This window comes from Rhizobium sp. BK313 (assembly GCF_014193655.1).
In the GTDB taxonomy this organism is placed as follows: domain Bacteria; phylum Pseudomonadota; class Alphaproteobacteria; order Rhizobiales; family Rhizobiaceae; genus Rhizobium.
Genome location: NZ_JACHZQ010000001.1, coordinates 1,027,154 through 1,084,824 on the forward strand (window position 1 = coordinate 1,027,154; position 57,671 = coordinate 1,084,824).

Consider the following 57,671-nt stretch of genomic DNA (forward strand, 5'->3'; position numbering starts at 1 on the left):
TCTGATGCTCTCGAACGATGGACCGCCGCTCGTGGGCGAAGCCATCCTGTCATGAATCGCCACCAGCGAGCGGTCGATGAAGTAGTGATGCCCTCGTGGGAGCCTTCGCCGCTGTCGTTCTTGATCGGCTATCTTCCACCCGGTCAATCTTTATTGTTCAGGAAGATAACGCGCGGATGTCGCCAAAGATCAGTAGCTGGCGGCCAACAATGCGGGTATTGCCGCTGATCAATCAGGCTGCACAGGTCGGATTGTGTCGACTGAGATGTTTCCCTCAAGCACGCCTCTCGCGACGTCGGTGCGGTCACGGTCGATTTCGATCACGGTATAGAGCTTTTCGTCGCGGAAGGCACTGGCATTGGCCGTGGTCACATCATCGGCGGGCGCCGCATCGATTTCCATAAAATCAAGCTCGCGGCTCGCGGCCACGATGCGGGCATCTCCAGTCGTCCGTGCTGCAACGATGACTACTCCATGTCCCGGTGAATTGGCCCAGCGGGGGTCCTCCGGCGCGGCGATCGGTTCCAGGCGATAGATCCTTAGGGGCTCGCCATCCGCGTAAGTGGAGCCCTTCGCAGCCGCGTCTTTTATCTGCGCCTTGCTTTCCATCGAGCGCCCAAACGTATTCGGATTGGTCGCGTTGTTGATATCGTCGATACCTATCTTTGAAACGTTCGACATTCTGATCTCCATTGTCAATAACGATAACGACGCCGATCTCCAACTGTTCCTGAATTCACAAACGCGCGGACCAAGAGGCGAGAACCGCCTGACTAGAAACCAGGGTCGGTGGTCCGGAGAAGGCTATGCATTCTCGCCTGACCATGGCAACGCCGTGGTGGTCGGCGCAGGTGCGAGAGGAAGATACGATGGGCTCACGCCAGCGCCTCCGACGATCGGCCCATTTGGATGACAGGGGTAGCTCCCGTGGTCACAGCCCTCGTGGCACTATCGTACGAAGATTGCGAGAAGGATGATGATCGGCAGGGGAACGCCCAGAAGCCAAAGAAGAATGCCACGACCCATGATGAGATCTCCAGTTCAAACGGTTGTATTCAGCGAGGGAACGCTTTTTTGCAAAAAATGGTTCCGCAATCGCGGCCTGGGCCGGGGGTATCTACGGGAGGGGGCTTTCGCGGCCGTCAGCCTCGCAGGCATTGAGTTCGTCCGCGAGGAGGTCTTGGGCGTCCTTTTTCCCAGCCGGACAAATTCCCTGCCGTTCGAGGCTGCTGGCAGTTCGTCATGGTGTCGATGACCTGCTACGTATCGCCAGCGTCGACCGTCACATGGTATCGCTTCTCGTCCGCCAGTCCGCCACCCCGATCGCAGCCGACCAGAGGATAGTGTTCACCGGGGGATTGGTTCGCATCGGCCAAACGCGGTTGCCACCGGCGGTTTTGTTCTTTGAGCTTCCTCTGTCTAACGCCGAACGCGAGGCAGCGTCAGGAATGTCGCTGCCTCTGCCTGTTTCAGTTACAGTTCGAGGAGGCGGCTGGATTGGCGGCTTTGTCCTGCTTCATGCTGGTGGTGTTTTTCGAGGTGGATTGACCATTGCAGTCACTTGCGTTGCCACCGTCGTTCGATGCGCCAGCACCGCTATTGTTGGTGCCGGTGGCGCCGTTGTTGGAGTCAGACCCGCTAGACGCGCCCGAGTCGCTGGACGAGCCCGAGCCGCTCGATGAGCCCGAGCCGTTACTATTATTACCGGATTGCTGTGCGACAGCCATCGTTGCTAGGCCAAGCGACAGCGAAAGTACTGAGACTGAGAGGATTTTTAGGAACATCGTTATCTCCGTAGGTGCGAGTTACGGCAACCCAACCTTAAAGCTGCGCAGAGGTTCCCGTCCTGATTGGCACTTCCGCAGAAACAGCATGCCTTCAGCTCTCGTTGGCGATGCATTCGGACGACTGGGCGTTAGAGTTTCTCGCTCATCCGCTCCATTCGCGGGCCGCCGCAACCGTGTTCTGGCGGCACGCCCTTCATCGTGGGAACTCCGGGGCGGCTGTTCCAATATCTGCGGCGGCCCGGTCGCTCAGTACTCGCCGAACCAACAGGGCGGCTCAAACACCACGCCCGCTTTTACTCGCTCCGGCTCGTGAGCGTTGTTAACCGACCTTCGACTTCAGCATGTCGAGGTGGTCGATATGCTCGTTGATCTGACCGCGTGCAAGCTTCGTGACGCTCAGGTGTTCGCGGTTCTGTCCTACCCCAAATAGTCCTCTTGGATCGTCAAAAGCTTCTTGTGCCCTTCGAGCTGCGCCGGATGTAAGCCTTCTCGTAGGCCTTGCCAGAGGCACTCTTGAGCTTGTCGAGAGAAGCCTTTCCTTCGGCGTCGAGCATGGCGTCGACTTCGGCTTCCGACGGCGGCTTCAGTGCACCCTCAGCCTTGTCGCTGCTTTCCATCGACCTGTCCTTGAGCGACGAGTGATCCTCGTTCAGTCCGTCGATAACCTCTTCGATACGGAGATCTGTCCTTCAGTCTCCCGAATGTGCTGCTTAAGCTTCGCGGCGACTTCCGGACAGTTCTCGATCCTGGAAAGCTGGGGCTTCATGATCACAGAGCCTGGTTCTCCATCGCGTGTGCGTTCTTTAGCCCAGTTACTAAAACTTCGTGGGTTTCGTTGTCCGACATGGAAATCTCCTCGTGTTCGTGACTTCAAACACAGGCGCTTCCGAATGTTCCGAACTTTGCAGGAACATACGCGTGCGGTCCGAGTTCGCTCCCAATAACTTATCGGAGGAGAAATCATGGAAGATGATCGCGAGGAAGCAGTTAGAAGACTGGCACGCGAAAAATGGGAGCGCCAGGGCCGCCCCGAAGGACAGCACGAGCGTCACTGGCATGAAGCCGCGGCTGAACTGGAAGGCAAGGATCCGGAGCTTCCACAGACCTCGACCCCGGGCGAAGACGGACATGTCGCCGCCACGTCCGGAGGGGACGGGTTCACGGAAGACGGCGAGGCCTCGTCACCAACTGAAGAGCCAACTGCCGTCCCACCAGGGGTCGTTCGAAAGTCCAAACGGTAGCCCGGCCTACACCCGCTATCGTAGGTGTCCTCGCAGATGGAAGCGAGACACAGACCTGGAGGTTGGAAGCTTGGACACAGGAGTACGTCGATGGACGGAACGCGCTGGGCAATGCTCTTTGGAACGGTGACGCTCATCTGCTAGATGGGGGCGGGACTGGTCGCGGTGCTTGGCATGGATGGCTACGCGGGATATAATCGCTTGTTCGCACCGGATCGCGTTGGTCCCGACATTCAGCTCGCCTATTGTTGGGCGCATGCACGGCGCAAGTTCGTCGAGATCACCCACACTGGCTCGGCACCGATTGCGGTCCCGGATCATCACCTCCCAAGTGCCGACGGGTTTGCCGTGCCCGTAACTGCGCCGAGCCCGTCCATCGACGATGGCAGTCCGCTTCTCGCTCTTTCCATAGACGTAGACACCCGCGTAGAAAGGGTTTTTGAGGATGCCGATCACATTGCGATAACGTACTGGCTTCCATACGAAGTTGGTCATGCGCCCTTCATCCGACGGACGCGGGAAGTGAACCTGATCTTTCGTCATCGACAGCAGCACCTGACGCGCACTTCCGAGCTCATGGAAGCGGGCGAATATGGATCGGATCACGTCTTGCAGACGCAGATCGGGGTCCAGCCCAAGCCCGGCCTCACGATGCCAAATGTAGCCGAACGGAACGGAAAGCCGCAATTCGCCACGGCGCGCTTTTGATCTGGCGGCATCAAGCATGCGGGCTCTCAGCACGCCCAATTCAAACTCGCTAATACTGCCCTTCATGCCTAATAGCAGACGGTCGTTGGGGCGGCATGGATTGTAGACACCGTCGTGGTCTATGACGCGGGCTTCAACAAGGCCGCAAAGTTCGAGCAGATGATGCCAATCACGTCCGTTGCGTGCGAGCCGTGATGCATCGAAGCATAGGACGGCACCAACCTTACCGGCACACAGCAGCGCAACGAGACGATCGAAGCCGGGGCGGGCGACCGTTCCGCTGGCAGAGCGCCCGAGGTCGTCGTCGATGGTCTCGATGTCACTGAAGCCGTGGTGTCGCGCAACGTCAGCAAGATCATACTGCCGTCGCTGGCTTTCAAGATTGGTCATGACCTGCGATTGCGAGGACTGCCGTACATACACAACGGCCTTACGAGCGAGAAGCGCCGTCGGCATCAAATCAGTGCCGGTCATCGTTTAGCTCCTCGACGACCAGACCGGCCGCCTGCATCAGCAGGCAAGCCAGAGTTGATACCGCCTTCTTGCGATCCTTGTCGCTCAGTCCGTCGAGCGTCCGGGTTTTGAATATCAGGTCGAGCTGCCGGCCCGACGCCGGCACCAGCGTATCGCGGGATCTCATCATGGTCCTCCTGAGTGATTCTACGTCCACTTCGGAAGAGTGCCGCTATGGTGCCGCCAGAGACCAGCCTGTTCAATTCGACTAGCGCCGCAAGATCGACGCGTGGCGTTCCCATGGTCATGCCGCCGCACACCACAGGATCAATCATCCACCCTGAGATCGCGATGACGACACCTGTCGGCACCAAAACCTTTAGAAACCGGCCTGTCGCTCGTTCTTCGACACGGCAAATAGAAACTCTCTGGCCGAAATACGGATGCCAGCGGTAATAGACCTCGACGTCATCCCCGACATGGGCAGAATGAACGGGGCATTGCCCTCAATCGTAAGAATGCGCTCTTCGCCGGACACGATGCTGGAGCCGAGAATTGGGCGACCATCGCCTCCCTCATTGAGACCTGCATGTGTGGATGGCTCCCGTGATGCAAGAGGCTTATTTGACTGATGCGCGAAAGTCGGCGGCTTGCATGTGTCCGGCCTACATTAAGGCGGCATATCTGGCCGCCGGCCCAGATGAGATCCGCGGACCGGGTCCATAACAAGCTCACGCGCTCTAAGCGCCTACAAGTCTACTGGGTGTCCCGATCTCGTCTAACAACTGTCGCGTCATCTTTCCATTCAGCGCCGTTGCACCACCACCGTCAGGATCCGCCTGATCCTGGCGATAGATACTTATGCCGCTCGATAAGTCTCCTCGCGCGTCATCACCGCCCAAATGATCCTTGCCATTTTGTTTGCCAAGGCAACGGCGGCGAGCTTGATCGGCTTGCGGGCGATAATGCGCCCCAGCCAACTTTGAGCGAAGTTCTGCTTACTCCGCGACCAGCGTATCGTCGACATCGCGCCGATGACTAGGAGACGTCGGATGGTGCGATCACCCATCTTGGTAATACGACCCAACCGCTCTTTGCCACCGCTCGAGTTCTGGCGTGGCACAAGTCCAAGCCAGGCGGCAAAGTCGCGACCCGATCGAAAGCCGCGGATGTCCGGTACTCCAGCCAATATGGCGCTGACGGTGATCGGTCCAATGCCTGGAATACTGAGTAACCTGGCTGATTCAGGCTCTTCGCGGCAATTCTTCCGCATCTGCGCTTCGAGAGCATTGATCCGCGCGTTCAAGGCGACGTACTCATCGACTAGGATGCCTAGCGGCGCTCGAACCGCATCTGGGATCGGCGTTTTCGGATCGGATATCCGCTGGATCAGCGAGCCAACATGTTGAGTACCAGCGGGCGCGATCACACCAAACTCAGCCATGTGACTACGGATCGCATTGATCAGCGAAACACGCTGCCGCGAAAGAAGTTCGTGTGTGCGATGCAGGACGCGAGACGCCTGTTGCGCTAGCGACTTGATCGGAGCTGTGCGAACTGCCGGTCGCGTGACTGCTTCGCAGACGGTTGCAGCGTCTGCTGCGTCGTTCTTTTGCCGCGCGACATAGGGCTTCACGTACGAGGCGGGGATCATTCGGGCGTCATGGCCGAGAGCGCGGATCTCGCGTGCCCAGTGATGCGACGAGGCGCATGCCTCCATTCCGACAACACAAGGCGGCAATTTGGCGAAGAAGCTGAGCACTTCCTCGGCGTAGCTTCTTCTGAAGGACAGGGCGGCCCTTTGCATCCGCCCCTTGAACCTGAAAAACTCGTTTAGCCAGATCGAGCCCAATCGTCGTCACTGCGTTCATGGATGACATCTCCCTGTTAGAGCGATCATCGTGACCGCTCCTTCACTATGGCGCCGGAAGAGGGAGCCATCCACCTCATCAAGCTCAACGCCGTCGACCCACTTGCGTATTTAACGAGCACGCTCACCGCCATCGTCAGTGGCCACAAGCAGAGCGGATAGGAGAACTCCTCCCGTGGAATTACTCGGTGGTGTAATATGCGCTCAAAGGCTTCTATCGACCCATTGCGGACGGTCACGTTTTTAGAGCATTATCAAAGCAGCTTGGGGTAGCTGGTGACAAAATTGCGTAGAAAACTCTTTGGCCGAGGATGGGAGCTCAGCGTCTTTGAGGATGACATTGGCTTGGTTCTCTCGCTCCCGGTCGATTCAGGCTTTTTGACACATAGCTTTGAATTGTACATCAAGAAGCCCGATCTCGAGGCCCTTCAGGGCAGTCAACTGCGGCACAAAATATTGGAATTCATTCTGCATGAGCGCCTTCAATGTCGACTGAATGAAGCAGCCCTTCGGAGCGTTGAAGAAGAAATAGACCCAGTGATCCAGGCAGTTCTGCATGGGAATATAGGCCGTCTTATTGAGGCGGTATCAACCTCTCCGAATTCAGAGCGTATTCGGCATCGATTGAACGGGGCTGGATTAACTCTGGACTGAACGCCAGCAATTGGCGCGAACCGGAAGTGGCGTCGGGAAGCTGTGTCGCCTGTCGGCCCACCTCTGCCAGACCTGAACGTCGCAAATGGAACGGAAAAGCGGCATTCCCGGTAGAGCTGACGTTCCCTTTCAGCGGGACAAATTCTATATTCGGGCGGGGGTCAAACAAATGGACCGCAAGCTTTCCGCAATTCTCGCTGCCGACGTGGTGGGCTATTCCGCCCTGATGGAACGCGATGAGGCGGGCACGTTTGAGCGCCTTCGCGCCGGGCGCAAGGAGCTATTCGAGCCGGAGATCGGCCGCCATCACGGCTCCGTCTTCAAGCTGATGGGCGACGGGATGCTCGCCGAATTCGCCAGTGTCGTGGACGCTGTTGAATGTGCCGTCTCGCTACAGCGCGGGCTGGCCGAACGGAACGCTGCTGTTTCAGAAGATAAGCGGATTCAGGTCAGGATCGGCATCAACCTCGGCGAGTTGATTGTCGATGGCGACGACCGATATGGCGAAGGGGTCAACATTGCTGCGCGACTTGAACAACTGGCGGAGCCCGGGGGCATCTGTGTCTCCGGCAAGGTTGCGCGGGAGGTTGAGAAGAAGCTTCCCTTCGGATTCGAGCCGATGGGCGAACAGAGGGTGAAGAACATTGTCGAACCGGTGCGTGCATTCCGTGTCATCATTGAAGGACAAGTCAGACGCAAACCGCGATTGCCATCGCCGTCAAACTGGGTTTTGGCAGGAGCAGTGGGACTTCCCCTTCTTCTAGCCGTGGTCGGGTCTATCTGGCAGTTTTGGCCGACATCGACGGTGAGCGGCAAGCCCACGGTAGCGGTGTTGCCGTTCGAGAGCTACGGCGACGAGGCGACCGCGCGCCTAGCCAGCGGTCTGACCGAAGATATCATCACTGATCTGGCGCGGTATCCCGAATTTCAGGTAATCGCCAGGAACTCGACTGATCAATACCGGGATAAGCCCACCAGCCTGAGCGTAGTGGGCAAGACACTCGACGCGGCTTTTGTGGTGGAAGGCTCAATCCAACGCGAGGCAGATCAGGTGAGGGTCACAGCACAGCTTCTCGACGTAAAAACAGGAAAACATCTCTGGTCGGAGCGCTGGGACCGGCCGGCCAAGGATCTATTCGCCATCCAGACCGAAATCTCCGAGCAGCTTTCGAATCGCCTTGGGGGTGGCTCAGGCCTGATTCAGGAAGCCGGGCGCTTCACGGCGCACCGAAGGCCGCCTGAGAACCTAAACGCCTATGAGCTCTATCTCCTCGGCACCGAACGGCTGGAACGTGTCACCAGGCCCGATGTCGAAGAGGCTTTGCGGCTGCTCACGCGCGCAGTCGAACTGGATCCAGGGCTTGCTCGCGCTTGGGTCGAGCTGCACCATACTCATGACTGGCTGGCCAACTTCGGAGTCGAGGCTGACAAGAATCGAAGTTTGGCCGCCAGGGCGGCGCGTCGCGCTGTAGAGCTCGATCCGAGCGATGCCGAGGCGCATGCAGTGTATGCCATTAGTCTTGCCGATTCCGATGAGTTTGTGCGCGCCAAGGCGGAATTCGAAACAGCCTTGCGCCTCGGCCCAAACCAGTTCGAAATTTTAACCTTCTATCTCGGATGGGCATCCACACTGGGCGAGCCCGAACGGGGAGCTCAGATGGTTGACCAGGCGATTCGGCTCAATCCGAATTTTCCCATGTGGAGTGTGCGGCCGTTCGCAGTCGCCTATTTCATGGCGGGCCGGTATGGAGAAGCGGTCGGTATGTACAAACGAACCTCTCCAGAAAGTATGTCAGGCGTTCACTGGGCGTTGAAATCGGGCGCACTGGCTGCAGTGGGCCGCACCGAGGACGCAAAAGCTTCGGTGAAGGAAGCTCTTAAACGGTTCCCTGACTTGACAATCCAGGGAATCGTAAGTTCTTCGGGGTGGAGCGATGCCGAACGCCAGCGCATCGTCGAAGCCCTCCGGCTTGCAGAATTTCCAGCCTGCGCGAAGCCCGATATTTTGGCGAAGGCGGAAAAGCCCTTTCACTTGCCGGAGTGTACCTTGCCGTAGTCAGTTTGAACGGTAGACACATGGGTTCCAACGAACGTCTCGAAATGGCTGAAACTCGCATTCTTGGCGAGCTACCAAAGCGACTGCTCCTGGCGCTTTCCGGCTGAGGCGTTCGTCGGGAGTCGGCCCCGAAGCGGACATCGGTCAATTTCACGCCTGTCGTTTCGACGCAACCGTTAGCTGACTGTGAATCAGCATCGAAGGTTGCCCCCTTGTCACTACTGAGTAAGGCCTTGATTTACAGATACGAAATGGAAATCGATTGGGGTCACGATCGGCGCCGATGATGACCCTGCCCGGATCGTGATTTTGCCTGCAAAGTCATGCACTTGCTGCCGTTTGTCCGGGGGTCAAGCTTCGGTGCCGATTCACACGGAGCAGAGCATTCACTCGGTGGTGGGCTACATACCGCGCTGCGTTAGTGGATGCGGTGGTGCACGCGCCATGAGCGCCACCGTACACATCCCAACGATCGCCGCTGAAAACGCAATCCAAAAGCCATCGATGTACGCCAGGACGTTCGCTTCCCGTTGCACGATTGTTGCAAGCAGCCCAACGCCCCGCCTTGCGGAATCCAGTTGAGAAGCGCTTGTTCCCGAACCAGAACCCAGTGCGGTCAATGTGGAACTCAAATCCGACGCTCCATTGGTAACATGCAACCCGAGTAGGTACGAATGCAGCTGTTCGCGCTGCCTAATCCAGGTTGCCATAGTGGTCGTGGCGATTTCAGCGCATATCAGCCGGAGAAGTTGGATATAGGCGGAGAGGGCGATCGCACGAGCAGGGTCAGCGCGGCTCAGTATCATTATGACAGCGGCCAAGAAGGTTAGTTCTTCAGCGACTGTCTGCAGCACAACGATCATCTCGAACTCGGGTATTGCCCAAAGGCTGGTCAGTGAAGTGCCGAGCCACGAGGATAGAGCAAAACATGTGAAACCGGCGATCAGGCTGAGGCGCGGACCAATCGTCCGAACGAGCATCACCGCTCCGACCGTCGCACAAACAAGCAGCAATATGGCATAGGGAGCGGAAAAGTTGCCGATTTGCTCTGGGCGTAAATGGGTTACGGAAATCAGGAAGTTCGGCGCCAGGAACGAGCTTGAAAGACTGGCGACCATAAATGCAAAAATTGCCAGGAAGCTCAAAGCAATATTGCGCGAAAACATCACAGAGAGATGCGCCCAGGGGTCTTTGGCAAGGGACTCATGCGACAAAAAGACCAATGCCAGAAATCCGGACGCGATGAACATTGACACTACGAAACCAGATCGAAACCAATCCAATCGGTTGCCTTGGTCCAGTGCAACGTAGAGCATCGTCAGCGTAACGCCGAAGAGTGCCATGCCACCCCAGTCTGCGCGCCTTAGGAGGTCCCGATTGATCTCCACCGATCTCACGCCAAACCAAAGGAGGATACCGATCATGGGTGCAATGAAAGCATCCTGCCAATACAGCCAGTGCCATCCTATCGTTTGGGTGTAGCTGCCGGCGGTGTAGACGCCGAGGTTCTGTGCGATGGGAATTCTCGCGACGTAGGAAGCAAGCGCCACAATCCAGTATTCGCTGTCGAGGTTCCGAAAAGCCGTCATCAGGGTAGCCGGTACAAAAATACCGAGAAGAACCGCCCTTGCGGCATGCATCAGCAGCAAGACCTCGAAGCTTTGGACAAACGGGATGGTAATGGATATGGCGGCATAGACGAAGGTTGGCACCGTCATCACTCGTTTGACGCCGAACACCGTAACCAGCCAGGCAACGCATGGAGCGACGAGAACCTGTGGGGCCGTCGCGAATGTGCTAAGCCACGAACCTTGGTCGAAACTCAAACCGAAAGCCCCGCGCAGGTCGGTCAAGCCGATACTTGCCGTGCGGACATCGAAAGCGGTCAGGAACGCTGCCATCAACACGGCAATGACCACCAATATCGGCCGGGAGCGGTCGCTTTGGGACGGAAGTTTGGCTAACATAACGTCCTCCTTTGACCCTTATTTCCGGGTGAGGATTCGCGTGACGACGGACATGCCAGGGCGAAGGCGTTCGAAATACGGTTGAGTAGGATCGAGTTCGACGCGGACGCTCAGCCGTTGCGCGACTTTCGTGAAGTTGCCGGACGCGTTATCAGCCGGGAGGAGCGCAAACGTCGAGCCACTCGCAGGTGCGATCCTCGAAACGGTGCCGCGAAGAACCTGTCCGGGAAACATATCGACGGAGACGTCGACGGGTTGCCCTTCTCGCACGTTCGCCAATTGGTTTTCCTTGTAGTTCGCGAGCACGTACACGTGAGGCAGCGGAATGATGGAAATCATGCTCGTTCCAGCCGTCACGTACATACCAAGTTGCACATTGCGCCTTGCAACGACGCCATCGAATGGCGCACGCACGTAGCTGTGGCTGAGTTGGAGGTCGGAAGCGGCAAGTTCAGCTGAGGCCGCGTCGACATCTGCGCTTAGCGTGTCTCGCTGTTTTGCAAGCACGTCGAGCTGAGCCCGCTGAGCAGCGACTGTCGCTTCATTCATTTTGGAATTCGCAAGCGCCCGCGCATGAGCGGCGGTCGCCTTTTCAAGATTTTGGATCGAGCTTGCACGACCGTCGCTCCCAAGCCGGATTTGCCGCTGCAATTCTTGGTTTGTCTCTACCTCATCAGCGATCGAAGCTTGCTGTTGGGCAAGGGCCACATCGATCTGCGCAAGTTGAAAGGCGCGCTGATTTGCGTTGTTCGCGAGCTGCGCGCGTGCGGCTTCGAGTTTTGCTTGAGAGGAGCGCACCGCCACTTCATAGGGGACGTGGTCGATCGAAAATAACACATCTCCGGCTGCCACTTTGGCATAATCGTCGACATACGCTGCTTCGATCGTGCCGCTAACACGAGCACCTATCGTCGACATATCGGCGTACACCGCCGCATCGTCGGTCTTTTGCACAGTTCGGCTGGCGATCCACGAATCCCAGTTTAACGAAGCGCCAGCGACGGCCAGAATTGCAATCAAGATCGCTAACGCCGGAATGATGAGCGACTTGACCGGAACATGTGTGGTCGTGCGTTCTTGAAAGGCTGGCACTAACACCGTCACATTTGTCAGATTGGCAGATTGCTTGGTCGGAGATTTGTTCTGCTTGAACCAGACCATCTTCATCATCAACTCCCGCGGGTCAAAGCCCGTCGTTTTAGGAGGCGTTTCGCGGTCGCATTGTCCATCGATGAACATCGTTCTCGAGGCTCGCTGGTGAGATCCGGTATCGCTGACTGAGAAGCTTCTCCGCGAAGCGTCCATCCAAGGGATGCCTCGGACCACGATCTATAAAACACGAACCGGGAAGATATTTGTGTGAAGACTTGTAATGTCCTGCAAAGACGCCGGAACCGTGATTTCACATCTAGGGAAAAGAGAGATATTTCACGTCATCCCAGACGCAAATATTACCCCGACCGCAGAGGCGTTGATTGGCGATCAGTTTCGTTTGCGAAGCCGGACTGTACACAAGTGCTGCTTGTTGGCGAACATCGCGGCGTTCAAGCCCGCTTAGAACAGCCCCGACATCGCGCACCAGGTGGATTGCTACAGAAATTCCGCCACAGGGCAAAATGATGTCGAAGGAGGATGAGCCGTCGCCGAAACTCACTATTTGGTCTCGGCCCTTCCGCCATCGCAAGAAGAGCCTCGGAAGTGACTGCGGCCTCGACACATCCGCCGGAGAGATAACCGCAGAACGCCCGTCCGCCTCGATCGCTACTAGCGACCCGAGGGACCTTGCTGCCCGCCGCGAATTTCGACATGCGTTGCCAGTGCGGCTGGAACCATTCTTCGGCAAACCGAAGAATTTCGCCCGGATCGTCCGTCGCCGCAGCTCGTATCGGTGTCGGCATGCAAACGTCAGCAATGTGTAACTTCAAAGCAAATCCTCTTCAGGTTTGCGACAGTGGTTTGCCGGGTCATCGCGTCAGGCGGCGTCGGGAAGGCCGCCTATCAGTTTGTCTAGCGTGATCGGATAATGACGTACCCTCACGCCGGTCGCGTTGTAAACAGCGTTGGCGATCGCTGCGGAAACGCCGCAGATGCCAAGTTCACCCACACCCTTGGCTTTCATCGGCGAAGACATCGGATCGGTCTCGTCCATGAAGATCACCTCCTGATGCGGGATGTCGGCGTGGACCGCCACCTCGTAGCCGGCGAGATCGTGGTTCACAAAAAAGCCGCGACGCGTATCGACGACCAGCTCTTCGGACAGCGCAGCACCCGCACCCATGGTCATCGCCCCGATAACCTGGCTGCGTGCCGTGATCGGGTTGAGGATCCGGCCGGCAGCGCAGACCGCGAGCATGCGGCGGATACGGCTCTCGCCGGTGGCGACGTCGACCCCGACCTCGACGAAGTGTGCACCGAATGTCGATTGCTGGTGGGTCTTCGTGAGATCGCCCCACGTCATCGTGTCTTCGCCGATGAGGACCTCCGAACCTGCGGCCTCGGTGAGTGGAACCGATCTGTTGTCGGAGCGAACCGTGCCATTTTCGAAGCTCACGTCGTCGGAGTTGAAACCGAGCTTCTGGGTAATGGCCTCGCGCAGCTTGACGCAGGCTGCGTAGACGCCCGATGTGGAAGAGTTCGCACCAAATTGTCCGCCAGACCCTGCCGAGACCGGGAAGCGCGAATCTCCAAGGCGGACGCCGACCTTGTCGACCGTGACGCCCATCATCTCGGCGGCCGTCTGCGCAATGATGGTGTAGCTACCCGTGCCGATGTCCGTCATATCGGTTTCGACAGTTATGATCCCGTCCTTGTCCAACCGGACCCTCGCTCCAGAGGCAAGCACGAGGTTATTGCGGAAGGCGGCGGAGACGCCGATGCCGATGAGCCAGTTTCCCTCGCGCTTCGATCCCGGTCGACGACGTTCGCTCCAGCCGAAGCGATCCGCCCCGAGTTTCAGGCAGCCGACCAGATCGCGATGCGAGAACGGCCGTTCCGGCTTTTCCGGGTCGACCTGCGTGTCATTGATGATCCTGAACTCAATCGGATCGATGCCGATCTTTTCGGCCATTTCGTCAATGGCAATTTCAAGCGCCATCAGTCCCGGCGCTTCTCCAGGTGCACGCATGTCGTTGCCTTCCGGCAGGTCGAGGGTCGCCAGCCGCATCGCCGTCATGCGGTTGGCTCCGGCATAAAGGAGCCGCGTTTGCGCCACTGCGCCTTCGAGGCGGCTGCCGTGAAGGTCGCCGGACCAGCTTTCATGCGCGATCGCCGTGATCTTGCCGTCTCGCTCTGCCCCTATGCGAATGCGCTGGATTGTGGCTGGCCTATGAGTCGTGTTGTTCATGACGAGAGGGCGGGGTAAGGCCACCTTGACCGGGCGCTCTGCGGCCTTAGCGGCAAAAGCAGCAAGAACGGGGTCGGCGCGCAGGTAAAGCTTGCCCCCGAAGCCCCCGCCGATGAACGGCGACATCAGGTGGATTTTCTCCTTGTCGATAGCAACGGTCGTCGCGAGGTCTGTCCGCCACCAGTCGATCATCTGGCTCGAGGTCCACACCGTCAGTTCATCGCCGTCCCACGCCGCGATCGAAGCATGCGGCTCCATCATCGCATGGGATTGGTCGGGCGTCGCATAGCTCTCATCAAGCGTAACTGGCGCAGCTTTGAAAGCTCCGTCAAAATCTCCGACAGCAGTGTCCGGCTCATCAAATTGCTTTTCGGGTTTAACGGCAGCCCGCATCTCTTGCCTGAGGTCGAAGGCACCTTTCTCCTTCGTGTAGTCAACCTTTATTAGAGCGGCGGCTGAACGGGCCTGCTCGAACGTCTGGGCGACCACGACCGCAATCGCTTGGTGGTAATGCTCGATCTCGTCGCCGCCGAAGAGCTTGGCGTTGTTGAATTTTCCCTTCTTGAGGTCGCCAACGTCAAGTGTGGTCACGACGGCGATCACGCCGGGTGCTTTCTTCGCGGCAGATGCGTCCATCGACTTGATGCGGCCCTTGGCGATCGCAGCGCCAACCGGATAGCCGTAGGCATATGGCATTTTGGGATCATGCCATTCATAGGCATACATCGCCCTGCCGGTTGTCTTGAGCTGGCCGTCTATGCGCGGGATCGGCTGGCCCACGACTTTAAGCTGGTCGATCGGATTGGTTGTTGCTGGCCTATCGAACTGCATGGCTCAACCTCTTGCCTCGGTAATGACAGCGCCAAGCGTGCGCTCGACGAGGTCCACCTTGAAACGGTTCTGTTCGGTCGGATGGGCATCCGCCATAAGGATATTTGTGGTAGCCCGCGCCCCTTTCGGCAGCTCCGCTTCGGCTTTCTCGACGCGCCAGGGCTTGTGGGCAACTCCGCCGACAGCGACGCGTCCCGTCCCATCGGGTTGAATGACTGCACCGATCGAAATCAGGGCGAAAGCGTAGGAGGCGCGGTCTCGAACCTTGCGGTAAATTTGCTTGCCTCCGATCGGCGGCGGCAGCGTAACGGCCGTGATTAACTCGCCGGGCTCAAGTACCGTCTCGATGTGGGGCGTATCCCCAGGCAGGCGGTGGAAGTCGGCGATCGGAATGGAACGGGTGTGACCGCTCTCGTTCACAGTCTCGACGTCAGCGTCCAAAGCGCGCATGGCGATTGCCATGTCGCTCGGATACGTAGCGATGCAGGCATCGCTGGTCCCTATGACTGCGAGCGAGCGTGTCGCACCACCGATCGCCGAACAGCCGCTGCCGGGTTGGCGCTTGTTGCACGGCTGGTTCGTATCGTAAAAATACGGACAGCGCGTTCGCTGCAGGAGGTTGCCTGCCGTCGTCGCTTTGTTGCGCAACTGCCCGGACGCTCCAGCCAGGATTGCTCGGGACAGAAGTCCGTAATCACGACGGACCGTTCGGTCGGCGGCAAGGTCCGTGTTGCGCACAAGTGCTCCGACGCGCAGCCCGCCTTGGTTCGTGAGTTCGATTTTGTCGAGGCCAAGGCCGTTCACATCGATCAGATGCGTCGGCGTCTCGATCTGGAGTTTCATCAGGTCGAGAAGGTTGGTGCCACCGGCGATGAACTTGGCGTTCGGGTTACTGGCGGCGGCTTTAGCTGCGGCCGCGGCGGATTTTGCGCGTTCGTAGGTGAAGGTTTTCATGCTTTCGTCCCCCCGACTTCGACAATGGCATCGACGATGTTGGAGTAAGCGCCGCAGCGACAGATATTGCCGCTCATACGCTCCCGGATTTCGACCGCTGTGGCCGTCCCCTGCGCTGTCAGATCGCCTGTAACGTGGCTCGGGATGTTTGCCTTGATTTCCTCGAGCACAGCCACGGAGGAACAGATCTGGCCGGGCGTACAGTACCCGCACTGGAACCCGTCATGCTTGACGAAGGCTGCCTGCATTGGGTGAAGGTCACCGGGCTTGCCGAGACCCTCGATCGTGGTGATCTCGTTGCCCTGGCGCATGATCGCGAGCGTCAGGCAAGAGTTGAGGCGACGGCCGTCGACGATGACGGTGCAAGCGCCGCATTGTCCGTGGTCGCATCCCTTCTTTGTGCCCGTCAGATGAAGATGCTCGCGCAATGCCTCGAGCAGCGTCGTCCTGTTGTCGATGTCGAGGTCTCGGTTTTGGCCATTGACCGTAAACGAGACCTTCGATGTGTAAGCCGCTTCATCCTCCGCTGACTGGGCCGCCACTCCTCCGGCGACCCCGGTGACCGCGACGGCAGCGGCCGAGGAAATCAGCAAGTCACGGCGAGAAATGTCGAGCTGGATGGGGCTTTGCATGTCCGACTCCACTTCTAACTTCGAGACCGCCAATGCTGGAGGTCTGCAATTCGTCAAAAAGCTCATTTTGAGCATGGCTTATTTGAACGATAAGCGTCGTTGGGGCGCTCGCCATTCTGTTGCGCGCAATCTAGGCCAGCTCATTGGTTCGTCGAATTCCCGCTGTCCCAGTCCCTATCAATCGTGCCTTCGTGCGCGTTGTGAAAGTACTGGCTTGCAACCAGCCATCCCTTGACAGGCCGCAAAGGTAGCAAACAAGTCACAAGCATGAGCGGCATGCTCGTGACCAAATGTACCCAAAGCGCTGGCTCAAACTTGGTTTGAAACCAGACTGCGAAAATCATGCACGGAACGCACCCAAACATCATAATGAAAAATGCAGGTCCATCGGCGGGGTCTGCAAAGGAATAGTCCAGATCACAGACTTCACACTTCCTCCGCAGCGTAAGAAATCCCTGAAAGAGATGGCCTTGTCCGCAGCGGGGGCATAGCCCCTGCAAACCTGTATGGATTGGCGAGAGTGGGGGCCATTCAAGTTCTGTGAACATTGCACACTTGCTCCAAAGAAAGGCGCTCAAGCAAGTGCGAGAGCAGCCCGGGTTCGCTGGTGATAACTCGGACAGGCATCCGGCGAAAGTAAAGTGGTGTGCAATGGTGTTTAGTACTGTAAAAGCCCGGCATGACCGCCAGTGAGCGTAAACTTTACCTGGTACGATAATAGATCCGGCGTTCGGGCAACGGATGCGAATGCGCACCACTTTCCGCTGCCAACCTCATCAACCAACGACACCGTTACTCCTTTTCACATCCTTTAACTCGAAATCCTTGTTCACTTTCGCTTCAATGCCGTTCCAAGAGCTTGGTTTGTAGGCAGCGAAACATCGACGCTCGGAAAAGCGCGATAGTGTTTGAACACTGAGATCCGAGAGGACGAGCATTCGCCAGTTGCAGAAAGCGAGCGTGTTTAAGGTCCAGGATTCACGAAGCGGCATCCCGTCACGCCAAAGACATACTCGAAGAAGCGAGCGGAAGCCAAAAGGTCGGCGTGCAGCCGATCAATTCGGCTTTTGCTCCAATGGCCGCTCAGACCGCAAATATCGGCAAACGGTGATAACGATGTACAAAAATCGTCAAGAGACGGTGGCTATCGCGGACCCCAACCTCGCGCCATTTCTTCAAGCGGCGATCGGGACGAGGTATCGCCTTGTCCAACTCGGCACGGCGCCGAATCCTGGCCTTTATCTTGCGCGCGCAGTTATTGTCGACGGAAGCCGCCCGTTCGACAAGAGCGTTTGTGATGCGATGCCGAACCTCGGCCTCATCGCCTGCTTCAACACAGGCTACGACGGCGTTGACGTCAACTGGGCGCGCGGGCACGGTATCATCGTCACCCATGCCCGGAACGTAAATCACGAGGACGTGGCGGACTTTACGATCGGGCAGATCCTGAACATCTTTCGGAAAATTTCCATCGGCAGTCGCTGGATTCAGGATGGCGAGTGGCAATCGGGAAAGCGGCTGATGACAACTTCCATCTCTGGTCTTCACCTCGGGATTGTAGGGCTCGGCAGTATTGGACAAGCGCTTGCACGTCGCGCAGATGTTATGCGCATGGTGACCTCATGGTGGGCTCCGCACGATAACCCCTACGTTTCTTGGCCGAAAGCATCAGATCTTATCGAACTCTCGGGCTGGAGCGACGTGCTTGTGGTTGCCGCAAACGCCACCGAAGCAAATCGCGGCTTGATCTCCGGAAGAATAATTAACGCGCTTGGCCCCCGAGGCGTCCTCATCAACGTAGCCCGGGGATCACTTGTGGATGAAGATGCAGTGGTCGAAGCGCTTCGACAGGGCGCACTTGGTGCTGCGGCGCTGGACGTGTTTCAGGAGGAACCTGTCTCCCTGGGGCGCTGGGGCAATGTGCCGAACATGTACCTGTCACCACACATCGCTGGTGTCACTGACTTGGCGCTTAGCAGCATGGCAGCGCTTGTCGTTGCTAATCTCGACGCATTTTTCCTCGGAAAGCCAGTACTGACAGCTGCGGCGTAGTCGCTAAATCTAGAGTGAACCGACAGCTTCAATACGCTGGACCTCAGACAGCTCGCTCTTGTGGGTACTCGCAAGAGACTTAAGCCCCGTCAGAGACAGCAGCTACTGTGCAAGCTCCCTGGTTGGTCCCCCATTGGAACCGGAGAGCTTTGGCTCAAACCATGGGCCCGCGTGCCAATGATCGCTTCCCTTCGGCGCTCGGTAAGATCATCTCAAATTTCGATGATCCCTCGTTTTATTGCCAACGCGACGGCATGCGTTCGATCCTTTGCCGTCAATTTCACGAGGATGCTTTTCACATGCCCCTTCACCGTTTCCTCTGTGATCGAAAGGCACTCACCAACCGCTCTGTTTGAATTTCCGCCCGCAATGAGTTCCAACACACTTACCTCTCGTTGGGTCAACTGGTCATCGTCAGCGTGCTCCGCCAAGCTTTCAGCAATGTCTGCGGCAATCCGGCGCTGCCCTCTGAAGACGGCATGGATGGTATCTACAAGTTCACGACGGACGGAACTCTTGAGGAGGTACGCGTGAGCGCCTGCATTCAGCGCTTTGCTCGCGAGTTGTTCAGTGTCGTAGGTGGTGAGGATTATAAATCGAGACCATGGATGCTTTCGTTTGATAACCTCCAAGGCTTCGAGCCCGGACATCGTTGGCATCTGGAGATCGAGCAAGACTACATCCGGGAGCAATTCGTCAAATTTGACCGTGGCTTCATCGCCGTCGGATGCTTCGCCCACGATAGATATATCGGGATGACCCGCCAGAAGTGCGGCTAACCCCTCCCTTATCAATGGATGATCATCCACTGTCATGACTCTGATCGGTTTTGTCATCAGCGATACTTTTACCGTGAAAAGAGTGGACCCTTCTCGTGAGATTTCAACACAAGCTCGATGGTGGTACCCTGGCCGGAACCGCTCTCAATAATAAGATTCCCGCCTATTTTTGCGGCGCGCTCCTTCATTCCTGCAATACCCCAATGGCCAGCAGAGCCACCGCGAATAGCCGGGCCGATGCCCGCGCCGTCGTCCCTGACGCGAATTGAAAGCCCTGAAATGCTGTATTGGATGACGCACTCAATGAGCGTTGCGCCGGAATGTTTGAACGCGTTTCTCAGCGCCTCGCCAACAATGCGGTGTGCTTCTTCCCGGATTTTTGGGCTGAGGTCCATGGGGTCGCCTGTAACGTGATGACGATATCTCGGGCGAGGGGTCGCGCGGGACTCTGCAGACAAGATTTCACCAATTGACCTGATCGCTTGGCTGAGATCCACATCGGTTAGATTTGCCTCGCGAAGCGACTGAATAGCATTCCGACCTTCCACAATCGCCTCGTCGCTTCTCTCGAGAATTGAGTCGAGAATGTCAGCCGCCTCTTTGGGCCGAGTTGGAAGCATTTGTCGGACAGCCTGCATACGGAAGATCAGACCTTGGAAACTCTGTAACAGGGTGTCGTGAAGCTCCCGTGCAACTCTGTTTCGCTCGTTTATCCGCTCCTCCAGCCTGATGTTATAATCTGCCGCGACGCTTCTTATGTGGTAGCGATAGGTACTCCCCAATCCCGCCAGCACAAGGGCAGCAGAAACCGTATAGAACCACGTGGTCCGCCACCATGGGGGAAGTACTTCGATCTGGAGGCTTGCACCGGGAGAACTCCAGCTTCCGCGTCCCGTTGCTGCCTGAACGATGAGTTCAAATTTGCCAGTCGGCAGCGTGGCGTAGCTGATCGAGCGCTGGTCAGCATTTAATGGGTGCCAATTTGAATCGAGACCCGCAAGCCTATATCGATACTTCGTACTTTCAGGACTGCGAAAACTTAGCGCGGCGAACGAGACGTTGATGTGGCTGGCATCATACAACAGGACTACGGGTTGGGGTGGTTTCTCCGGATCTACACTGGGAACGAACGCTCGCGTTGAATCACCAGCTTGGAGGTCCGTAAAAACCACACTTGGGACGAAGTCGTCATGTTCGATTACTTTGCTTTTTCGAGCAGTTGCGCCCGCGAATCCGCCAAAATAGAGAACGTCCTGCGCTCCCCGAGCGCACGCGTTCCAACCAGTCAAATCATCACCCGGTAATCCGTCGACGCTCGAAAAATTCACAAAGCTCTTGTCATGGGCATTCATACTGGAGATGCCGCGATTTGTGCTCATCCAAAGCCGATCCGAGTCTCCCAGGATGCAACTGACCACGTTGCCGGCCAACCCGTCGCGGCTATAGAAGGCTTCGAACTTGCCTGTCTCTACCTTGAACCTGTTGAGGCCGTTCTGCGTGCCCACCCAGATAGTCCCATTGTCGATGTAAATGCTGTTGACGGTGTTGTTGCTAAGGCTTGAAGGGTTGCCGGGCTCATGTTTGTAGGTCGTAAAGGCGCTTGTCCGAATGACAAATTTCACCAGCCCAGTTGTCGTTCCAAGCCACAGGTCACCGTTGTTATCGGGAACGATTGAAAAATAGGTCTCGGCGCTTGCGGAGGGGTCGCGCTTGAATGTCGTAAAGCGCGAGCTTTCCCGATCGAATTTCTGCAATCCGTTCCAGGTTGTCAGCCAGAACGTGCCCGAAGGATCGATGTATATCCTGGTTACAACGTCGCTGCTGAGCCAATCGGTACGAGCTGGAGCATAGCGGTAGGAAGTAAAGTGTCCGGTTGATCTGTCATAGGAAATGAGCCCAACGCCAAGCGTGCCGATCCAGATTATTCCCGACGAGTCCTCCGTGATCGCCAACACCTCCGTCGAGGTATTTGCTCCCGCGGGATTGAAAACCTCTAACCGCTTTCCATCGGCAGATATGCGGTTCAGCGCTCCGCCGGCTCCCAGCCACACGTCACCTTTGCTGTCCTCGAACACGGTGTTGACCAAGCTCTCACCCAGCTTGTCGACATGTCCCGGAAACGGCCATAGCCTACGAAATGGCGAAGGGTTTCGCGGAAACATATTCGGCGGACTAGCGTGCAACCCCGTCCAGATGTTTCCCTCGTTATCCTCGAACACGGCGATTGCACGATTTTCGGCCAGGCTCTGAGGGTCGGTAGGGTCGTTTTGGTAACTGTCGAATTGGAAGTTGTCCCGATCGAATCTCAGTAAGCCAGATCCCATTGTGGCGAACCATATGTCACCATTTGTGGTTTCGAGAATGTCGTAAACGCCGGAAAGGCTTCCATCAGAAGTCGAGCTACTAAACGAGTATCTCGTAAGCTGGTTTAACTTTCGGTCGTAAGTTGCAAAACCACTTCCAGAACCGAAGGCTATCCAGAATGTGCCATGAGCATCCTCATGAAACTTGAACTCTCGTACTTCCTGACGGAGTGGGATTCGGATTGACACTTGCCCCGTCAAGGGGTCGAAGGCTTCCAGTCCTGCACCATTTGCAACCCAGAACAATCCGGTGCTGTCTTCTCCTGTTGACTTGATATCGTTGCTCGACAACCCATCAGGATTTGCAGGGTCGCTACCAAACCGCTTGGTCTCTCCCGTCACCGGATCTAGCTGGTAAAGCCCCTGGCTCGTCGATAACCAGAGATGGTTTGATTTGTCCTGGCTGATGTGAATGACGGTGGGGTTGCTTTTATCAACCTGATAGTGGCGAAACTTTCCAGTGGCACTGTCGAAAGCATCAAGAAACTGGTCGCTGCCGACCCAGATCGTCCCCGACCTGTCTTTGAACAGTGCGTAGATGAAGGTGCCGCTTAAGCTATCTAGGTCCTCTGCGACATGTTTGAACACTTGAAACCCATACCCATCGTAACGATTGACGCCGTGTTGGGTGCCGAACCACAGGTATCCTTGATTATCCTGTACGATTTGGGAAACGCGCGTTTGTGAGAGCCCCTGAGATAGGGAAATCCTACGGAACCTGATATCCGTTTTGCTTTCCACGTGAACCTGGACGATCTCGGTTGCAATTGTTGCAACCTTGACGCCACTGGCTGCCGCGGGGCCGCCGATGGCTCCGAGCCAGCCAAGGCAAATCATAGTGGTCGCGAGTGCAAGGCGGGCCACCAGTGTCGCGCTCAGTAGTCGGCACTCATCCGCACTGCGTGTCACCGTGACTCCTTGCTCAGCTACCCAAGGGCATCCGCTTAGGCTTCGGACCATGCAACGTAGGAGGCTGCTTTTAGGCAGCAGGATACAGCGTTTAACGTTGATTTACGAGTTGTCACACGCACCGTTCTTCTCATTTTGGCAGGATCAAGAGCGAAAGAGGCCGCGGGGGGCGGGGGCGTCAGTGAAGATGATGACAGTGCACCTGAGTATCCAATGGTCGGGTAGTCTGCTTCTGGGAGCGCGGGCTGAGATGCCTGTTTTGCTTCCGTGCTGCGCTGCGAATTGCTCGTTCCTCGCTGCAACCAAAGAGGTCGTTATAGGAACCGCGATGGCGATCTCGATCCCAGCGCAAGCGATCGCCGGGATGTCATTGCCTGAAACATGCTGAGCGCAGACACGAGGGAGAGAGACATGCCCGAGAATGCAAACAAGGTTGCCATCGTCACCGGCGCCTCACGCGGCATAGGTGCTGCCATCGCCGAGCGGCTTGCGTCCGACGGTTTCACTGTCGTCATCAACTAGTCCGGCAATGCGGCTCCTGCCGAAGAGCTTGCACGGAAGATCGAGCAGAAGGGCGGCAAGGCGCTGACCTCCAAGGCCGACGTCAGCGACGCGGAAGCAGTTCGCCGCATGTTCGATGCAGCCGAGGCTGCATTCGGGGGCGTCGATGTCCTCATCAACAATGCAGGCATCATGACGCGCTTCGGAACTCACCCGCTGGGGGATCGAGACCTCGATGATCGTTCCCGGCGCCTTCACCAAGGGCACGAACCATTTTGCGCATTCCGGCTCTCCCGCCGACAAGGATCGGGCGGCCGAATATGACCAGGGGCCCTATGCCGGCGTCCCGGATCAGGCGCTGAAGGGCCTTGCCACCCTCGAACCTGCCGATGCCGGAAGCGTCGCCGTCACCATTGTCGACGTGATCGGCACCCTTCGGCACAAGGCCGTTCTGCGTCCACATCGACCCGTCTGAGGACGGCGCCGAGATCGTCAACGGCGTCGCCGACCGTGCCCGCGCCGAGATGTTCCGCCGCATCGGGCTTGAAGATCTGCTGACGCCGCGGTTCAACGCGTAAAGCCCTTCGCCCAAGGGGATACCGTCGCATCAAATCGCCGCTCCGGGACGTCGGGGCGGCGATATTGAGAGTATCGTCAGGCATGGCAATTCTCGTGCTATCGCAAGGCCCGTCAGACGCGCGCCGCTTCTGATAGTGCAAGCTCTTCATCCGCCAGAGTGTCTGCGGGGATTGGTAGAGGGGCGGTTTCGGACTTGGCTTCCACCGGGTTCTTTCCGGCAGAAATCAGCGGAGAGACGGCGAAGGACAGTAGCAGATTGACCGCTGCGACAGCCAGTAGACCGGGCAGAAGCGCCGCACTGCCCAAGTGCTCAATGACCAGCCCCGCCGCCAGCGGCGTTGCGGCTTGGCCAATCAATGGTGGTCTTGCGAGCCTGCCCATGACGGTTGCGTATTCATTCTGGCCATACAATGCCAACGGAAGCGTGCCTCGAACGATCGTACGCATTCCGTTACCCGCGCCGTAGAGGATGATTGCCAGCCACGCAAAGCTCGGCGCCAAAGCGAGGACCAGCAGGCCGACGAGAGCGCAGACAGCAGAAGCCAGATGGCTCCAATAGGGGTGGGCGCGTTTTCCAAAGACGCCTTCCAAACCCCGTGCGATAACTTGTGCTGGACCAATCAGCGCTCCAAGCGCGACAGCATGCTCGGTGCTAATGCCCCGCTGCTCCAGGAGCATCAGAAGCTCGACGGACACCGCCGTCATGATCATGGACGCAACAGTAAATGATGCGGCAAGGCGGTAGAGACCTTTGGGTGTTGTGGCAGTTGCGGGCTTCTCGGGAAAAGAATCTGCTGTTTCGGTCGTCTCGACGTGAGAGGGGATTGCCCAAGCGAAGATGGGAACAACCACTAGAATTGCGACCGCGGCGTAGGCAAGGCACGTCCCCCTCCAGCCGATGGCCTGAACGAGAGCATTGCTTGCTGGCCAGCACAGCGTAATGGCGAAGCCTGCGATCAGGGTAATGTGGGTCAAGGCGCCCCGGGCGTCCTTACCATATGCCTGTCCGACTGTAGAAAAGAGCGGATCGTACAAGGAGGCGGCCATGCCGGCTCCAATAACGGCCCAACCCAGGAGGAAGATCGGAAGCGAATAGGCGCCTGCAACGATCACCAGGCCGATGGCCAGGATGATCGATCCGGCGATCAGAACCGGCTTCCCGCCATCTCGCCGGATCAAACGCCCAACGAACGGAGCGGGCAAACCTGAAAAAAGTATCGCGATCGAGAGCGCGCCGACGACCCAGGCATTCGACCAGTGTGTTGATGTGGCGACCGGGTTTGCGATGACGGCCATGAGGAAGTAAGACCCTCCCCATAGCAGGATCTGGGTTACACCAAGCGCAGCGTTGTGCACAAAGGTGGGTTTGTGTGCTGAAGTCATGATGGTAGTCCGTTCGTTTTTCGGGAGAGTAGCCGCGTCCCTCCTGCCGTTTGGCATGGCCAGTCTGGAGCGCTTAGATAGCTGAGCCTGTGGTTTCCGATGATCGCGGTGGAGTCCTAGATTACCGCGATCATGATGACGGCAGCCACGATGCTGAGTGCGATGTCGGCACCGAGACATGCCATCGGCTTGCAGAGGAATAGAAGCCGTTCCTGCGCATAGCGCGGCCAGACTTCGTCGTGCACGTGTCGGGATTCCATATTTTTTCCTGAGGTTCGTGTGGTGGATCGCGCCGCCGCTGTAGAGGGTCCGCGCTACGGATAGATGCGGAATACTGGCAAGCCGAGCGTCAGCACCGAGCTTTTCAACTGAACACACATTTGGAGATTGCTATGAAGAAGACAAACGAATAATATTAATTTCATCTAGTTGAAAGGCTACTTGATTATGAACGTTCCCGACCTGGATCCGGATCTGCTGAGAGCCTTCGTGGCGGTCGCAGAGACCGGCAGCTTCACCGCCGCCGCCGAGGTCGTTGGCCGCTCGCAATCGGCCGTGAGCCAGAAAGTATTGCGGCTCGAAGATATCCTGCAGATGCGCGTCTTCGACAGAAATAGCCGCTCGCTGAGCCTGACGCGCGACGGCGAGCGGCTTCTAACAGCGGGAAGGCGGCTACTCATCCAATATGAGAGTTTCATGCGGGAACTGCGGGATCCCCCCAAGACCGCCACCCTCAGGCTCGGCATCTCCGAGAACCTCGTCCAAACGCAACTGCCCCGGTTGCTTTCCCGCTTCAGCGACCTCTATCCCGACGTGCAACTTGAGTTGACGACGACCGCAAGCGAGGACCTGCTTGCCGAATATGAAGCCGGCCACCTAGACGTCGTCATCGCCAAGACGCGGAAAGGTGGTTCTCCTCGCCCGGGCCGTGTCATCTGGCGCGAGCCGCTGGTCTGGCTAGCAGGCCCCGATTATCGCGCCGACGATCGCCGACCGACCCGATTGGTCATGATGCGGCCGCCCTGCATCTATCGCGCCGTCATGACAGAGGCGCTGGATACGATCGGGCGTGAATGGGTGACGGCGTGCACGACAAGCAACCTGCTAGGCATTCAGGCATCCGTGCTCGGTGGACTCGGCGTCACTGTTCTCGGCAAGTCCTTCGCCCAGAACGGACTGCAGATAGTACCGCCCTCCGAGCACTGGCCATCGCTGCCGACGGCCGAAGTCTCCGTGATCGGCGAGAAGCCGGAAACGCAGCACATCGTCCAGCCGCTAGTGGCTCTCCTCAGCGAGACACTACAGGAAAGTGGCAGCCTGACGCTCGACACACCTCTGTTCGCTGCCAATCAACGCTGAGACTCGTGTGGGGTCTGCGAGCCGCGCATCGGTGCGGATCGTAATGGAGTTCGGGTGCCCGCGGCCAGAATGACGGCATGTGCGTTCTTCATTGTCTCTTTAACGCTTAACGCGGCCGCTGCGATCTATTAGCATTTCAGCTAGCATCGATCGCTATTATTCGTTTGTCATTTTGATCCGTCGGTTCACTATGAACCTGTCAGGATAATTGGGGGACGGGATACCGGCTACGACCGCAGGCCCGCCCCCTCTACAACATCCGATCACACCACGTGCAACGACGCCCTGCCGATCCCGTCACGGATTGCGGGCTGAAGGCGCTGGCGTTCAAAACGCCAAATGGCGGCCAATGGCCAAGCGAAGCCAACAACAATTCAACAACGGAGTTCACCATGTCCGATATTCGTCTCTACATGCTGCAGACCGGATCAGTGCAGTGCAAAGTGCACAATATCAAAATGAACCAGGGAGATGGGGCTCCATATGAGATCCCGGTTCCGTTCTACGTACTCAAGCATCCCAAGGGCAACATGATAATCGACGGAGGCACTGCGATCGAGGCCGCGACAGATCCTCGCGGCTATTGGGGCGCAGCGGCCGACGTCTACCATCCGGTCATGGCACCAGATGAGGGATGCGTTGCCCAGCTTCGAAAAATCGGACTGGAGCCGGAGGACATTCGCTACGTCATGCAGTCCCACCTGCATATCGATCACTCCGGGTCGGTTGGTCGCTTTCCGAATGCAACACATGTCGTTCAACGAGCTGAATACGAATATGCGTTCACACCGGACTGGTACGCAGCCCCCGGGTACTGTCGCAATGATTTTGACCGCCCAGGACTTAAGTGGCAGTTCCTGGACGGCGACCATACAGATCGCCTGGACTTTTACGGCGACGGTAGCTTGATCGTCCTTTTCACACCTGGGCATTCGCCAGGACACCAGTCTTTTCTTGTCAACCTCGCCACTGCCGGGCCCTTCCTTCTTACCGTCGACGCGGCATATACACTGGACCATTGGAACGAGAAGGCACTTCCAGGCTTTCTTTCGTCCGCAGTTGACACCGTGAGATCGGTGCAAAAACTGCACGCCATTGCGAACCAGACAGGCGCGCAGGTCGTCACAGGGCATGATCCAGACGCATGGCCGACGTTCAAAACAGCGCCTCAGTGGTACGAATAAAAACCCCGACGTCCCCTTGCTGGGTAGCTTCCGACGTAGGAACTGCAGAAGGCGGGGCCAAAATAAACGTATAGAACAATTTTTCAGTCAATCCTCCGCTGTCCACCATGCGCGCTTCGGGAAGGAGACCCGAAGGCGGCGGAGGATGGTGGCCTTGCGATCATTCTTAGAGCCAACACCAGTTTTCCTGGTCCTGGCAAGATTGTGGCGGAGGCGGTCGTTGCGTCTGCCATCGTATTACGTTCCGGATCGGTTACGGAGAATAATAAGCTGGACGATCTTGTCGCTCGCTACCGAAAAATAAAAGGTGAGAACGAGCGGATCAGGAAGGCCGCGCTTGTCGAAATTGCCGTCGACGTTCGCAGTCAATATCAAGTGGCCATGGTGTTTCCTGGTATGGACCACGCACATAGACAGGCCATCACCGATGATGTCGCGCGCGGCCCAACCTTCGATCTCCCCTCTGCCCCAATAATCCTGGAGCTGATCGTTGACGAGCGCGTCGTCCGCAAAAGCGTCAACCAGGCCGTTCAGATCGCGTCGATTGGTCGCTTCGACGAACGCCCCGACCGGTCTTGGATGAGCTATCGAGGATGAAGGATCGTTAAAAGGGGTCATATGGCACCGAACGCTAGGCGGCGCGGCCGCAGGTTAAGGCATCGCGTCGGTATGGCAGATTTCTGCTCGTTCTTCGTGTTTAACGTTGTAAAAAGATGTGGTTATCTCCGGCCAACGCGGTATGCGGAGTTCATTCAGAAGCTGCCGCGCTGCCTTGAGGTCCGTTGTATCGAAGCCTTCCGTGCACCTTTGGAAAATCTCGGCCAATAAGCGGCGAGCGTCATTCTGACGAGATTGCGCAATCCAATGACGAGCCAGCACTGTCGCAGATCGCAGTTCTAACGCGAGCGCTCCTTGCGACCGCGCTAGATCGATAGATCGCCCCAACGTTTCTTCCGCGGCAACGCAATCAGGGTTCGGTTGCGCCAGCCAAATTTCCGCACGAGCACGCAACAGTTCGGGAAGTTCGAACGTCTCTACGTAGGGCTCAGTCTGCGCGATCTGCATATCGATGGTCTCGGCCGCCTGTCGAAAGCTTCCGCATCGCACCAATGCAGCGGAGAGGGCACAAGCGAATTCCGCGGTCGCCACCTTATGTCGTTCCGCGCGCAGACTTGTCAGCGCGCCTCGCAGCAACGGTATCCCGACCTCGGGCTCTCCGCGCGCGACGGCAAGTTCTCCCTCTAATGCGATCCCAAGTGTACCGAGGGGTTTTAATCCATGTCGCTCGGCGTTTACACCGATGTCTTCGATACAATGTTCGGCAGTTTCAAAGTCGCCCCTCTGTATAAAGATCGTGGCAGTGAAGACTAAGGTGTTGTAGTGATTTAAGGGATCACCCCGGATTTCTGCGTCCTCGATCGCCTGCCTGGCCGCTACCGCCGCACGATCAGGAAAACCCCTCAGCCAAAGCACACGGGCTAGCACGATAAGTGCACGCACACGATGGTTGTAGCCGAAAAAGTCCGAAAGGGTCGAAGCCGGCGAAGCGGCATAAGTGAAACCCAATTCACAATGAAATTGTGCAATCTCCAGTTTCCCGAGTAGGTAGTGGGAAGTACCAAGCATCCATTCGGTTATAACTCGCGCGTCAATATCATCGATATTGTCGGCAACCTCGACACTGCGTTCCGCAACCTCGAGAGCGCCGAGGAAATCGCTTTTGATGATAAGGTGAAGGTGGAGGCCAGCAAGCAGTTGCAACTGATGTTGGCCCTCATTCAGGGTCTCGGCAAGCATAAGGCCGCGTTCGATGGCGGTTCGAACTTCTTCACCGTTGCCTTGGGTGAGCATTGCCGAGATTGCCAGCCCTTCTTGCAAAATCAGCTCTTTGAACGTGCCTCGTTCTGAATTGTCCAGTTCCGCCAACCCTCGCTCGCACCAATGCTGGCAGTCACCAAGCAGGAATAGACCACGGAAAAATGGTGTGGCTAGTGCCGCAAGTTCAGTGCCGATTGATATGTCTGAGGGGCTGGCAAAACTCCATTCCAGGGCTGCGCGGATGTTCGCCACGTGGGAGGCCAACGGTCTCAAATCGCGGTTGCTGAATTCGAGCACATTTATCGCCGCTGATTTGAGGAGGTTACAGAAATAAAGTGCGTGCCGGCGGGAAACCGCACCTTGCTCGCCACTTTCAGCCAGCTTCTCGGAAGCGTATGCTCTGGTGGTGTCGAGCAGCCGGAAGTGAATTACTCCGTCGACTTCTGTTGTCCCGATCAAGGATTTATCGACTAGGCTTCCGATCGCAAGGCCGACATCAAGCCGACTCCAGGCGAAGCCTTCCGAGATGGCCTGAACCACCTCAAGTGTAAACTCTCCGACGAAGACAGACAGGATGTTGATGACGTGCCGATCACGGGCACAGAGCAAGTTGTAGCTCCAATCCAGCATCGCTGAAAGTGTCTGATGGCGCGGCAACGCACTCCGCCGACCTTGCCAAAGCAAATCGAAACGATTGTTGAGGAGATCGGCGGTACCCCGAATTCCATACATACCTACCCGGCCGGCGACCAATTCGATCGCTAGCGGGACACCGTCCAGCCGCCGGCAAATATCCGCAACGACAACAGCGTCAGCGTCGGTCAGACCTGAACGATATCCACCAGCCACCGCTCTATCCATGAACAGCCTAACGGCGGGGGAAGCAAGGGCAGCGGCGGCAGTAACCGAGGGAGTGGCGGGCGGGTACTCAAGCGGCATCAGCAAATGGACGTTCTCGCCTTCGGCCCGCAGGGATTCCCGGCTGGTCGTCAGAATGTGCACATCCTTCGCCTCGTTGAAGAGACGTTCAGTCAGCTTTGCCACTCCCTCAATGACATGTTCGCAATTGTCGAGGACAATGAGGATCCGACTATGAGCGAGGAATGCGACGAGCCCGTCCGCAGGATCTTGCGACAGGGCACGATATCCGACAGCCGAGGCAACGGTTGTCGACAGCAGCGCCGTCTCGGCGAGCGAAGCCAAGTCGACGAAAAACACTGCACCGCCAAAATCATCGGCCACCGCGTGGGCTATCGAGACAGCAATCGTGGTCTTGCCCAACCCGCCCGATCCAACAACGCTAACGAAGCGGTGGGAGAGGAGCAGTTTCGAGAGTTCGGCGACGATCTGTTCGCGGCCGATTATTCGTGGCAATGGGGTTGGCAACCTCTGTGCCGGAAGCGATATGGCCCCAACGGCCATCTCAAGCGGTTGGACTTCTTGCACTCGCCGCACAGGTGCGAGGAAACAGTATCCCCGGCGGGGCACATTGTTTATATACCGCGCGCCGTCCCGCCCATCACCAAGCGTTTTGCGTAAATTCGCGATGTGTACCCGAAGATTTACCTCCTCCACCACCATGTTTGGCCAGGCACGCTCCATTAGGTCACGTGGGGACATAACCTGTCCCGCGTGTTCAACAAGTGCCGTGAGGATATCGAGTTGCCTTCCGCCCAGCGCCACCTCTTTGCCCTCTCGGTAAAGCAGCCTCCGGGTTGCAACCAGCCGGAACTTACCGAAATATGCAATCTCGCACATCGCTAAGTTGTCATACTCGCTCATGGAAGCTGGTCCTTCGCGCTTGTCCATCACGCGCAAAATATACAACAGCGCTTAACTTGCCGAACGCCTCTTTCGAGGGGGAACACTTTCAATGTTCAAACCAATCGGCGCAAAAAATCGCGTTAACATCTCTAAATGCCCATAAGCAGCAATTCACAACTGTTGTGGCGGGCTGTGGCTACAATGGCGCATCAATCCACCTCAGAAGTGAGCAACAGCCATGGAACAGTTTCAGATGCGTATCGGCGGCGTGGATCGCGGCGCCATTGACGGAGGTACCTACGATAGCCTTGATCCCTTCAAGGGAGAGAATTGGGCAACATTCCCGCGCGCAAATTCTAAGGACGTCGATCTGGCGGTGCGATCCGCTCACCAGGCGTTCCGCTCCGGGGCATGGAAGACGATGACCGCAACCCAACGCGGCCTACTGCTGCACAAGATCGGCGATATTCTCACTGCAAACGCAGAGCGGTTGGCAGATCTGGAAGTCAAGAACAACGGGAAGATCAAGGCAGAGATGCTGAAGCAGATGTTATATCTGCCTCATTGGTTCTACTATTATGGCGGCCTTTGCGACAAGATAGAGGGCCAGGTCACTCCTTTCGACAAGCCCGGCGTCTTTCACTACACGACTTATGAGCCGCTTGGCGTGGTCGCAGCAATCGCGCCTTGGAATTCACCACTGCTTCTGGCGGTCTGGAAAATCGCGCCGGCACTTGCGGCGGGCAACACCGTCGTAATGAAGCCCTCTGAGTTCTCCTCTGCCTCGTCGGTCCTCTTTGTGCAGCTATGTGAGGAGGCAGGCCTCCCAGCGGGCGTCCTCAATGTCGTGACCGGGTTCGGCAAGGAAGTCGGCGAGCCACTGGATACCCATCCAATGGTCGCAAGGGTCGCCTTCACGGGCAGTGAGGGCGGCGGTCGGAGCGTCTATGAAAACGCAGCCAAGACCTTCAAGCGTGTCTCGCTGGAACTTGGTGGCAAGTCGGCCAACATTGTCTTTGAAGACGCCGACCTGGAAAACGCGCTCAGGGGTGCCGTCACCGGTATTTTCTCGGCCGCGGGCCAGAGCTGCATGGCCGGCTCCCGCCTACTCGTGCATGCGAGCATTCATGACGAGTTTGTAAGCCGCCTTGTCGAGTTCATGAGCGATGCCAAGCTCGGTGATCCCCTCGACCCAAGGACGGACATCGGCCCTGTATCGAACCAGCCGCAGTTGGAAAAGACACTCTCCTACATCGAGATAGCCAAAGCCGAAGGCGCTGTTTGCGCGATGGGAGGCGGTCGTTCGACGCGTCCCGGCCTCGAAAAGGGACTGTTTGTCGAGCCGACGATCTTTATCGGCGTCAATAACAAGATGCGTATCGCCCGCGAAGAAGTATTCGGTCCGGTGCTGGCCGTGTTACCTTTCCAGAATGACGAAGAGGCCGTTGCGATCGCCAATGACAGTGACTATGGCTTGGCGGCCGGTGTGTGGACGAGCAGCCTGACCCGCGCCATGTCGATCCCCAAGCAACTCGAAGCCGGAAGCGTCTGGGTCAACACCTATCGTCTTGTGAGCTACATGGCGCCCTTCGGTGGCGTGAAGTCATCGGGGATCGGCCGCGAGAACGGCAGTCGGGCGATTTATGAGTATCTCGAAGCCAAGAGTGTTTTCATCAATCAGACGCCGAAAACCGAGAGCCCTTTTATCTTCGGCTAGCCCGCCAGTGGCCGCCGAAAGGCGGCCACCTGTCAACCACCTCAGTCGGGCTTCTGTGAAGCAGGTCGATACCGGGCACCGCACGAATTGCTGGGGTCTTTGGGAATTGACAGTCTCGACACCGGATACCACCCCTTACGCATATGGCATAGGGGTACCCGCGTCTTTGGCCGGTCTCCCCGATTTTAAACCGAAGACCTCGAATACTCACCCGTCGCGCGCTTCCTGTGTGAAGACTCCAGTGCGCGATCGCTACCTGACAGAGGCAGTCACGAAGGCGGGGCAGGGCCGTTTGAGATCGATCATCGTTTTATCAATTAGGTTTTCAGCTAGATGTTATTATTATTATTCGTTTGTCTTCTTTGTCCTAATCTCCAACAATGATCGCAGAAGCGAACGTGCAACGCGTGACGTTTTGGCGATCGGGCGTCTTTAGCGGGTCACATGGGACCGCAGCGCTCCAATGGAGTTAGGCATGGCAAAGAGAAATTCGGTCGAAATCGTCGAGAATTTCTGGCGGGAAGTATGGCAATCGAAGAACCCCGAGGCCGTCGACCAGCTGGTGGCGGAAGACTTCGTCATCACCACAGGCGGCGTCGAGGTCCGCTCGCGGGAAGCCTTCAAGAGGTGGATTACAACCTTTCTTTCAAGCATTGACGACTTCCGGTTCGACGTCGTCGAGATCTTCCAGAACGAAACGGGCGACCGCGTCGTCTCCCGCTGGATCGTCACGGGTAGAAACAACGGCTTCATGGGCTCGCCCGCTTGCGGCTCTCCGATTACCATGACAGGTACCGCTGTGATGCATGTGCGCGAGGACGGGCTCGTTCAGCATAACTGGGTGGAGCGTAACGCGCATGAAGTGCATCGCAGCCTGATCGGAGTAAAGCACGCCGCTTGAATTCTACGCGACGGACGCGCCCAAGGAACATCACCGATGTCTAGAATTTCCCGGAAATACCAACATTTTGTCTTCGGCGTGATCCAGTCGGGCATAACATGCGCGGTCGGGGCTGCGATCGCGAGCCTTCCCTTCTACGTGGAGGGAGCCTTTGCCGCCCATTGGCTGCGGGCCTATCTCTTCTCCTGGACAGTCATGCTTCCGATCGTGGTAATTGCAGCACCTGTGATTCGTAGGCTTGTGTATGTCCTCACGGACTGACAGGCACGGTGAGATTTTGACGCATTCGATGGCTGCTTTCGGGACAATTGGCGCGCTATAAGATCCCTTATCCAACCAAATACGATCCATGATGGCATGCGGTTGGCAAGCCAAACGCTCGATAGCGGAGCGACGGCGTTTGGCACTCGAGAAGCTGATCGCCGTCTCCAATGAAGTCGATTGATGGAATATGAATGCGATGACCGATATCCTGACAAAAATCGAAGCCTATAAGCGCGAAGAAATTGCAGCCGCAAAAGCCAAGGTTTCGCTTGCTGACCTGAAGGCGACGCAGTCCGACCAGGCGCCGCCACGTGGCTTCTGCAAGGCATTGACGGCAAAGCGCAAAGCTGGGCTATACGGCTTGATCGCCGAGATCAAGAAGGCGAGCCCGTCGAAGGGCCTGATCCGCCCGGACTTCGATCCCCCGGCCCTGGCCGCTGCCTACGAGGCCGGTGGCGCGGCATGCCTCTCCGTCCTCACCGACAAGCCGAGCTTCCAAGGCGCACCGGAATTCCTTGCCGCCGCAAAGGCCGCATGCTCGCTTCCGGCGCTGCGCAAGGACTTCATGTTCGAGACTTACCAGGTGCACGAGGCCCGCGCCTGGGGTGCTGATTGCATCCTGCTGATCATGGCCTCGCTCTCCGACAGCGACGCTGCGCGGCTGCAGGACGAAGCGTTCGGCCTTGGGATGGACGTATTGGTCGAGGTCCACGACGCCGAGGAAATGGAGCGGGCCCTCAAGCTGTCTTCGCCATTGATCGGCATCAACAACCGGAACCTGCGCACCTTCGAAGTCAACTTGTCCGTCAGCGAGACGCTGGCGCCCATGGTGCCGGACGATCGGCTGCTGGTCGGAGAGAGCGGTATCTTCACCAATGCCGACTGCAAGCGTCTCGATGCTGTCGGGATCAAAACCTTCCTTGTTGGCGAGAGCCTAATGCGCAAGGTCGACATCGCAGCGGCGACCCGCGCGTTGCTGACCGGCGAGTGGCTGCCATGAACCACTCAGAACTCGAAGTCTTCCGCCAGCCTCTGGTGGCGATCCTTGCAATCGGCAACGAGCTTGTCCTGACAGCCAGCTACGCTTCGAAGTGGATGGCGCGAATGCCGCGCGTGATTCTCTTCAGTTGGTAGGCCATGTGCAGCCGTTGGACAGATTGTAGGGGCGTCTCCGTATCTGGAACACTTCAGTTATCGCGAAAGGTGCAGGATGGTCGACAGCGACTTAATCTTTAAAGCGCTGGCAAGCCCGGTCAGGCGGAATATTCTCGCTTGGCTCAAGAACCCGGACGCCTACGCCCTCGTCTGTTTTGTGTCGAAAGAAGGTATGTCGCCGAGCGACATCGAGATGCTGTCTGGGCTTTCGCAATCCACTGTGTCCAATCATCTGGCTATCCTTCGCAGGGCTGGACTAGTCAAGGCACGAAACCTTGGCCAGTGGACAATTTTCAGCCGAAACGAAACAGCCATCAGGAACATAGCGGACAGCTTGGTGAAGGAGCTTTGAGTCTCTGAACATTGGGGTCTTGCTACCGTGCATGTGGCAGGCAGCCGCCAACCCAATTTAGAGAGGCGCGTCACAAGACCGTCGGTCGTTGCCATGTTCCATCGGAGCATCCAGCACCGCCCCGACAGGGAGTTTGCTTAAACGGCGACGTCCGCTCTCACTTCCGGCCGAGAAAGATATCATGGGAGCTTCCGTCACGGCCGGGTCCGTGTTGTTGCCATTTGCGTTTTTGATATCCTGTGTCTTTCGATTGCGAGCGGGAAGGCTGTGTTTCCATGTTCCGCCAGCAGTTGCGTTCGCAATTGCCATGATATTCTCGCCTTGGCGAGTATGATTGCGCCTGCTTTTGATGGCTATAAAATATGAGGAGAGAGATGGCTGTTGATGTTGAAATAGTCAGAGCAGAGACAACTGGTGTGCTACACCGCATCCACTTGAATAATGCGGGCGCTGGGCTGATGCCGGAGCCGGTGTTGAACGCCATGCTCGGATATCTGACCCGCGAAGCGGAGATTGGCGGATATGAAGCGGCCGGCGATGCGGCGAAGGAACTCGATAGCGTGTAGAGCAAGGAAGGTCGAAACTGTCGCCATCTCCCGATCCGGCAGAAGCTTGATAATCCTGTGCTTTTCAGGGTCGCATACGACAGTGCCGTAGCGGTGATTCCGGCGGAAAGCCCAATCGTCAACGCCGCGGCGTATAGCTCATTCTCGGGCATCATGGACTTTCTTCTGACCGCACTGATCAGCGTGTCATTGCTAACAGGGATCATCAAGCGCTTTGCAAAGGCGGCTGCAGGCCGCCCTCCCAAGCCAACCCGAGATGGTGCACCACCCTATCAAGCCGAGCAGTGCGACGACCACGCTCCGGACGACACGCTCGCCAAACCTTTCGACGAAAATTCGGCGGTGGCAGGATGACATCTCATAGACAAAGCGTCGTGCCGACAATCGCAGTTGGTGCCAGCACAGGGCAAGTCGGCAATTGTCCGAACGTAGCGGCATGAATACGATCAGACATACGGTTGCACAGAGGACATGAACGCCGTTCAGCGGCAGGCCGTGCTAAAACAGTGATATCCTCGCTCTCGTCGGAACGCTCAACAATCAATCCGGCCGGGATCAGGGACGACAGACGGAATTTGGTCGACATACTGCTGATTCCTTTTTGATAACGGGCCCAGGTTCGACCTCGAAGTCATCAAATTTGAGTCAGACCCCGAATTTAACCACTTGTGGGTGCGCCCCTGAGGGCGGACTCCACAGAGGCTAACATTCCATCATTAAACACATGTTGAACTGTCAGGCGAAATAGAGAGCGCTCCACGCGGCACTACTGGGCGAGGTTTATCGGAATAAATCTGCCGCCGAATGAAGCTTCGTCAATCCGGGATCATAGTATTCCGGTGGCCAAAAATTCGGCCGGGGATATAACGCTTTCTGCTCGTAGATTTCGCAGCCCATATGTTCTTCAATAGTAGTCAAAAAGCGGATGTCGTTTGGCGGCTCGGTGCTACCGAGGAACCATCTTAGGCATTGCTCAAGGGACCCTCGGAACCTCTCAATGTGGCCGATCAAAATATCGGTGGATAGCTCGTGTTCAAATTGAAGATCGCAAAATGGCGCGGCAGACGCTTTCATGAATTCCGGACGACATGCGAATTCTATTCCTGTCTCGCAGAGTAGCATCGTTGCGTCCGGCAGCGCGTCGGGTTCCGATTTCAACCATTCGAGAAACCGGTCAACCTCTTCGGCAGACTTCGCTGCAATCTCGTCTTCCGACGGCGGCACTCTTTCCACAACCGTGGCATAGGACCGCATCCGGTCGAAGAACGCAGTATCTTTGGGCTCTTCCCGCCAGCTAAGGTTCCAGTAGAGGCGTTCTTCCAATGATGGTCGGCACTCCTCAATATCTTTGATCAGAGTCTGGATCGAATGATCCGCTTCGAAAGGAATCGACCAGTAGACGTCATCATAAATGTTGCCGAACTCCACATGCAAACCATCAGGAGAGTGGCCTATCCACCACCCTGTAAGGTCCGTCGGTTCCATTTCCATTTCGCGCAGCGTTTCGAGGCACAGATCCACGCGCCCAGACGCCCTCCGGCGACACTCCCGTCGGTAGTCGCTTTCCCCGACGCCCAAATTGCGAAGACGCCTATCCAAGAGATCGTAGAGTTCAGAGAGGAGCTTCTGGGCGTGACTTCTTCCGTCCGCCGGAATGCCGACTTTCGCCATTGTAAGCAGCTCTTTGGTAAGTTCGGGGACTGGGGCTGGCAGTGGCGTCCATTGCCCGAAAAGAACTTCGTCGATGTGACGCCCCGAGCAACCTCTAGGAACTTGCAGCGTGAGGCCGCTGCCCACCAAAGAATTGGGGTCTAGGATCAGCTCAATCGAGTTTTTGTTGAAGCTGACGGAAGAACCGGTTGGAAATGCAAACGGCAAGTCGCCGAACCCTTTGTAGGGCTGCCTTTGCTCAAGAAACTCCGAATCTTCTATCATGATATTGTCCATAGCTGAAATTTTCCAAACGAGATTTTGTAATGAGACTTCAAAATTTCCGACGGCGGAAGTCTTGACGTTGATTTTTTTAAAAGGCGCTCTCTTAACAGAGGGAGCCCGTTCGGCAGATGGACTTGCTTTGGTTTAACCCCCGCCGTGCGTCTGGTGAGTAAGAGGGCCTCGAGGCCCTCAATCGCGAGATATTAGCGGGAAGACGTAATTGAGCTAAGCGAACCTGCCGTGCATGGGTCACAAACGCGATGTAGGCTGGATCTGGCGGCTCTGTGACGACAACGACGTCGAGTGCCTGCCGTCTTCGCCGTGAAGTGCCTTTTCAGACTACGCGCTTACGAGAATGCGCGAAAGATGGTTCAGAGTTCCGTTTTCTCCGTAAGACCGTCGTCTAATAGCGAGATTTGCAAGCGCCTTTTAGGTGCGGGAGGTTGTTTGCCGGGAGCATGGTCGTCTACGCGGTCGACATAGGTCGCCGCATTATGGTGCTTCGCGGGACAGTCCTTCCAATGTATGTCTCGCACGCTCCGAGCAAACTCGCGGTGCAACGGTCTTAAGGGAATGGACCAGCCTTGGTCCCGGCAGGGACGCCTCTTCACGCCGTGGGCGCTACAGAGCTGGAAAGTTAGGTGGCGGCTGTCGCCCTGTTGAAGAGCTCACCGGAGCGAAGCATCGCATGCATGATGACGGCGAGTTTGCGGGCGACAGCGACAGCGGAACGTTTGAAGCCGATCTTCTCGCGTAGTTTTATGCCCCAACTGCGCAAATCGCTGTCCGCCCGGCTGCTTGTCAGGATCACGACCGCGGCGTCATAGAGAAGGGAACGCACATGGGTGTCTCCACGTCGGGAGATATGGCCATCCTAGTCTACCTCGCCGGACTCATAGCGCCGCGTCGTCAACCCCAGCCAGGCGCCCACCGAGCGCGATCGCTTGAAGTTCGCTGGATCCTCGACGGCGGTTATATAAGCGGTGGCTGTGATCGCTCCAATGCCGGGGATCGACATCAACAACTGACATTGCTGGTTTCTACGCGCTTCGGCGAGGAGCTGTCGCCCCAACCTTGTTGCCTGGAGGCGCAGGTTACGCCAGGCTTCAAGTAGCGGCAGAATTATCTGCGAAAGGCCGACATTGTCGGCCAGGAGGGAGCGAACATGCACCTCAAATTTGCCACCCATGCTGCATGGAACAATAAGACCAAACGTCTTCATCACTCCTCGAATCTGATTTGCCACGTCCACTGTCGTGCGCATAAGTTTCGTTCGAGCCGCGACCAATGTCCGAGAGAGCATGCTGTCGAAGCCCTTTACCCGGACTTCGCGAAAGAAACCGACCTCCGCCAGATGCGCGAGCCCATCGGCGTCATTGGCATCGGTTTTGTTGGCGGCCATGTCGAGCGCCGCTTTGGCGTGACGAGCATCGACGCAAATGGCAGGCAGTCCCTCAGCGCGCAGAGCATGATAGAACCATCCGAGAGGGGGCCCGTTTCGAACACCACGCGCTCCGCATTTGGCGCTCGCATGCGGATAAGTTCGGCTATGGCGGCGGGATCAGAGGCGCACTTCCCGCGCCAGATCCGCTTACCCGCGCGACGGATCGAAATTGCCGTCTCTTTCATTGACACGTCGAGACCGATATACTCTGTCATGGCTGTTCTCCATTGATGTTGGGCCCGGCGTCCAGTCGAGAGCCCGTATCTCATCAAATCGGGGAGCAGCCACCTTCCAAGATCGCGATCGGATCCAGAGGGGCCTCGTGCCCGCGATTACACCATGTATGTCCGTCTTCGTAACCGGAGGTGGCTCGCCCTGCACTGGTCTTCCGAGGGTTGCTCGGATAGGCCGAGCCGATCCTCATCACAGGAGGACGAGCCGTGGCAGATTATAAAGAAGCTTTTGTCGGAATCGATGTCGCCAAGCTGGAGAATGCGATTGCGATTGCGGAATTCGGCCGGGACGGAGAGGTCCGCTATTTCGGCGAGGTTGAAGCATCAGATGCCAGCATGCGCCGTGTTATCCAGCGTATTGCCGCGAAGTTTGATCGCGTGCATTTCTGCTACGAGGCCGGCCCCACCGGTTATGGCCTCCACCGGCTCATCAGGTCCCTTGGCGATGGGTGTATGGTTGTCGCCCTGTCAATGATCCCCAGGAAGCCCGGAGATCGGGTGAAGACGAACCGTCGAGATGCACTTGCGCTCGCTCGGCTGTTGCGGGCCGGCGAGCTGACGGCGGTTTGGGTTCCCGACGAGGGTCATGAAGCTATGCGAGATTTGGTTCGCGCCCGCTCTGCCGCTGTCGAGACATTGCGGGTTCATCGGCAACAGACCAGGGCCTTCATGCTCAAACATGGTCGGATTTATCCACGCAAGAAAGCCTGGACAATGCGGTATCTGCACTGGCTCCAGGAGCAGCAGTTCGATCATCCGGCGCATCAGATAGCGCTGCAGGAAATGGTCGAGGCAGTGCGCGTCTTGAAGGAGCGTGTGGAACGACTGGAAAAAGTGATCGAGGAGTTCCTCCCAGACTGGTCTCTCGCGCCGGTCGTTCGAGCACTGCAGACCCTGCGTGGTGTCGATTTGGTTGTCGCCGTCACCTTCGCCACGGAAGTCGGTGACGTGACCCGATTCGAAAGCCCCCGCCAATTGATGGGTTATCTCGGTCTCGTTCCTGGCGAGCGATCCACAGGCGAAACCGTGAGACGAGGCGCAATAACCAAGGCCGGTAATGGTCGAGTTCGACACATGCTTGTTGAGAGTGCGTGGACGTATCGGCATCCGCCGAAACTAGGCGTAAGGAAAATCTACCTCATGGAGCATGCCCCATCGAGAGTGCGAGAGATCGCGTGGAAGGCTCAGAGCCGGTTGACGGCTCGATATCGCTTGTTGGCCGCACGGGGAAAACGAACGACAGTGGTTTGCACTGCAATTGCCCGAGAATTGGCCGGCTTCATGTGGGCTGTTGCAAGGCAGGCGCAGGCGATCAGAACATAGGTCCCTGCTGCAAACTTGCACCTCGCGTATGGGCGGATGCGGGACAACGGTAGGGGAATATCCGTCATCCGCATTGTGGCCGGAACCGACCGACGCCCGCAGTAAGATAGGAACAGCCCCGGACGCACAATCGGAAATGCGGTAACCAACCCGCGCATCAGAGCTTGATCACCGACGTCTTTGAGTTCCGCCTCCACCCATATCCGGCATATCCATCGACCTGAAGGACGCCCGTGAATCCTCCCAATATCCGTTCGGCGTGCTGCCCGCCGCGACCTTGAGCATAGGTGAAGGCCACACCTGGTGGAGCAGCGCCAGCCCACGGGCGGTCGTCACGAGCAAGTGCCCAGAAGTAGCCGGTCCTGGTTTTGCGGGAGCCGGGATCGAGTACCGGCGCACGGGTCTCGTCCATGAAGAGCTTGGTCGAGCGCTTCAGCTCGGCAATCAAGGCATCGAAGACAGGCCGCAGTTCGAATGCTGCCCGACCGACCCAATCGGCAAGTGTGGACCGGTCAAGATCGATGCCCTGGCGGCTCATGATCTGGGCCTGCCGGTAAAGCGGCAGATGATCGGCGTATTTGGAGACCAGCACATGCGCGATGGTTGCCTCAGTGGGCAATCCGGCGTGGATCAGTCGAGCAGTCGCTGGAGCCTGAGCAACGCCATCAGTACAGGCGCGGCAAGCGTATTTTGGGCGGCGAGTGACGATGACGCGGAACTGCGCCGGGATGACGTCCAGCCGCTCGGACACGTCCTCGCCGATGCAATGCAGGTCTCCGCCGCAAGAACAGATCGAGCTTTCTGGCTCTATGATCTCCTCGATACGAGGAAGATGGGCGGGAAGAGAGCCGCGATTCGCGGCGCGTGGTTTGGGGTGCGGCTTCCCCGGAAGGCTATCCGCTTCGTCTTCGGCATGGATGGCCGCGATGGCCGTTTCCAGGTCCTCCAGTGCGAGGTCGAACTGTTCAGGGTCGGTCTTCTCGGATTTGCGGCCGAAGGTAGCCTGCTTGAAAGCGGCGACCAGCTTCTCCAGCCTTTCGATCCGCTCGTCCTTGCGGACTTCACGCGCTTGCGCCGCGATCAGCATCGCCTTCAAAGCAGCAATATCGTCGGGAAGATCGGTGGCGTCCAACATGCTGGAAGTCTATCAAAACCAGCGTCGCTTCGCCGTCGGAATTTGCCGCCCGAGTCATCGTGCCGCAGCTATTCGATAGCGTCTGGCGCTTTCGCTTCCACAGCATGAACCCGACGCCAATCAAGGCCTGCAAACAACGCCTCGAACTGAGCATGGCCCAAGGTCATCAAGCCGTCCCTGATGCCCGGCCAAGTGAAGGTGTGTTCCTCCAGCCGCTTGTATGCCATTAATAGGCCGCTGCCATCCCAGTAGATCAGCTTCAGGCGATCCGCCTTGCGCGAGCGGAATACGTAGACCGTCCCTGTAAAAGGGTCCTTGTGCAGCTCGTTCTTGACCAGCGCCGCCAGGCCATCGTGGCCCTTGCGGAAGTCTAGCGGTTTGGTCGCCACCATGATCCCATGATCCGAACCCGGTTCGATGGAAAGATCATGCCGGAATCGCGCAGGCACGCGCGACAGCGGCGATGCGGGCGGCAGACGCGCCTTCTTCCAGGCGAATCGTGACCGAACCGATGATGATCTCGGGGCGGCCAGTTTTATTGATCAGCGGCTCCACAACGAGTGGATCGACGACCGCCGCTGCGAACTCCACCGCATCTTCGGGTGCAGGCAGGACCAACTTGCCTTGCCGCGCCATGGTTCGCCAAGTGGACAGGTGGTTCGGCTTCAGGCCATGCCGCTCTGCGACCTCATTCACCATCGCGCCTGGCCGAAGGCTCTCCGAAACGATCTGCGCCTTGACCTCGTCGGGCCAATGCCGGTGAACCTCACGTCCAGACTTCCTGGTCGTGAGAACCTCCAATGTACTCTCCATGGAGAAACTCCCGTTGCTCGTCCATGGAAAGCCGATCACAAATTAGGGCGGCGAAAACAACGTGGGAGCGGAACACCGGTTACTTTTCTCCCGTCACGACCTCTGAAACAATAAGGCTTTTAGGGCTGAGTACCCCAGTCTCTTCTCTGACCTCTCGGACACCCGCTTCCTGCCACGTCTCGCCCAATCTTCAGATCCTTTAAATTTTTCGTCGACGAGATTCACCGTCACGGACGGTGAGACGATCCATGTTGAGGGTGAGTTCTTCGGCACCAGGTTGGTGGAATTTAACGCGCCAGAGGTGTTCAGCCTGCGGTGCGAATACGAAAAGGAACTTGGCGACCGGGCTACGGCTCGGCCGAAAGCGTTGGTGGCGACAATGCCTCTTCGACTCGAGAGGGTCGCTTACGCTTGTCCGGGGCGGGAACGGAGGGCACCGAGAAATGCAACTATAGCCGTTACTGTGCAGTACTCTATGCCGGTGACCGAGATGTCAGTGACATTCTCATCGGGGAGGGGCTTGCAACACCCTTCGTCTGCAGCGGCACGTAATGTCCGGTCACTCCCCGTCCGTGGTGCAGCTAGGCGCCGCGCGGATTGGGGGGCTGGCCGATCTACCAATTCGCGGCGTATCCACACGAGATTACGATGATGGCGGCTGGCCAAGAGCGCGCCACGGACGCAGAACACGTTCACGCCGCAAGCAAAAAATCCATGAGAACCAGGACAATCCTCATAACGCTCGTTTCCTTTAGGTGTTCGCCCGGCTCGCTGTGATCGCCGCAATTGCGATTAGCGTTTCGGCGTCACGACCGTAGATCTCCTTAGCTTTCACGGGACACCCCATTCAGACCTTACTCGCAAGGGTCTTAGTTCTTGGATCCTAATATAAATCAGCGACATGCAGCACTTATTGCAATCCCTCCATTACTTCCGTCGCCAGGATTCTCGCCGGCACATCAATGGGGTATCGCCTCATTTCACAGGTTCAAACTCGCCATTGGGTGTTGATGCTCGATACCTGTTCACCGCCTTCGAAATGAAATCAAAGGCCACATCTACATTCAGTTCGGTAACTGTCCAGTCGGACGAGTACGACCAAAGTTCGGCATGATTTGAGTCATCTTCTAGTATCGCAAACTTAAGGACACCGTCCTTTAGCGAGAGCTCCCACCTAGCTTTATCGATCGCGCCGTCGCTCAGGCATCCGCACTCGTCCTCGATATCGAAGTCATCGAGCTGGAACTCGCGCAGAGCTTCAATTTTTTCGCGGGTGCTGTCCGCAATGTCGTATTCGTCGAAATCCGAAAGCGATAAGTAACCGACAGTTTCGTTGTATACCCAACGCCAACATAGCACGTATGCGCCGTTGCGTGTTCGATCCACCGGCGCATCGATCGCGACATGGGTGTAATCATCTTCATTGGCAGCGTCTCGAAACTTCTCGGCATCCGGATCGGATTTGTGGATCAGCTTATCGTATAATCCTGGTCCCACGGCCTGAACGATTTTGGCAATGTCGTCTTCGTCTAAATCCACCCACATGCTGCCATTCCAAACTGGATGCTATTATTCTTGGCTGAAAAACGGTCGGCGGCAAGTGGGGTTGCCCCATAATGACCGGACTCACGGATTTCGGTGATGTGACACTCCAGCCAGAACGAAAGCAGCCGACGCCTGGACATCTCTTAGAGGGCCACGATTAGAAGATCGGCAGGGGAGAATCCGAATTCTGCGCAATCTGCACGAACGCGATGGTAGGTTGGCATTTCGCTTAGGTCGCCGTTGCTTCAATCTCACAGCGATAAGAACTTTCCATAAATCGATCGGGTAAGCCTCGGGACATATTCATACCGGACCTGCATAGCGACACGCTGAAGATCAAGAGCAGGAATTTTCACTAACGCTAGGGTAGTTGTCGGCCCTAGTGGTCACCGCCGCGCCCAGTGAGAGAGGCGAAAACTCACCTCCGCGCTCGTTGACTGCACGGCAAGGACTCACCTGATGATTAACGGTTGCCCATGATTCTTATGTCGAGGTCTATCAGCGCGATCCGCAGGCGCCATCGCAAGGACCCGCAACGCATTGCCGACGGGCACCCACTACGGCGAAACCCTGGGAAATCGTCGCCTGTTTTCCCGATCTGTGATAGCCTCAGGTGATGGACCAGCAAGTCGACAGTCTTGAAAACACTGCCCAAGAGGCAACCGGTAGGCCGCTAGATGCCGACGCGTTGGGCGTTCTCAGATTGGCGTCCTATCTCGGAAGTGTCAGCCCGGGATATTCACCTGACGATCCTCCTGTGACTTGGTCCGGCGTACTTGGCGCTCTGCTTACTGCGAGCGATCCAGCAGGCCGCTGGCTCCGTTGGGGCGAACAGCGTGGCTTGTTCGCCACTACATCGTCTCTCGTTCCTGATCTGCATTTGCGTGCAGCGGCCCTCGACGCTGTCGATTCTGGAGAGACGCTGGTTTCAGGTCCCGATGGCTGGTTGTCAACCTCAGTTAGGGATCAGCTCCGAATAACAGCTGGGATCGCCGCTTCCAGCGCCGTTGACACTTCGTTACCTGCGCCAAGTGCCGCTGAGGAACTGCCACCAATAGGCACTGCCCACTTGCTAGCAAGCTTCTTGCTCGTTCCAACGGGACAGCATGGCAATGGGATCGTTGATTCTGTGAAGAGTTATGCAGCAAAATTCGTCGAGGACGAGTGGCACCTTTTCTCGCCTAGCGACACCCATTTTTCGCCCGAGGTGATGCGGCACTTCCCAGCGCCGACCAGCGCCTGGGAAGGTGTGGACGACAAATGCAGGAGAGCGGTCGACTCAGAGGATAGCTACAGTCAGAGACCTACGAGCCCATTAGGGCGGCCAGCGCTAGCCATTCTTCCACGTCTCGCCCGCGCCTCCGCATTGCTCGCCGGGGATCCGATTTTCGATTGGTTCCAGAATTCCTTTGGCGATATCGCCAAGGCCGACTTGCCCGAGGGGTTGGTTTCTCGCTCGATTGCGTTAGGATGTCACACTCTCCTCGAGCGTGCGCGAGCGCTAGCCGCGGCAACGAGCCCAGGACGGCAAGTCGAGCTTCGACACATCATCGGAGCGGCCTTGGCACCCGACGAGGCAGCACTGCCGCCGTCAGTGCACCGACTGCCGCCACCGCGCGGAAGCGATACCCCGTCTGCTTGGGCTGATGCGCGCGCTCAGTTTTTGACTCTGGTGCAGCATCACCATCAGGATGACCGATACCCGGAATGGGTCCGCCTGGTCTTCGGCGAAAGCATTGTGACACCCCTCATTACCGACGACAGGTCACCTCATACCGACCTTCTCGGATTTCTGCGGTACGCGTCGGCCTTTGCGAGCGTGATCGCTGACAGGGAGGTCCGACCGCCACTCGCAATCGGCCTCTTCGGCCTTTGGGGCAGCGGCAAGTCAACCATGATCGATATGATCGGAGATTCGCTCGAGGCAATCGCCAAGCGCGCGAGCGTTGAGGAGTCGCCTCGCTTCTGCAGGGGGATCGTGCGGATTACGTTCAACGCTTGGCACTACGCCGAAACGACGCTTTGGGCGTCTTTGTTTGTGCGTATTCTTGAGGAACTCAGCACGCATCTGGCGGAGCGGCAGGCTGGCACCCCTCTGCCCGGTTCGCCAGCCGAAAAAGCTCAGGAGCGTGCGCGCGTGCGCATCGATCTTGATGCAGCCATCGCCAAGCAGCGCCTCGCAGAGCAGGCGCTAAGTGAAGCTCAAGGCAAGGCAATTATTGCGAGTGCGGCCCGAGACGAGGCCCTGCGCAGCGAGGCAGAAGCGCGCGCCATCGCCGAATCGGCTGAGCTCGCGCGAGCCGCCGCTGTTAAAGCTGATGTCGCTGTCGCTGAGCGCATCCGTGGTGCCGTTGCTCTCGCTGGCGATGCTGCGACGCTGCTTGTAGCGTTCGGAATTCCTGCGCCGCGCGTGATCGCGGGTCAACCTGGTGAAGACCTCGTCAAACAACTTGGTGCAACCAAAGACAAACTGGTTGCTGCGAGCGCGCGGATCGAGGCGATCAAAGGGCCGATTGCACGCCTCACCGCAGTCGTTGGTTGGGAATCACGGACGCGCAAATCGCTGCTGTTCGCCGGTGCCATCGCCGCGGTTTTCGCAGTGCTTCTTGTGCTTCTCTATTTCCTCCACCTACCGGAGGCGATCGCCGGGACATTCCTGACCACACTCGCGAGTCTTGGCTGGCTGTGGACGCGATTAGGGCCGCTTTGGGACCGCTTGCAGGACGCGCTGGCGCGGGCACCTGCGGTCATCAACCAACTGGGGGACGCTTCCGAGCAAGTCGAGGCTCGCATCAAGGCACGGAAGGACGCGGATACAATCGCGACGCAGAAAGAGAAGGCGGCGAGGGACGAAGGAATCAAGGAGACGACAAAGAAGGCCACCGAAAAAGCGAAGAAGGCCGCTGAAGACGCTGAAAAGGCAGAAGCGGAGGCGATCAGCGCACGTAAAGACCTCGAAAACGCTCGTGTCGACGTGGTCACACTTGAGTCGAAAGTGGCGGCACTTGCGCCAGCTCGATTGCTGGCGGCGTTTGTCACTTCCAGGGCGACTAGTATCGACTACACACAGCATCTGGGCCTGCCGACACGCATTCGCCGCGACCTCGAGGAGCTTGAGGCCCATCTCGTTGAAGTCGCCAAGGATCCGAAGTCGCCGCGTCGGGTCGATCGCATTGTCTTGTTCATCGATGATCTAGACCGTTGCTCATCGAAGGTGGTCGTCGCCGTGCTCGAAGCGGTCCACATCCTGCTTGCATCCGATCTCTTCGTCGTGGTGGTGGGGGTCGACGTCCGCTGGCTAAAACGCTCCTTGCAAGAGCATTTTCTTATGCGGTCGGGCGACACCCATTTCGATCCGGAGGAATACCTTGAGAAGATATTCCAGGTTCCCTTCTGGGTGCCGTCAATGAGCACTAAGGGCCGCGAGGCATTGCTCAATGCAGCGTTGCCGACGGCGGCTACCGGTACATCGGGAACAGGCGGAGTCGCGCAGCATGGTGCGGGCCAGTCCGCTGGTGTCAGCCCGAACCAAACGCCGACCGGTAGCGGATCGACGCCACCCCCCATCATTCAGCTGCCGAACGCGGAACCCGTTACCCTTTCCAAGGAAGAGCGAGCCATGATTGTTCGCTGGGGGACAATCGCGGGCGAGACCCCTCGGCGGCTCAAACGGTTCGCTCGATCTTATTTGATCCTGCGTGCTTCACTCCCACGTGAAGGGCGGGAGGCGCTGCTCTCTATCCGCGACTACGATTCGATTGGACGAATCCTCGCCTTGGGTTCAGCGGCCCCGCATATCTGGCCGCTCGAAAGACCGTCCGAGGAGTCCGACGCCGCGGTTTGGGATCGCTTCTTTGGCATCGGAACGGAGCCGCCTCCGCACGGCAATCTCCGTCGCTGGGTTCCAGAGATTGCCCGCTTCGGATTCGCCGAGCCGCGGGTGATTCCATGAGGTCTCGATAGTCGGCGCCATGTCATGCTCATGCCCTTTGCCCAGGACGAGGAGGTCGCCGCTACGCGGAATATGGAAACCACAATATACACAGCGCCAGCCGCCGGCATTCATCGTCAGCGTTGTCGAAGCATTGGTGCAGGGACCATATTTCAACGGTTTCTGTCATGGGTCTGCGATCGCAACCAGCGTGATTGATCCACACCGCGCCGTCGCCTCAACGGTCGGTGCTGATAGGAATGGTATCACTGGGGATGATCTCCAAGCATTCGACCAAACCCGTGGTGCGGCGTTACGAACGCCACCGCTTTTCTGCCGACCTTGCCCCTTTCTGAGGTTCAGGCTCGCTATGGCCGTCTCGCTCGTAAAGGCACGGATGTACAGGCATGTATCGGCTTTGCTTGCCGGAGCTGGCGGAGAAGACCCGCGGGGTGCTCATCATGGTGGATGCGGCATGCCAGAGGGTTATCGCGCAGGTCGACGATCCGAACACAGACATTGATCATATCGAAATGGGCAAGGCGTTCGCCGCGCTGGCTTCCCAGTTGACGGAGACAGACAAGGAATTGGCATCGTGCGCGCTTCCTGGCGCCGATCGGAGATCTTCGCTCGAATTTCCGATATTCTCGATGCCGGCATTTGACTATCGCTCAGCGGATGGCTAGCTCATCGAGCGCTATGGCCGCTATGTCTCGAGCTTTGACGAGCTCTCACAACGATTGCTGCCTGACTCCGAAAATCAGGCCACGTGCAGAGGCCGAGGCAAGGGCTTAGCCGGCCGTCGGCGCTCGTAATGCGAGTCTCGCGTAGGCGTCTGATTGGCAAGCATGATATGGAAGACGAATCCTCTAAGCTCTCAGCGCAGCAAACGTAGCAACAATTGGCCATCCAATCGCTCTCGATCGCAAACTCAGCGCCAAAGAACGTTCTAAGCCTATTCCAGCAATGACCCGCCAATAGGTTTCGATGAGAAATAGCCTATTGCTATTCCCGCCGGCGGCCATGACGCGCCCGGCAGCTTCGCGCCCCCCTGTCGGCCGTTGAAGCAGACCTTGCACCTGCCGGAAGGCAGACATTGTCTAGTTTGAAGGTAACGGCATCTTTGCGCCGCCGATGGCGGAAGTAAGCGTGGTCGCCTTCATGTCTCGACGAAGCTGCTTAAATGTTTCGCAAAGCATCCGGTCTTCATTCTGGGCTACGGGGTCATCGCCACCATGATGCAAGGCGGTCCAGCCGAAAAGTCATGCGAGACTCGAGCTTGTTGACGCGTTTTGTGGAGCGTCTGAAGAAGCTTGGCACTGCGATCCAGACCGCCGTTCTCGCGCAGCGCATATCCATTGATCAAGTCCTCGAACGCGTCGGGATTGTCCCCACCCGCTGTCACATCTCCGGCAGGCCAGCCTTTCGGAAGCCGTCGACAAAGTGGTCTCGTACAGATGCATCGCGCAGCGGCTGGGAGCTGAGCCAATGGCCGATCGTGAAATGAGGGTGGGCGATCAGGAACAATTCTGCTTCTTGCCGGGCCTCCTCACGGTGGCCCAACTGTGCAAGCGTAGCAGCCAGAAATTTGCGTGAGTTGGTGCGATACGTCTCTTTCCTGCGGAGCGTAGCGGTTGCCGCCTCATAGTCATGCGCGGCGTATTGCGCCTGCCCAAGATGACAAAGATACCAGCAGGCTGGGTAGGGATTTAGCCGCAAAGCCTTTTCGATCTGCGCTAGTCCGTCGGCAACCCTGCCGTCCAGCACGGACAAGTCCGACATGGCGGCCCAAGTGTCGGCGTGGTTGGGGTCCAGCTCCAGGGCCTTGGCGAAGGCGGCCTCCGATTCCTCCCATCGCCCCTCATAAGCCAAAATGGTCCCCAGAACGTAACGGCAGCCGGCATCGTTGGGATCTAGGTCGACCGAATTCTGTGCGAACGTCGCCGCCATCCGACGGTTAGGATCTTCGGGCTCGCCGAAATGAGTCCAGGCAAGCCAACGGTTATAGGCGAGCAGACCGAGCGCCTCGGCATATGATGGCTCGAGCTTAACGGCCCGTTGGAGCAGCATATAGGCCTCACGCTCAGTTTGCGGCGACTCTTCCGTAAGGAGGCGGGCGCGCACACACAGATCGTATGCCTCAAAGTTCTTCGGTCGATTGCGCTGCGTCGGGATGATCAGCCGGCCGACGAGGGCTTCAACAATCTTGGCGTTAACTTCATCCTGTAACTGGAAAACATCTTCCACCGTCCTGTCAAACCGGTCGGCCCACAAGTGCCGGCCGCCAAGCGCGTCGACCAATTGGGCATTGATGCGGACACGGCCCATTGCGCGTCTGGCGCTCCCCTCGAGGACATAGCGGACGCCGAGTTCCTGGGCGACCAGCCGTACGTCGACCGGCTTGCCTTTGTAGCCGTACACGGAATTGCGCGCGATGACGAACAGGCCAGCCGTACGGGAAAGGTCGGTGATCAGGTCTTCGGTCAAGCCGTCGACGAAATGCGCGTCCGCTTCATCCCCACTCATATTCGTGAACGGCAATACAGCGATCGAGGGACATTCGGGCAGCGGCAATATGCTCTGCAGCGCATCCGGCCAATGCCACACGTGGACCGGGCGAGTCAGGTTCTTTAGGTAGCGTTCTCCTGCATCAAAGAACCGGTCGCTAATCTTGCCGACGATCTCGCCGTGAACACTGGCTGAAATGCAGATGCCTCCCGGTGCGGCCTGCGTCTGGAGGCGCGCCGCGACATTGACGCCGTCGCCGAGGACGTCTGAACCGTCGTCAATGACATCTCCCAGATTGACGCCAACACGCAAAAGCAGGTGCCGGTCTCCGGAAGCCTCAACAGCAGTGGTGGGCCGTTGCATTTCCAACGCTGCTGCGACCGCGTCCACCGCGCTACAGAATTCGATTAAGAATCCGTCGCCCATGACCTTGAAGATGCGACCGTTGTGGCGCATCACAGCCGGCTCGATAACGCCAGAACGGAGTTCCCTAAGGTTCGTCAGCGTTGCGACTTCATCAGCCTCCATCAGGCGTGAATATCCCACCACATCGGCAACGACGATGGCGGCAAGGCGACGCTGAAGAGATTGATCCGTCATGTGAGGACAAGCCTAACGACCGAGTTAGCAAGTTATTGTTCAACCGCGGGTGAGTCAACAAGTGGTAAGAGGTAATGTCCAGACGATCTCCACCTCGAGCCGTCATTTTTCTTTGTGACCGACGGCGTCGAGGTGGACGACACGGAAATGAGTATGTACTGAAAGCGGTCGGTTCTTGAACGTCTGGTGATGGTCGGCGAGCGGGGCGTCGGCGGAAGTGCCCATGACCTATCTCACTGGCAACATACCGGTTGGCAGCTACGACCCGAATTCGCTTGCGAGCATCGGCATCGGCCACGCCGCGATCGATGCCGGGGGTGCATACACCAATCTGAACACCAAAACCGGCACGGAGTTTTCGGCGACCCTCGGACTCACCAAGAATTTTAGGAATCCATCGACCGACTCCACGAACGGGCTTGACCTGCACGTAGACCTTGCCGCCAGCCAGTTTCTCACGAAACAATTCTTCGTCGGTGTCGTCGGCTACCACTACCAGCAGCTCACCGCCGACCAAGGAGAGGCCGCCCGTCTCGGTTCCAACAAGTCGCGCCCGAGTGGAATCGGGCCGCAGATTGGTTACAATTTCAACTTGGGCGGCCGACAAATCTACGCCAAACTGCGGGCCTATTTCGAGTTCGACTCCTACCGCAGGCTCGAAGGTCACGCCATTTTCGCGACAATCAATATCCCGCTGTCCAAACCGTAGGGGCTGATCCTTCTATACCTTTCGCACGGTGTGCTGGGCGCCGCTCACAGATCGATAACGAAATCAGTCTGAAATCCGCCCGTCTCACGTTGTGCCTCCCAGCCTTGCGGATTGCAGATGATCCGCGTCCCACCGAACATGTAATCGCGGAATTTATGAATATGACCATGGATCCAAAGGTGCGGCTTTCTCTCCTCAATGAGGGAAGACAGGTCGCTAGCGAACGCCGCCCCACTTGCCTCGCCATAGAAATCCGGGTCCATTGATTGCATGAGTGGCGCATGATGGGTGAGGATGACCGTGCGGCCCTCAATTGGTTTTGAAAGTTCATTCGCGATATAGCGACGACTGTCATTGTGGCGCGCAAGGATTTCTTGGATCGTGACCAAGCCCGTCTCCCCCGGGCGGCGCTCGTCCGATCGATAGATCTTTTGGTAGTCGAGCAATAAATACGGCACGAGACCGAACGCCTTGCGCTGCCGCCTCCAGGCAGGGACACTCTCGTCCAACCCCACCGACACGGCATAATCGGTCCACAACGTCGCGCCGATGATGCGCACGTCTCCAATCGTCATCGTCTCGTTTTCCAGCAGCCGAATGCGGGTGCCTTCCGTTAGGCTGCGGGCTTGCTCAAGCGCATGGTCGATGCTGCTTCCAAAATAATCGTGATTGCCCAGAACCAAGATGACCGGCATACGCGGTTCGATCTCGCGGCGCAGGAAGCTGATGCTGTCCAGAATGTGGTCGCAAACGTCGCCAGCGCAGATGCATACATCGGCTTCAGGAATTCGCAAGCAACGACCCCAGTGACGTTGCATTGGATAAAAGTGAATATCGCTGATGATCCAGGCTCGCATTGGCCGGTCCTTTCGAGTGCAAGGAATTCTCGCGCCGGAGACGCGTCGCCGGGCGGTGCTGTTTTCACGTTTTTGTGGAATGCTTCGGGTTCGAGACAGCCGCTAGGCGCTATTGAACGCGACACGAATAATTCGTTCCATGCTGTCCAGAATCTTGTTGTAGGCCATTGGGTCGAGACGCCAGAGATCCTCTCGCATTTCGGTGTCCGGGTCATCGTCAGGCGAGAATTCCTTGTTCATTTGAAGGTATGCCCTCCAAAGCCGGTCTCCCGTTAGCTCGAAAGTAACACGTCTTACGAAACTGTCCGCCTCAGTCACGAGGTCGGTGGCTGCGTGAGGCAATGGCCCTATACGGTTTGCCGACGATGATTGGCCAATCATGTCGGTCGAGCCCGCGCTTTCCTCGCCGAGGTCGATTTTGTCGATGTTTAGGTATTTGAGCCATGTGTGTTCAGCCTTCTCCGCGAAATCCAGAAAGAGCCGGTTCACTTTCGACGATTTGCTAGCCCGAAGGAGCCCCTGAACCTTGGCCGGGCGGAGATTGTTCAGAAGCTCCATGATCTCGCGCGCTTCAATCAGCTCTTCGTCGGTAACAGCAACATAAAGGAATTCCATTATCGCTCGCGCCGGAGAAGAAGCTTTGATTGTGAAATTCCCGCGATCGATGTCAATCAGTTCAAGATCCGGGGGAAGGAAGGAGGTTCGATGGAGATGGATGTCGGAGCCCCAGTCTATAGTCCTCGCCCATCTCGGCAGTTCGACATTTTCTGGCGCGAACAGTGTCACCTGCAATCGCGAGAGTTCAAGGAATTGCGCCTTTCCATGAATCGCAAGCGCTGTACGGCCGCCGACGTGGACCGGAAGCCTGGCATTCGCTTGCAGGCCGTAGAGCATTCCGTCCCAACGCACTTTGCTCAGATAGCGTGTCAGGACGCCACGATCGATTGTCTCTAACCAGCCATCTTTCCGGTATTGACGCAACAGTGCCGGGCTGTAGCCTTTTTCTTCGAGCCAACTTGAAAGGACGACAATGTCATGCGGCACATTGTCTAATAGCCATCGTAGTTTTTTGTTGGGGTCTCGCGTCATGTTCAACGCACCTCACAATCATCGCAACGCATCCGCCAGGTCATGCCAGCCTTAACCGATCGCCATGGGCCGCCGCAGCTTTCACACTGTCCATGAGCTTCGTCGTCTGCTTGCGCACAGATGGAGGCAGCTGCATTTCTAATAGCCCGGGTGGCCGCGACCTCGTCGACGTTGGTGTCAATTAGAAGGCCTCCGTCGACTGCCGCGACGTGTGTGATGGAAATCGAAACCAGATTGCTAAGCCCAAGAGCTGCAAGTTTGTTGGCCGCGTTCTGAATGATATGAAACCATCCATTTCCGGCAACGATGGCAACATCCGAAGGAATTGTGCTGCCGACCGAGTGACGAAGACGATATTCGTGTGCGAAATCCATCGTCCAATCCTCACGGGTACTTGTGGGTTTTGTAGCCGTCCGAGCGACGGAAGAAGACTTTGACCCGATGGGCATCCATCTTCGTGGTGCGCATCAACTCATTCGCCATCTGGCGCAACGCGCTGTCGCAGTCCTCAAGGATTTTACGAGCTTCTTTCAGCTGTTCGTGGAGAAGCAGATTCACCTCAATTTGAAGTTCTTTATCAAGATGAAGATCCGCGGCCGTGAGGCGGTCGACCTGGATTAGGGATTTTGCGAAACCGAATCTTGCCACATATTCAAAAGCTGCAAGATTCGCGCGATGAAGATCGCTTCCGTCGGTCCCTCCGGAGGTCGTCGACCGGCTGCCGAAAAGCAATTCTTCTGCGGCAATTCCCGCAAGCATCACCCTGATATCGCCAAGGAATTCTTCGTCGGCTCGAAGGAATTTCATTGACGATGGCTCGACGTCGGTGAAGCCCCAGATATCGCTACGATCAGCCGGATCATAGGTCGTCCGGATTTTGACTTCGCGCACGTGTCGGCCAAGGGCGCAAGCAACCATCGCATGACCGGCCTCGTGGACGGCAATCCGATGCAGGTGCTCTTTTTTGAGCTTTTGTGGACTCGGCAGCCTGACCAGGAGGTCAGCAATGCTTTCCTGGGTTCGACCATCCTTTCGTGCCGTCTGCCTGGCCTGACGGACAAATTCGTCGAGCGAGGCTCGCGGCCAATTCTGCAGCCGCGCGGCCAGCTCACGAAGCCCGGGCTCTCCGGCCAGGTGAGGGCTCATGAAGGAAAGGATTTCCAAGCGCTCTTCAGCGTCCGGATGATCGAGCCTGATCTGCTTTTCCAATCGGCCGGACCGCAGCAGGGCAGGGTCCAACGCAGCTGGATAGTTGGTGGCGGCGATGATAAAGACGCCCTCGCGCGAAATGCTGCCGTCGATCGCCGCGAGGAAGGCGTTCACGACCTGCGTGCTGTAATTCGCGTACTCATGCGCAAATGTATTCCGATCGCCGAAACTGTCGGCCTCGTCGACGAAGAGCAGTGTCGGCGCATTTTCCCTCGCTCGTTTAAAGTCGGCGAGCATCGCCTTCAAGGTGTCACCAAGATGCCCTCGGCCTTGCCACTCCGCCAGTGATCGAGGAAGGAAGTTCATGCCTGCTGTATTCGCGATGATCTGGGCGAAGCGTGTCTTTCCGGAGCCACTTGGGCCGTAGAGCAGGACGCCCCGATCCAGCTCGCGCCAGCTGATTGCGCCAGCTTTCCATCGTTCGAAATCCTGCAAGAATTCGACCGCCCACTCTCTCGCTTTGCCGAAGCCTGGGACCTCGTCCAGAGTCAGGAATTCAATGGCAGACGAGTCCGCCTGCAGAGCCTCCGGCTCCGCCGCCGTGATTGCGCGACTTCGCTCTATTGCTCGCCTTGGAGAGCGGCCTAATCGGAAGACGGCGTTGATGATCGCGGGCGGCTGACCGCGTAAATAGTTGATGTCATCGTTCGTAAGGGGAGAAAACTTGTAGACGCGCCGTAACGATCGCATCGCTCGATCGCTGAAAAGATCGAGCTCGATATCGTGAGTAACGCAAACGCTAAGCGCGTCGGGAAGATCTGCGTCCACTCGCGCTATTGCGATGGGATGCATCTTTCCAAGGTGTGAAGCAAGATCACTTTCGTCGACAGCAAATCTATCGCCTTCGACCTTGAACACCGTGTAGACGGGATGGGTGCCGCCAAAGTGCCTCCCTTCAATCCCGAGGATGTCTTCGGCGATGCCGACGAATGGAAGTGGATCGCATACCTTTGGTATACGAAGGACCATCACCGTTGAGGTTTCTACAGCTCGCCGATAGACGTCAACGATGGCGGCCGCCATCGCGATAAACGCCGCAAACCGAAAGGGCGATCTGCTGGCATACCTGATCATGAGTTGCTTGCTGACTCTGATTGATGGCGTAGTTTTCCGTTCGGTGAGCGCGGCGATGAAATCCATGACGTCCTCGTTTTCATCGCTCATGGGAATACCACCCTTACCGCAGCTTCCTCAGGAAGCGGGATGTCGAGCATATACCAACGCGAAAGCGTGCGGACGAAACGGCGGTTCTCACTCACGTAGAAGATTTCGCTTGTGCGAGCGAGGTGACCATCACGAATGTTGGGATGCCCAGTCGTCCGTCCGTCCAGGCACGGGATAATTCGAACGTCGATGGCATAGTCGCTTAAGGCGGCGAAATCCTTTGGCGTGAACTCACAATTGCTATCCCAGACGGCCTGTAAATCGACCGCCAGTGACTGAACGCGTGGAAGGATTCCTTCTAGCTGCCCACGTACCCAAGGTTTCATCATTTTCTCCATGATGCGCGGTGTTTGCACGAGAAGTCGGAGCGAATCCTTCGAGGAATCACGACGAATCCTTGTCTGAAAAGTCTGAAGCGCTGAATTTTTCTCTAAGGTAAAATCATCGATTCTGTCTCTGGAGTCAACATAGTGTCCCTCGAAGACACAATAATCCTTTGAAAGACAGATGTTCAACTCAGTGTTGACATTTCCACACGAGCCTTCTTCATCGCTCCATGTCGATGATTATCAGTGGCGAAATAGTGCGCGCCGCACGTGGTATGCTTGGCCTCCAACAGAAGGAGATTGCCGAGCTCGCGGGGGTGCATCCGAAGGCCGTTGCGCGACTTGAAATGGGCGAGCTTGCTCACGTTAGCACGGAAGTGACCAACAAGATCATTCGCGCGCTCGAAGACAAAGGTCTCGAATTTACACCTGCGACGGTATCATACGGGGCAGGGGTTCGATGGAGATCGTCAGCTGGAAACCCAAATCGAACAGATAAGGCCAACGGATAGCGTTAGCACGTGTGTCGACCGATTTTGATGGTGCATATGCGCCCAAATTCCTGACTGCTCAGCTGGCCGCAGCCATAACACCTCCTCGAACCATTCTTACTGAGCGGTCGGCTCAAACCGACTGACCAAGTCCGATCGTTGGTTGCAATGCGAATTTGGTGGTCTCCGATCAAAGAAGCGATTCGCATTCTTGTTT

The 57,671-nt window shown here is 57.3% G+C and carries 46 protein-coding genes and 11 pseudogenes; 24 read left to right on the top strand and 33 right to left on the bottom strand.

All coding sequences use genetic code 11. The annotated features are described in order from the left end of the window. Window positions 1-228 precede the first annotated feature (228 nt). From FHT86_RS04865 to FHT86_RS04880, 4 genes and pseudogenes are all read right to left on the bottom strand, one after another. Window positions 229-681 (bottom strand): hypothetical protein, encoded by a 453-nt coding sequence (locus tag FHT86_RS04865; RefSeq protein WP_133705763.1) that lies wholly within the window; start codon window positions 679-681, stop codon window positions 229-231. 788 nt (window positions 682-1,469) lie between these two features. Beyond that, window positions 1,470-1,784, bottom strand: a complete 315-nt coding sequence (locus tag FHT86_RS04870; RefSeq protein WP_133705764.1) for an oxidoreductase — start codon at window positions 1,782-1,784, stop codon at window positions 1,470-1,472. 446 nt (window positions 1,785-2,230) lie between these two features. Further along, a complete protein-coding gene (locus tag FHT86_RS37840; protein WP_246779487.1) occupies window positions 2,231-2,404 on the bottom strand; it encodes a DUF4142 domain-containing protein in 174 nt (57 codons plus the stop codon). Then, window positions 2,402-2,633: pseudogene (locus FHT86_RS04880) on the bottom strand (ferritin-like domain-containing protein); the annotation flags it as partial. The gene FHT86_RS37840 and the pseudogene FHT86_RS04880, both read right to left, overlap by 3 nt. A gap of 116 nt (window positions 2,634-2,749) precedes the next feature. Here FHT86_RS04880 and FHT86_RS04885 point away from each other — a divergent pair. Both FHT86_RS04885 and FHT86_RS04890 read left to right on the top strand, forming a co-directional pair. Then, window positions 2,750-3,028 carry a DUF2934 domain-containing protein gene (locus FHT86_RS04885; protein WP_133705765.1) on the top strand — a complete coding sequence of 93 codons (279 nt, stop codon included), beginning with the start codon at window positions 2,750-2,752 and terminating at the stop codon, window positions 3,026-3,028. Window positions 3,029-3,193: 165 nt separating this feature from the next. Next, window positions 3,194-3,337: pseudogene (locus FHT86_RS04890) on the top strand (transposase); the annotation flags it as partial. On the opposite strand, the pseudogene FHT86_RS04895 reads toward FHT86_RS04890, so the two are convergent. The 3 genes and pseudogenes from FHT86_RS04895 to FHT86_RS04905 form a co-directional block, all read right to left on the bottom strand. Next, window positions 3,332-4,210: pseudogene (locus FHT86_RS04895) on the bottom strand (recombinase family protein); the annotation flags it as partial. The pseudogenes FHT86_RS04890 and FHT86_RS04895 sit on opposite strands and share 6 nt — an antisense overlap. Continuing rightward, complete coding sequence (locus tag FHT86_RS04900) at window positions 4,197-4,376, bottom strand: hypothetical protein (RefSeq protein WP_133705766.1); 180 nt, start codon at window positions 4,374-4,376, stop codon at window positions 4,197-4,199. The gene FHT86_RS04900 and the pseudogene FHT86_RS04895, both read right to left, overlap by 14 nt. 672 nt (window positions 4,377-5,048) lie before the next feature. Further along, window positions 5,049-6,060, bottom strand: a pseudogene (locus FHT86_RS04905) (IS110 family transposase). Between the two features lie 68 nt (window positions 6,061-6,128). Between FHT86_RS04905 and FHT86_RS38790 the strand changes: the two are divergent. From FHT86_RS38790 to FHT86_RS04915, 3 genes and pseudogenes are all read left to right on the top strand, one after another. Continuing rightward, window positions 6,129-6,256: pseudogene (locus FHT86_RS38790) on the top strand (transposase domain-containing protein); the annotation flags it as partial. A gap of 79 nt (window positions 6,257-6,335) precedes the next feature. After that, window positions 6,336-6,713 carry a hypothetical protein gene (locus FHT86_RS04910; RefSeq protein WP_133705767.1) on the top strand — a complete coding sequence of 126 codons (378 nt, stop codon included), beginning with the start codon at window positions 6,336-6,338 and terminating at the stop codon, window positions 6,711-6,713. A gap of 169 nt (window positions 6,714-6,882) precedes the next feature. Continuing rightward, complete coding sequence (locus tag FHT86_RS04915; RefSeq protein ID WP_133705768.1) at window positions 6,883-8,769, top strand: adenylate/guanylate cyclase domain-containing protein; 1,887 nt, start codon at window positions 6,883-6,885, stop codon at window positions 8,767-8,769. Between the two features lie 401 nt (window positions 8,770-9,170). Here FHT86_RS04915 and FHT86_RS04920 read toward each other — a convergent pair whose 3' ends face one another. The 7 genes and pseudogenes from FHT86_RS04920 to FHT86_RS04950 form a co-directional block, all read right to left on the bottom strand. Then, window positions 9,171-10,736: an MFS transporter gene (locus FHT86_RS04920; protein WP_133705769.1), complete on the bottom strand. Its 1,566-nt coding sequence runs from the start codon at window positions 10,734-10,736 to the stop codon at window positions 9,171-9,173. Between the two features lie 18 nt (window positions 10,737-10,754). Beyond that, window positions 10,755-11,975: an HlyD family secretion protein gene (locus FHT86_RS04925; RefSeq protein ID WP_246779394.1), complete on the bottom strand. Its 1,221-nt coding sequence runs from the start codon at window positions 11,973-11,975 to the stop codon at window positions 10,755-10,757. 250 nt (window positions 11,976-12,225) lie between these two features. Further along, window positions 12,226-12,634 (bottom strand): annotated as a pseudogene (locus tag FHT86_RS37845) (XdhC family protein); the annotation flags it as partial. 74 nt (window positions 12,635-12,708) lie between these two features. Further along, window positions 12,709-14,910: an aldehyde oxidoreductase molybdenum-binding subunit PaoC gene (gene paoC / locus FHT86_RS04935; RefSeq protein ID WP_133705771.1), complete on the bottom strand. Its 2,202-nt coding sequence runs from the start codon at window positions 14,908-14,910 to the stop codon at window positions 12,709-12,711. Between the two features lie 3 nt (window positions 14,911-14,913). Beyond that, window positions 14,914-15,864 (bottom strand): xanthine dehydrogenase family protein subunit M, encoded by a 951-nt coding sequence (locus FHT86_RS04940; protein WP_133705772.1) that lies wholly within the window; start codon window positions 15,862-15,864, stop codon window positions 14,914-14,916. After that, window positions 15,861-16,508: an aldehyde dehydrogenase iron-sulfur subunit PaoA gene (paoA, locus tag FHT86_RS04945; protein ID WP_409527567.1), complete on the bottom strand. Its 648-nt coding sequence runs from the start codon at window positions 16,506-16,508 to the stop codon at window positions 15,861-15,863. Before paoA ends, FHT86_RS04940 begins: the two co-directional genes overlap by 4 nt. 128 nt (window positions 16,509-16,636) lie before the next feature. After that, on the bottom strand, window positions 16,637-17,044 hold the full coding sequence (locus FHT86_RS04950; RefSeq protein WP_133705774.1) for a DUF983 domain-containing protein: 408 nt from the start codon (window positions 17,042-17,044) through the stop codon (window positions 16,637-16,639). 412 nt (window positions 17,045-17,456) lie between these two features. Between FHT86_RS04950 and FHT86_RS04955 the strand changes: the two genes are divergently transcribed. After that, window positions 17,457-18,548: an NAD(P)-dependent oxidoreductase gene (locus FHT86_RS04955; RefSeq protein ID WP_133705775.1), complete on the top strand. Its 1,092-nt coding sequence runs from the start codon at window positions 17,457-17,459 to the stop codon at window positions 18,546-18,548. Between the two features lie 212 nt (window positions 18,549-18,760). On the opposite strand, the gene FHT86_RS04960 is transcribed toward FHT86_RS04955, so the two are convergent. Next, window positions 18,761-19,384, bottom strand: a complete 624-nt coding sequence (locus FHT86_RS04960) for a response regulator transcription factor (protein WP_133705776.1) — start codon at window positions 19,382-19,384, stop codon at window positions 18,761-18,763. A gap of 11 nt (window positions 19,385-19,395) precedes the next feature. Then, entirely contained in the window at window positions 19,396-22,599 is a 3,204-nt protein-coding gene (locus tag FHT86_RS04965; protein ID WP_166656752.1) for a two-component regulator propeller domain-containing protein, read from the bottom strand. Window positions 22,600-23,010: 411 nt separating this feature from the next. Between FHT86_RS04965 and FHT86_RS37850 the strand changes: the two are divergent. Continuing rightward, window positions 23,011-23,295 (top strand): annotated as a pseudogene (locus tag FHT86_RS37850) (SDR family NAD(P)-dependent oxidoreductase); the annotation flags it as partial. A 4-nt stretch (window positions 23,296-23,299) separates the two neighbouring features. Beyond that, window positions 23,300-23,678, top strand: a pseudogene (locus tag FHT86_RS37855) (oxidoreductase); the annotation flags it as partial. A 112-nt stretch (window positions 23,679-23,790) separates the two neighbouring features. Here the strand turns inward: FHT86_RS37855 and FHT86_RS04975 are convergent. Together FHT86_RS04975 and FHT86_RS04980 are read right to left on the bottom strand one after the other, a co-directional pair. Then, the gene (locus FHT86_RS04975) at window positions 23,791-25,062 is read right to left on the bottom strand and encodes an MFS transporter (RefSeq protein WP_133705778.1); all 1,272 of its coding nucleotides are present in this window, start codon (window positions 25,060-25,062) and stop codon (window positions 23,791-23,793) included. 116 nt (window positions 25,063-25,178) lie between these two features. Beyond that, complete coding sequence (locus FHT86_RS04980; protein WP_166656753.1) at window positions 25,179-25,322, bottom strand: hypothetical protein; 144 nt, start codon at window positions 25,320-25,322, stop codon at window positions 25,179-25,181. 187 nt (window positions 25,323-25,509) lie between these two features. Here FHT86_RS04980 and FHT86_RS04985 point away from each other — a divergent pair, with 187 nt between their 5' ends. The 3 genes from FHT86_RS04985 to FHT86_RS04995 all read left to right on the top strand — a co-directional run bounded on the left by FHT86_RS04985 (window position 25,510) and on the right by FHT86_RS04995 (window position 28,202). Beyond that, the gene (locus tag FHT86_RS04985; protein WP_133705779.1) at window positions 25,510-26,421 is read left to right on the top strand and encodes a LysR family transcriptional regulator; all 912 of its coding nucleotides are present in this window, start codon (window positions 25,510-25,512) and stop codon (window positions 26,419-26,421) included. Between the two features lie 392 nt (window positions 26,422-26,813). Continuing rightward, the gene (gene attM / locus FHT86_RS04990; protein ID WP_183868750.1) at window positions 26,814-27,605 is read left to right on the top strand and encodes an N-acyl homoserine lactonase AttM; all 792 of its coding nucleotides are present in this window, start codon (window positions 26,814-26,816) and stop codon (window positions 27,603-27,605) included. Between the two features lie 204 nt (window positions 27,606-27,809). After that, window positions 27,810-28,202, top strand: coding sequence for a hypothetical protein (locus FHT86_RS04995; protein WP_133705780.1), 393 nt, complete (start codon window positions 27,810-27,812; stop codon window positions 28,200-28,202). A gap of 54 nt (window positions 28,203-28,256) precedes the next feature. Here FHT86_RS04995 and FHT86_RS05000 read toward each other — a convergent pair whose 3' ends face one another. Then, window positions 28,257-31,205, bottom strand: coding sequence for an ATP-binding protein (locus FHT86_RS05000; protein WP_166656754.1), 2,949 nt, complete (start codon window positions 31,203-31,205; stop codon window positions 28,257-28,259). A gap of 220 nt (window positions 31,206-31,425) precedes the next feature. On the opposite strand from FHT86_RS05000, the gene FHT86_RS05005 reads away from it, so the two are divergent. The 6 genes from FHT86_RS05005 to FHT86_RS05030 all read left to right on the top strand — a co-directional run bounded on the left by FHT86_RS05005 (window position 31,426) and on the right by FHT86_RS05030 (window position 35,576). After that, window positions 31,426-32,904, top strand: coding sequence for an aldehyde dehydrogenase (locus FHT86_RS05005; RefSeq protein ID WP_133705782.1), 1,479 nt, complete (start codon window positions 31,426-31,428; stop codon window positions 32,902-32,904). Window positions 32,905-33,379: 475 nt separating this feature from the next. Next, window positions 33,380-33,805, top strand: coding sequence for an ester cyclase (locus FHT86_RS05010; RefSeq protein ID WP_133705783.1), 426 nt, complete (start codon window positions 33,380-33,382; stop codon window positions 33,803-33,805). Between the two features lie 36 nt (window positions 33,806-33,841). Further along, window positions 33,842-34,066 (top strand): DUF2798 domain-containing protein, encoded by a 225-nt coding sequence (locus FHT86_RS05015; protein WP_133705784.1) that lies wholly within the window; start codon window positions 33,842-33,844, stop codon window positions 34,064-34,066. Window positions 34,067-34,265: 199 nt separating this feature from the next. After that, a complete protein-coding gene (gene trpC, locus FHT86_RS05020) occupies window positions 34,266-35,069 on the top strand; it encodes an indole-3-glycerol phosphate synthase TrpC (protein WP_133705785.1) in 804 nt (267 codons plus the stop codon). Beyond that, window positions 35,066-35,203, top strand: a complete 138-nt coding sequence (locus FHT86_RS05025; protein WP_166656755.1) for a hypothetical protein — start codon at window positions 35,066-35,068, stop codon at window positions 35,201-35,203. Before trpC ends, FHT86_RS05025 begins: the two co-directional genes overlap by 4 nt. 76 nt (window positions 35,204-35,279) lie before the next feature. Then, the gene (locus FHT86_RS05030; protein WP_133705786.1) at window positions 35,280-35,576 is read left to right on the top strand and encodes an ArsR/SmtB family transcription factor; all 297 of its coding nucleotides are present in this window, start codon (window positions 35,280-35,282) and stop codon (window positions 35,574-35,576) included. 419 nt (window positions 35,577-35,995) lie between these two features. Here the strand turns inward: FHT86_RS05030 and FHT86_RS38795 are convergent, their stop codons facing one another. Beyond that, window positions 35,996-36,277 carry a transposase gene (locus FHT86_RS38795; RefSeq protein WP_409527582.1) on the bottom strand — a complete coding sequence of 94 codons (282 nt, stop codon included), beginning with the start codon at window positions 36,275-36,277 and terminating at the stop codon, window positions 35,996-35,998. Between FHT86_RS38795 and FHT86_RS38800 the strand changes: the two genes are divergently transcribed. Beyond that, window positions 36,200-36,496 carry a hypothetical protein gene (locus FHT86_RS38800; protein ID WP_409527568.1) on the top strand — a complete coding sequence of 99 codons (297 nt, stop codon included), beginning with the start codon at window positions 36,200-36,202 and terminating at the stop codon, window positions 36,494-36,496. The genes FHT86_RS38795 and FHT86_RS38800 overlap by 78 nt on opposite strands. Window positions 36,497-36,922: 426 nt before the next feature. Here FHT86_RS38800 and FHT86_RS05045 read toward each other — a convergent pair whose 3' ends face one another. Together FHT86_RS05045 and FHT86_RS05050 are read right to left on the bottom strand one after the other, a co-directional pair. Further along, the gene (locus FHT86_RS05045) at window positions 36,923-38,089 is read right to left on the bottom strand and encodes a hypothetical protein (protein WP_133705787.1); all 1,167 of its coding nucleotides are present in this window, start codon (window positions 38,087-38,089) and stop codon (window positions 36,923-36,925) included. Between the two features lie 625 nt (window positions 38,090-38,714). Beyond that, window positions 38,715-39,736, bottom strand: a pseudogene (locus FHT86_RS05050) (IS110 family transposase). A 225-nt stretch (window positions 39,737-39,961) separates the two neighbouring features. Here FHT86_RS05050 and FHT86_RS05055 point away from each other — a divergent pair. Continuing rightward, window positions 39,962-41,077 carry an IS110 family transposase gene (locus FHT86_RS05055; protein WP_133705788.1) on the top strand — a complete coding sequence of 372 codons (1,116 nt, stop codon included), beginning with the start codon at window positions 39,962-39,964 and terminating at the stop codon, window positions 41,075-41,077. Between the two features lie 199 nt (window positions 41,078-41,276). On the opposite strand, the pseudogene tnpC reads toward FHT86_RS05055, so the two are convergent. From tnpC to FHT86_RS05080, 5 genes and pseudogenes are all read right to left on the bottom strand, one after another. Then, window positions 41,277-42,212, bottom strand: a pseudogene (gene tnpC / locus FHT86_RS05060) (IS66 family transposase); the annotation flags it as partial. Window positions 42,213-42,280: 68 nt separating this feature from the next. Beyond that, window positions 42,281-42,604, bottom strand: a complete 324-nt coding sequence (gene tnpB / locus FHT86_RS05065; RefSeq protein ID WP_133705789.1) for an IS66 family insertion sequence element accessory protein TnpB — start codon at window positions 42,602-42,604, stop codon at window positions 42,281-42,283. Window positions 42,605-42,638: 34 nt separating this feature from the next. Continuing rightward, complete coding sequence (locus FHT86_RS05070) at window positions 42,639-43,025, bottom strand: transposase (protein ID WP_133705790.1); 387 nt, start codon at window positions 43,023-43,025, stop codon at window positions 42,639-42,641. Window positions 43,026-43,104: 79 nt separating this feature from the next. Continuing rightward, window positions 43,105-43,212 (bottom strand): NUDIX domain-containing protein, encoded by a 108-nt coding sequence (locus tag FHT86_RS38805; protein WP_166656756.1) that lies wholly within the window; start codon window positions 43,210-43,212, stop codon window positions 43,105-43,107. 788 nt (window positions 43,213-44,000) lie between these two features. Beyond that, window positions 44,001-44,570, bottom strand: coding sequence for a hypothetical protein (locus tag FHT86_RS05080; RefSeq protein ID WP_133705791.1), 570 nt, complete (start codon window positions 44,568-44,570; stop codon window positions 44,001-44,003). A gap of 1,210 nt (window positions 44,571-45,780) precedes the next feature. On the opposite strand from FHT86_RS05080, the gene FHT86_RS05085 reads away from it, so the two are divergent. The 3 genes and pseudogenes from FHT86_RS05085 to FHT86_RS38405 form a co-directional block, all read left to right on the top strand. Next, window positions 45,781-48,522 carry a P-loop NTPase fold protein gene (locus FHT86_RS05085; RefSeq protein ID WP_246779449.1) on the top strand — a complete coding sequence of 914 codons (2,742 nt, stop codon included), beginning with the start codon at window positions 45,781-45,783 and terminating at the stop codon, window positions 48,520-48,522. A 401-nt stretch (window positions 48,523-48,923) separates the two neighbouring features. Next, window positions 48,924-49,187, top strand: coding sequence for a hypothetical protein (locus tag FHT86_RS05090; protein ID WP_166656758.1), 264 nt, complete (start codon window positions 48,924-48,926; stop codon window positions 49,185-49,187). A gap of 164 nt (window positions 49,188-49,351) precedes the next feature. Further along, window positions 49,352-49,471: pseudogene (locus tag FHT86_RS38405) on the top strand (flagellin); the annotation flags it as partial. Window positions 49,472-49,902: 431 nt separating this feature from the next. On the opposite strand, the gene FHT86_RS05095 reads toward FHT86_RS38405, so the two are convergent. Then, window positions 49,903-51,609: an adenylate/guanylate cyclase domain-containing protein gene (locus FHT86_RS05095; protein ID WP_133705795.1), complete on the bottom strand. Its 1,707-nt coding sequence runs from the start codon at window positions 51,607-51,609 to the stop codon at window positions 49,903-49,905. 223 nt (window positions 51,610-51,832) lie between these two features. On the opposite strand from FHT86_RS05095, the gene FHT86_RS05100 reads away from it, so the two are divergent. Continuing rightward, window positions 51,833-52,318, top strand: a complete 486-nt coding sequence (locus tag FHT86_RS05100) for a transporter (protein ID WP_133705796.1) — start codon at window positions 51,833-51,835, stop codon at window positions 52,316-52,318. Window positions 52,319-52,362: 44 nt separating this feature from the next. Here the strand turns inward: FHT86_RS05100 and FHT86_RS05105 are convergent, their stop codons facing one another. The 5 genes from FHT86_RS05105 to FHT86_RS05125 all read right to left on the bottom strand — a co-directional run bounded on the left by FHT86_RS05105 (window position 52,363) and on the right by FHT86_RS05125 (window position 56,963). Continuing rightward, on the bottom strand, window positions 52,363-53,175 hold the full coding sequence (locus FHT86_RS05105) for a metallophosphoesterase (RefSeq protein ID WP_133705797.1): 813 nt from the start codon (window positions 53,173-53,175) through the stop codon (window positions 52,363-52,365). A gap of 102 nt (window positions 53,176-53,277) precedes the next feature. Then, window positions 53,278-54,264, bottom strand: a complete 987-nt coding sequence (locus FHT86_RS05110) for a type IV toxin-antitoxin system AbiEi family antitoxin domain-containing protein (protein ID WP_133705798.1) — start codon at window positions 54,262-54,264, stop codon at window positions 53,278-53,280. Window positions 54,265-54,266: 2 nt separating this feature from the next. Then, on the bottom strand, window positions 54,267-54,638 hold the full coding sequence (locus FHT86_RS05115; protein WP_133705799.1) for a hypothetical protein: 372 nt from the start codon (window positions 54,636-54,638) through the stop codon (window positions 54,267-54,269). A gap of 10 nt (window positions 54,639-54,648) precedes the next feature. Next, window positions 54,649-56,637, bottom strand: coding sequence for an AAA family ATPase (locus tag FHT86_RS05120; RefSeq protein ID WP_133705800.1), 1,989 nt, complete (start codon window positions 56,635-56,637; stop codon window positions 54,649-54,651). Next, on the bottom strand, window positions 56,634-56,963 hold the full coding sequence (locus FHT86_RS05125; protein ID WP_133705801.1) for a hypothetical protein: 330 nt from the start codon (window positions 56,961-56,963) through the stop codon (window positions 56,634-56,636). The genes FHT86_RS05120 and FHT86_RS05125 overlap by 4 nt, the downstream gene beginning before the upstream one ends. Window positions 56,964-57,199: 236 nt before the next feature. On the opposite strand from FHT86_RS05125, the gene FHT86_RS38810 reads away from it, so the two are divergent. Further along, complete coding sequence (locus tag FHT86_RS38810) at window positions 57,200-57,475, top strand: multiprotein-bridging factor 1 family protein (RefSeq protein ID WP_409527583.1); 276 nt, start codon at window positions 57,200-57,202, stop codon at window positions 57,473-57,475. The last annotated feature ends 196 nt before the right edge of the window (window positions 57,476-57,671 follow it).

What these genes read in the sequence shown, in the direction of transcription:
- FHT86_RS04865 (WP_133705763.1), bottom strand. Translation starts at nt 681, where the DNA reads ATGTCGAACGTTTCAAAGATAGGTATCGACGATATCAACAACGCGACC.
- FHT86_RS04870 (WP_133705764.1), bottom strand. Translation starts at nt 1,784, where the DNA reads ATGTTCCTAAAAATCCTCTCAGTCTCAGTACTTTCGCTGTCGCTTGGC.
- FHT86_RS37840 (WP_246779487.1), bottom strand. Translation starts at nt 2,404, where the DNA reads ATGGAAAGCAGCGACAAGGCTGAGGGTGCACTGAAGCCGCCGTCGGAA.
- FHT86_RS04885 (WP_133705765.1), top strand. Translation starts at nt 2,750, where the DNA reads ATGGAAGATGATCGCGAGGAAGCAGTTAGAAGACTGGCACGCGAAAAA.
- FHT86_RS04900 (WP_133705766.1), bottom strand. Translation starts at nt 4,376, where the DNA reads ATGAGATCCCGCGATACGCTGGTGCCGGCGTCGGGCCGGCAGCTCGAC.
- FHT86_RS04915 (WP_133705768.1), top strand. Translation starts at nt 6,883, where the DNA reads ATGGACCGCAAGCTTTCCGCAATTCTCGCTGCCGACGTGGTGGGCTAT.
- FHT86_RS04920 (WP_133705769.1), bottom strand. Translation starts at nt 10,736, where the DNA reads ATGTTAGCCAAACTTCCGTCCCAAAGCGACCGCTCCCGGCCGATATTG.
- FHT86_RS04925 (WP_246779394.1), bottom strand. Translation starts at nt 11,975, where the DNA reads ATGTTCATCGATGGACAATGCGACCGCGAAACGCCTCCTAAAACGACG.
- paoC (WP_133705771.1), bottom strand. Translation starts at nt 14,910, where the DNA reads ATGCAGTTCGATAGGCCAGCAACAACCAATCCGATCGACCAGCTTAAA.
- FHT86_RS04940 (WP_133705772.1), bottom strand. Translation starts at nt 15,864, where the DNA reads ATGAAAACCTTCACCTACGAACGCGCAAAATCCGCCGCGGCCGCAGCT.
- FHT86_RS04950 (WP_133705774.1), bottom strand. Translation starts at nt 17,044, where the DNA reads ATGTTCACAGAACTTGAATGGCCCCCACTCTCGCCAATCCATACAGGT.
- FHT86_RS04960 (WP_133705776.1), bottom strand. Translation starts at nt 19,384, where the DNA reads ATGACAAAACCGATCAGAGTCATGACAGTGGATGATCATCCATTGATA.
- FHT86_RS04975 (WP_133705778.1), bottom strand. Translation starts at nt 25,062, where the DNA reads ATGACTTCAGCACACAAACCCACCTTTGTGCACAACGCTGCGCTTGGT.
- FHT86_RS04980 (WP_166656753.1), bottom strand. Translation starts at nt 25,322, where the DNA reads ATGGAATCCCGACACGTGCACGACGAAGTCTGGCCGCGCTATGCGCAG.
- FHT86_RS04985 (WP_133705779.1), top strand. Translation starts at nt 25,510, where the DNA reads ATGAACGTTCCCGACCTGGATCCGGATCTGCTGAGAGCCTTCGTGGCG.
- attM (WP_183868750.1), top strand. Translation starts at nt 26,814, where the DNA reads ATGTCCGATATTCGTCTCTACATGCTGCAGACCGGATCAGTGCAGTGC.
- FHT86_RS05000 (WP_166656754.1), bottom strand. Translation starts at nt 31,205, where the DNA reads ATGAGCGAGTATGACAACTTAGCGATGTGCGAGATTGCATATTTCGGT.
- FHT86_RS05005 (WP_133705782.1), top strand. Translation starts at nt 31,426, where the DNA reads ATGGAACAGTTTCAGATGCGTATCGGCGGCGTGGATCGCGGCGCCATT.
- FHT86_RS05010 (WP_133705783.1), top strand. Translation starts at nt 33,380, where the DNA reads ATGGCAAAGAGAAATTCGGTCGAAATCGTCGAGAATTTCTGGCGGGAA.
- FHT86_RS05015 (WP_133705784.1), top strand. Translation starts at nt 33,842, where the DNA reads ATGTCTAGAATTTCCCGGAAATACCAACATTTTGTCTTCGGCGTGATC.
- trpC (WP_133705785.1), top strand. Translation starts at nt 34,266, where the DNA reads ATGACCGATATCCTGACAAAAATCGAAGCCTATAAGCGCGAAGAAATT.
- FHT86_RS05025 (WP_166656755.1), top strand. Translation starts at nt 35,066, where the DNA reads ATGAACCACTCAGAACTCGAAGTCTTCCGCCAGCCTCTGGTGGCGATC.
- FHT86_RS05030 (WP_133705786.1), top strand. Translation starts at nt 35,280, where the DNA reads ATGGTCGACAGCGACTTAATCTTTAAAGCGCTGGCAAGCCCGGTCAGG.
- FHT86_RS05045 (WP_133705787.1), bottom strand. Translation starts at nt 38,089, where the DNA reads ATGGACAATATCATGATAGAAGATTCGGAGTTTCTTGAGCAAAGGCAG.
- tnpB (WP_133705789.1), bottom strand. Translation starts at nt 42,604, where the DNA reads ATGGTGGCGACCAAACCGCTAGACTTCCGCAAGGGCCACGATGGCCTG.
- FHT86_RS05070 (WP_133705790.1), bottom strand. Translation starts at nt 43,025, where the DNA reads ATGGAGAGTACATTGGAGGTTCTCACGACCAGGAAGTCTGGACGTGAG.
- FHT86_RS05080 (WP_133705791.1), bottom strand. Translation starts at nt 44,570, where the DNA reads ATGTGGGTGGATTTAGACGAAGACGACATTGCCAAAATCGTTCAGGCC.
- FHT86_RS05085 (WP_246779449.1), top strand. Translation starts at nt 45,781, where the DNA reads ATGCGGCACTTCCCAGCGCCGACCAGCGCCTGGGAAGGTGTGGACGAC.
- FHT86_RS05095 (WP_133705795.1), bottom strand. Translation starts at nt 51,609, where the DNA reads ATGACGGATCAATCTCTTCAGCGTCGCCTTGCCGCCATCGTCGTTGCC.
- FHT86_RS05100 (WP_133705796.1), top strand. Translation starts at nt 51,833, where the DNA reads ATGACCTATCTCACTGGCAACATACCGGTTGGCAGCTACGACCCGAAT.
- FHT86_RS05105 (WP_133705797.1), bottom strand. Translation starts at nt 53,175, where the DNA reads ATGCGAGCCTGGATCATCAGCGATATTCACTTTTATCCAATGCAACGT.
- FHT86_RS05110 (WP_133705798.1), bottom strand. Translation starts at nt 54,264, where the DNA reads ATGACGCGAGACCCCAACAAAAAACTACGATGGCTATTAGACAATGTG.
- FHT86_RS05115 (WP_133705799.1), bottom strand. Translation starts at nt 54,638, where the DNA reads ATGGATTTCGCACACGAATATCGTCTTCGTCACTCGGTCGGCAGCACA.
- FHT86_RS05120 (WP_133705800.1), bottom strand. Translation starts at nt 56,637, where the DNA reads ATGAGCGATGAAAACGAGGACGTCATGGATTTCATCGCCGCGCTCACC.
- FHT86_RS05125 (WP_133705801.1), bottom strand. Translation starts at nt 56,963, where the DNA reads ATGAAACCTTGGGTACGTGGGCAGCTAGAAGGAATCCTTCCACGCGTT.
- FHT86_RS38810 (WP_409527583.1), top strand. Translation starts at nt 57,200, where the DNA reads ATGATTATCAGTGGCGAAATAGTGCGCGCCGCACGTGGTATGCTTGGC.